This window comes from Pedobacter sp. ISL-64, assembly GCF_018613605.1.
Lineage (GTDB): Bacteria > Bacteroidota > Bacteroidia > Sphingobacteriales > Sphingobacteriaceae > Pedobacter.
This window is the reverse complement of the sequence record NZ_JAGGPU010000016.1, coordinates 115,344-173,014: the sequence shown is the minus strand read 5'-3', so window position 1 is coordinate 173,014 and position 57,671 is coordinate 115,344. Positions and strand designations below refer to the sequence as shown.

Genomic DNA, 57,671 nt, shown 5'->3' with positions numbered 1-57,671 from the left:
CGCCAACTGTAGATCCATCCTGCTTTTCGAAAGCTACCTTCACATTTGGTTTATAATGTTCGAATACATCTTTCACCGTTTTTAATCCCTCTACTTTTTCGGGTTTTATCGGATCGTTATCGGTAAGTTTCTGTACAAAAAGTGTTTTGTTGTGGGCAATTTCTGCGAAAGCTTCTGAGGTGTCAATTTTTCGCTCGTTACCACCAATTTCATAATTAAACATAGTATGTTGATTTAGGTTTACGATTATTTTTTTTCTAATAATATAATAGTTAACGTTTTAACTCAATTTTTGTTCCAATGTTACGGTTTCTGGCTGAATAATATTCCATTCGAGTTTATCTTCGGCTGCATGTTTGCTTACCACAACCTTCGATCCTTTTTTTAGTTCACCAGAAATGATGTATTTCGAGATTGGCCTGCGTAAAAGATTTCTGATAACCGCCGATAGCTGCCTTGCACCATATTTTGGTGTAAAACCATCTAAAGCGATCATTTTTTTGGCATCTTCTGCAATTTCAAAATCGATACCCATTTTATTGAGCGATTGTACCAAACTGCTTAACTGGATTTCGAAAATACGCACCACATTACTTTCGTTTATCGGCGCAAAAGGAACAATTTCGGAGATCCTGGCTAAAAATTCGGGGCGAAAATGCCCGGCCATTACCTCCATTAACTGATTTGAAGCAGGGATTACACCTTTTCCGATCTGTTCCGCAATCCATTCACTACCGATGTTCGAGGTAAAAAGAATCAGTGAATTGCTAAAATCGCCCTCTTTCCCTAAACGGTCGTGCATGTGGCCTTCGTCCAGGATCTGTAAAAAGGTATCGAAAACGGAAGGGTGCGCTTTTTCAATTTCATCAAAAAGCAGTACAGAATAAGGCTGTTGCCTGATTTTATTCACCAATAAACCACCTTCTTCGTAACCTACGTATCCTGGAGGCGCGCCATAAAGTAAGGCGGCACTGTGTTCTTCTTTAAATTCGGACATATCGAAGCGGATCATCGCTTTTTCATCGTTGAATAAAAATTCGGCGATTGATTTGGCCAGTTCGGTTTTACCGGTTCCGGTTGGCCCCAGTAAAAAGAAGGATCCTATTGGCTGTCCTTTTTTGTTCAATCCGCTGCGCGATTCGAGTATGGCATCTGAAACAGCTTTTAAAGCCTGATCCTGCCCTACCACACGCTTTTTAAGGTAAGCTTCCATATTGAGCAATTTTTCCTTTTCACCGGCCTGCAGTTTACCCATTGGGATACCTGTTTTGTAGGCCACTATAGAAGCAATATCTTGTTTGCTGATGCGATCGCTTTTTTCAGCGGCATATTTTTTTAATTCCTGTAGGCTTTTGGTAATATAACCCCGGTATTCATCGGCTGTTTCGAAAGCATCCGTCTGTGTTTCATCGGTTAAGCGGCCCAGCAAAACCGGACTTAATTTATTCTGAAGCAAAGAGAAAAGCCATTTATAATCGGCAAATTTCTCTGCTTCCGATTCTTCGGCATTGGCATTTAAAGCTTCCAGATCAGCTTCCAAACTTTCGATTACCTGATCAGAGGTATCGTTCATCATTTTCATGGCAGCCATTGTGCGGTCGAGCAGATCGAATGCAGAATCAGGGAGCCTCCTATCTTTCATGTAACGTTTGGCCAGGCGCACACATTCGCCCAAAGCATCGGGTTCGATGGTTAAGGTATGGTGTTCTTCGTATTTTACGGCCAGTTTCTGCAGCATTTTAATAGTGCTTTCTTCGTTTGGCTCATTTACCTGCAACACTTCAAAACGCCTGCTGAAAGCCTGCTCAGGCTCGATAATTTTGCGGTACTCATCAATGGTTGTGGCACCGATAACCGTAATTTCGCCACGAGCCAGTTCTGGTTTCAGCAAATTACCTATACCCGCACCCAACGGCCCCTTACTATCCAATAAAGTGTGGATTTCATCAATAAACAGCACAGCCTTTTCAAACTGCTTGATTTCTTTGATGATGTTTTTTAAACGGTCTTCTATTTCTCCCTTGTAAGAGGCTCCAGCAATTAACGAACCTAAATCGAGCTCAAAAAGCTGCACGGGTTTTAAACTCTCGGGTACATTCTGGTTTACGATATCAATGGCAAAACCATCAACCAAAGCGGTTTTACCTACGCCGGCATCACCGGTTAGGATTACATTTGGTTTGGTGCGGCGGCAAAGGATTTCCATCATCTGCCTGGTTTCTTTATCACGGCCGATAATAGGGTCGGTTTTACCATCGCGCACCATCTGTAATCTATCTATACAGTATTTATACAGGGCATTGCCTGTGCTTTTGCTTTCAGTACCAGCGCTTGTTTTATCCGGCGAAACCACCCTCGAAATTTCTTCATCTTTTACATACAGATCCAGGATTTCACGTTCTTTAATCGGGAACGATTTTAATTGATCGGGCTGAAAACCGATGCCCGGTTTCGCCAATGCGGTTAATACACATACCGGGGTAATTAAATCCAATCCCAGTTTAATGCGTACATTATCGGCCTCTTCAAAAATCACTGCAATCTCAGGCCCTCCACTCACATTATCCGTAAAACTCGCCGATTTTGCCTGTTCGTCAATCCGCACTTCAGCCCATTCGCTAATGTATTCTTCATCTTTACCAATAGAGGTAATGAACGAGCGCAGGCCAACATCTTTATGCATCAATCCTTTGAGCAGGTGAGCCGCAGTAAAAACCTCGTTTCTGTACTCTTTAGCTAAAGACTGTGCAATATGCAGGGCTGTTTTGACCGATTCGCTTAAATTTGTAACTGCCATATCCCTTAGTTGGTTGTAGGCAATACTGCCGGGTTAAAATTATTTTCGGTGATGTAGTAATATATTTTGCCGTTCGAAATAAACTGCTGCTCAATCTGAGTAGCCCTTTTAATCTGCTGAACCGATTGATTTAATAATTTAATGTAGCTTTCGAACTCTTCGAGTGGCATTTTAGAGCTGTTCTTTAAATCGCCTACCGTATATTTCTCTAAAAATTTGTTGTTTAAAGGCAAGCCGGTTACCAATTTAATGTAGTTAGCCAAGGTTAAACGCTTTATGTTGCCCGATGACTCTTTAATACCCAGCATCTGTTTTGGCATTTTCACATAATTTTTAACAAGTTTACTCCTGAAAGAAGACTGATCGGCCTGCAAATTCTGTCCCAACATCATCGAAAACACATCTACAATCTGCTTGTACTCCATGTTATTTAAAACGATGGCATATTGTAATGTTGAGGGGTTGTTTTTCACTGCATCAACCGACAGATTTGCAGTGCTATAATATTTAAACGCATTGTGCGGCATGCGGTCTGCAACTTCCGCGCCAACGGGTTCCGGCAATAAGCCTTCTACATCGGCAGTCAGGTTTTTACGCGATATGCCTGTTAAACGGAAAGCGCTATCCAACGAACTGATCTGGTTATAGATATCGGAGTTGGTTTCTTTTACGAAACGGCGTAAAGCAATCGTCATGCTCTGGTTAGAATTTACCGAACCTTTTGTCGGGAAAACTACCCCACCCTGGATTAAACTGTTTTTAGGGTAATCTAAATAGTAAGAGATAGAATCCTGTAAACTGGTATTATAAGGCTGGAAGCTTTTTAAACCCTCGCCTTTTACCATGGTGTTTTTTCTATATTCGGCAGCGCGGATAGCCGATTCGGAAACGAGTTTACGCGCCTGGATTACAAAATCGTTAAATGACTGATTGAAATCGCTATACACCTGTAAGGCTAAAATACGGGCATCTGCCTGTGCAACCTGCTCACTCAATTCGTTAATCAGGTAATTGTTGGTTCCGCCGGTATTTCCGGTACTGCCAACTAAAATAATTAAATTGGTTTCGTTCTTTTTTGCTTTAAACAAGCCCAATCCGGTTCTTATCGCCTGAAAAACAGGCTCTTCGCTTACTTCTCCATTACACCTAACAGTGTTTTTAGCCTGATTTGAAAGGAACGTCATCAACTGCCTGTAATCATTCTGGATCGGGCTTACAAAAATACCTTTTAAAGCGCAACCACTTTCACCACGGTACACTACACCACCAAAGTTCACTTTTGTTCCTTTACCAAAATCGCCCATAATATTTTCGAAAGAAGCGATGGTATTGGTCATTCCAGAAAAATATTTGGTCATTGGGCTACCACCGTCCACAACAAAAACAACATTTACCTTGGTTTTATTTTTACGGAGGTTCAGGTAGTCCTGATAAGAAAGCGCAGAACCGTTAATGGTTAATATTTTATTGTCTTTTTTATTGTAAACATCGGCAGCGATACCTACCGTGTTACCTCCTTCATCGCTTGAAACAACAGGCACACTACGCAGGATCAGGTTTTCCCTTGGCAATAAGGGATCTACAACGAAAGTTGTTCCTTTATTAATCCCGTTTTTGAGGGCTATAGAGGTAGAATCATCCCTGTCGTAATCTCCTGGTTTAACCGAGGTAACGTACAAACGATCGCCCCAGCTGTGTACAGCTTCGGCAGAAACCCAACCGTAAATACTTTTTAAAGCGGTATCTGCAACCAGCTGGTCATCAGAACCTATCAGGTATTTCTTACCATCTTCTGATTTTTTGTAGATATAGGCAATTTCGTGCAACCTTACTTTTGTACGTCGGTCTTTAAGTTCGGGTGTATTGTAAACCAAGATAGAATCAGTAGTATCGAAATAAAACTTTGGTTCGGTTAAGGCATTTTTCCCGTTTACGATACCGATGGCTTTTTCTGCATAACCTGTTTTTTGGTTAGAGAAAGCGCGTTGCCATAAAAGCAGTTTAGATTTTGCAATCCAACCATAACTGATGGCACTTTTTTTATCGTTTATTTTTCTGCCCCTGATCATTCCGGCCTTGTATTTAATCAGTTTCAGGTAGCCGTTTTCTTCTTTTGAAACATAGAAAGGTTCCATAAAGCTGATTTTTTTCATAATCAGGCTTCCACCTGGTGCAGTAGTGGTATAATTATCTTCACGGTCTGAAAAAACAATCCATGGCAAACTGCTGCTACTGGTATTGTCCATTACGTTTATACTTTCTGAAGGCCTTTCGTAAGATTTAGGCATGTATTTTACTCTTTTGCCAAAGGATGCCGGCGATTGTGCATAGGCAAACGATATTCCTATAAAAAGGAGGGTTAAGGCATAGTATTTTTTCATAATCTGTAGATGAGCTTTAAAATTAGGTGAGCGATTAATTTATCTTGTTTTGGCCGGAGCATCAGCAGTTGTTGCCGCAGGTTGGGCCGTTCCCGAATGTTGCTTAATGTTTACCAAGCTGGCACAGGTGGAATTTGGCTTGATGGTTAGCTGCGCTTCATCAACGGCTATTTCGCCCCCAAAGGTGAGTCCCATGCAGTACGAATAAATATCGGTCTGTTTTTTCTTACCGTTCATTTCTACATTTACCGTTACTTTTTCGTTACCGCACATGTATTTGTTAACGAGATAGTAATAGTTGGAATTAAAATCGGCACCATTGGCAATGGCCTGTAAACGGGCCCTGATATCATCAATGGTTTTACGTTCGCCATCACCAGGCGCAACAATATCTTCAACGATTTCGGCATTTGGATCAGTGATCAAAATGTTTAGGAAAGCAGGTTTACGGCTTTTATCCGAGCGCAGGCGTACCACATATTTCCCTGGGGCCCGGTAGGTGTATAAAGCAGTTTTTCCTTTAACATCTACGCGTCCAGTTTCGCCGAACGACCATTCGAAATCTTTTCCTTCCCCGTCTCCTTCGAGCCTGATTTCTTCATTAACCAAACCCGCGGTTGGGCCGCTAATGGTTAATACACTATCTACAACTGGTGTATGAACGGTATCGCGTACGGTAACCGGAAATTCCTGACGGAGTTCTCCATCAACAGTTAAGCGCACAATGTAAGTGTCGGGCTTTGTGTAGTGATAAGAACCGGTTTTTGTGGTGGCTTTTTCACCGTTTCCGAATTCCCATAACCATTTTGTAGCTTTTGGGGTATTATCGGTAAAAACCAGGCTTTCATTTAAATAAATTTCATCTTTTAAGATCCGCGCATCAATTGTCCTTTTTTCGAACAATGAACTTTTAAATAGGAAAATAAGACCTGTTAAGAGCAATACAGCTAATAGGATGTAGAGAATAACATAGCCCTGCGAATTTGAATTAACTTGCTTGGTGTTTGTGTCAGACATAGGTAGCGTTTTTTATAGGTTGTTTTTGAGGTATTTATCTAGCAGATATCGTTTGCTGCAATTGTCGCCTGTTGAGAATACAATCGTCCAATTGTCGTTTATGCAATTCGATATCCGTAATGTTTCTGTTCTGTTCCTGCCTATCGTAAAATAACCTGTCGTACAGCTGTGCCGTTTGAACAAATATTTTATAGCGCTGGTCTGATGCTTTACGGTCAAACGCGGCCCTGATAGAGCCTAATGAGTTCTGTATATCGTTTTTCAAGAAAACCGCCTGTACATTTGGGTTGTAGCGGGTTATCTGTTTATAAGTGGTATCAATAGTAGGCGAAGTTTCTTTTACCATACTTTCGAATGTTTCGTTCTCGCTGATTTTCACTTCAAGCTCTTCTTTGGAGATTTCGTAGCGCGATTTATCACTATAAAAAATACCAAAACTTAAAAGCCCTACGGTAAAAACAAACAGCGCTATAAAAAACAAGAATTGTTCGCGTCTTTCTTTTATACTTAATTTTATCATAATCGTTTAATTATCGGCCGAACCGTCCGTTTCTGATCTTCGTTGCCGTAGCCTGGTTTGCGCGGTGGCAATCGTTTATCTGTTCCTTATACCTTTGAATATCGCCCCTTGATTTAATAAGCGAATCTTGTAGATCGGCCATTGCACCAACATTGTTGTTTATTTTGGCGTAGAGATCAAAACTCGGACTGGTTTGCGTTTTTTTGGAAATAAGGTCTTTAATCCTGTTGTTAGCGCTTTGGATATCGCCCAAAAGGATACTCTGTTTGCTCATTTCGTTGGCATTGTAATCGCGGTATTGGGCAAGTTCTTTAAAACGGACAAGGATAAGGTCGAAATTGGTATTGATATCTTTTCTTAGATAAGATAGTTTTTCGGTTTCCTTTACCTTTTTATCGAGCAGGGTATACTCATAATCGGATGCGGCAAAAAAGAGATAAATACAGAGAATAGAGAAAAACGTTAGGAATACAAAGTTCAAAATAAACCTCGTATAAGCAGTCCTGATTTCGATGGCATTAATGGGTTTCATAGAGCATTAATAGTTTCACATAGCGTTGGTTATCATATTAATCTGACATCTCCCTCACATAAAATCATTCAAAATTTTCAAATTAACACTGTACTATAACAATTTTTAATATTTGTTGTTTGGTTATTAAAACGATATTATTTCTTTTACTTTTAACAAACTTTAAGCCAAACCGTGTATGTCTGGAAATTTTTACAACAAACCCTTCAGATTTAGGTCGGTTTTCTCAGGCATTGGCCTTCAGCCAACTGACCTCGGAAAATCGATTTCGAACCACCTAGAACTGATTATTTTTACCCGTTTTGGGGAGCATCGGTTCCATAACGATTTTGGATGTGAAATATGGGATCTCGACTTTGAGTTAATCGTGAGCGAGAGCATTTGGGAGGAAAAATTCCGCAAATCGTTGCTAAAATCCATCACCGACTGTGAATTTAGGATATATAATACCGAGGTAGAAGTACGTATTACTGAGGTAGAAAATGTATACCCACTACGTAAGATAACCGAGATTAAAAAAAAGGTAGATATTAGCGTTAGAGCACTAATAAAAACCACAGGAGAAAAATATTTTTTTAACACCGCTTTATTTCTTAGCCCATTATCAACTTAATCTAAAACGCCCCAAATATTCTACACATGAAACCAGTTTTTTATTCATCAAAAGATGAGATCCGGAACAGAATTTTAAAAAATGCTGAAGATTTCTGGAATATTAAAGACAGTAACGACTTCGATCCACTTGTTAGACTGATTATTGAGGCATTAAGCAATGAGCTTTTTAATGTATCCAATGATGTTAAAAATTTAGAGAACAGGATCTTTGATAAGATCAGCCGTATTTTAGCGCCCGATCATTTAACTTCATCGTTACCGGCCCATGCCATTATGCACGCCAGACCGATTGAACAACAAGACTACCTTTCGATCTATTCGCAGTTTGCATTTAAAAAGAATATCCCGCAGGAAAATGATAAGGCCAAGAAAACCGATATTTTTTTTAGCCCGCTGCATACCGTAAAATTAAATAATGCATCGATAAGATACATCGTTACCGGAAATACCCTTTTTAATGTAGAACAATTTGGCAAACAGCCTATACATAATAGCCTTTCGGGCACTTCTGTAGAGAAAAACACCATATACATAGGTTTTAACGGCATTAAAGACTGGATGGATTTTAATAAACTGAATTTATTTTTCGACTGGAAAAATTATTCGGTGCCCGAAAACACTTACGATCTGCTCTCGCTGGGGAAATGGTTCTACAAAAACAACGAGCTCGCCGCCTATACAGAACGTTTTATGGACGAGCCTTTAACGGGTAAGGTACAGGCTCCGTTTCAGCATAAACAATTGCTTAATCTGATTAAAGCAGACGTTTTACAGTTTTACAGCAACAGGTTTATTACCCTGGGCGATCTTAATGATTTTAATATCGACGAAAGCAGAGAACTCCCTCCTGAGTTTACCAACCTATTCCAACCGGCTGTTTTAAACCAGATCGATAATTCGGTAAAATGGCTTAAAGTAATTTTTCCCGCAGCTATAAACCAGGAAATGCTGAACGAGCTTCATATTTATATTAATGCGTTCCCGGTGGTAAATAAACGGTTAAGCCAGATCAAACACCGGCTCAAAACGATGAACAATATTATACCGATTAAAACGGAATCATTGGATCAGATGCTTGCGGTAGAAAACCTGAAGGATAATAAAGGGAAAAGTTACAATGAGATTCCTTACACCAATGAGAACGAAAAAGGAGACGGATCTTTCTCGATCCGGTACGGAGGCACGGAGCGCTTTGATACGAGAAATGCCAAAGAGCTGGTAGATTACCTTTTTGAGCTGCTACGCGATGAGAAAGCAGCTTTTACTGCTTACGGACCTGATTTTTTAAGTACCATACTTAAAAATCTGGAACAGAATATTGCGCTTATTGAACAAAAAAGCCGCTCGGCGCTTAAAGACATTAAAGAACTGCCCAGCTATATTGTATTGAAACCGATTGGCGATGCGGATATTTTATTCCTCGATATCTGGGTTACACAAGCAGAAGAGGCCAACCACATTAATGCCGGAAGCCGTTTAGTGGTATACGATAACAATAAGGTAAATGCAGAGAGTATCTTTTTATTGAGCCAAACGAAAGGCGGCCGGTCGAGATTGAATGCAACCAACAGGGTGCAGGCTTATAAATATGGTTTAACCACAGCCGACCGTATTATTACGAAGGCTGATGTGATCAATTTTTGCCGTTACGAACTGGGCAACAAATTAAAGGGCATTACCTTGGCCAAAGGCTTGATAATGGATAATAAACCAAATGCGGGTTTTATTAAAACCACTGATATTTTGATCGAACCTGCAGATCAGCTTAACCTTAGCGGGCAGAATTGGGAAGAACTGTTGAGTTTAACTTTGGCGAAATTAAACCTAAGGAGTACAATGAATGTGCATTATAGGATGTTGTTAAAGCCGGTGCTGTATAAAGCGGTTTAAGTTGAGGATATACCTCAAAGAAGTCGTCATCTCGACTGGAACGCAGTGGAATGGAGAGATCTATCTAGATAGATTTCTCGACTCCGTTGCACTCCGCTCGAAATGACGATCGCATTTATATAAAAAGGCCAGAAGATGATGTTATTTAAAGATATACCGTATACCCTAAATAAGCACTCTCACCATCCTCGCTCAATACCGTTTCCTGATAATCGGGTGAAGTAAGGAGTTCTACGTTAACCTCTGCATCTACAGGGATTAAATAGCTGATAGCCATATCCAAAATGGCCCTGTTTTTTTGTCCGGGAATAAACTTAACCAGTTCCTGTGGCGAAGTTGGACCGATATTAACATTATAAGCTTCGTGTTCGGGGGTAAAGCTATCACCAATGATGGTATCAATCCCCAATGCGCTTCCACCCAACTGCATCTGCATTTCTTCAGCAATTTTTACCGGTGCAATATTGGCTGTAGCATCCACAATGGTAAGTGGCAGGTTAAACAGTGCAGTAAGTACTTTTGATACAAAACCGATGTCATTTCTCTTTTGCTGGATTTCGGGCAGCAGGTGCATCCAGATGATGCTTTGTTCTTTGTTGAGCAAATTAAATTCATCCCATCCGAATTCAAAAATCTGACTTAAATCGGAATAGGTTGTTTTTTTATCGAGCATATTTTCATATAGCTCGGTCATGATCCTTACATAATTAATTTCCGTATCAAAGGGTGTAAAAAATAACCTGGCTTCCTTTTCTTCCTCTCTCCTATCCCTGATATCTTTAATCATAGATTCCTCGTCCATACCGGCACTACCGGTTGGCGGACGGTGGAAAAGCCCCTCAGGTAGCATATCATACAATCCTTCGCGGTTGGTACTGATGCGGATACGTTCGTGCCTTCTTTTTTCAGAATAATAAGCCGTGGTATCCTCAATATCTTTTGCAAAAGCGCGTTTATCGGGCCCTAATGGGATAATTTCAATCCTATCGGCATCAATTACCTTACGTTCAATCAGGTCGGCAGCGTGGGCAACGGCCTTGTAATCTGTAAATAGTTCGTTATTAATCAAAGTTTCCTTTTTCATTAAACTTTAAGGCTTCATTTTTGTTATAGGTTAAATTTTTATTACCGAAAAAATAACGATTATAATCAAATATTAAAGATACTATATTTGCAATACATCTCATCTATAAAAATTTAATGGACGTTCAATCATTTTTTATCCGCTTTCTCTTGTTCCCGCTGATCTTCATCGTATCAACAGCGGTGCTTTCCATCATCAACAAAAAGAACCAGTTTCTCAATAACAAAAGACTTATTGTAAGTGTTCTGCTCATCGGCATTATTTTAGCCCTTCCGGGATTTTTAGGGTTCCTAAACTTTAATTTTATGCCCTGGGGCTACATTATCTGCTGTATTTTTTATCTCTTGATGGGCACGATTTTCGTTTATCTGTTAACTAAATACTACCCTAAAGATGTACTGGAGCGCAAGGTTTTTATCTTTTTCGCTACTTTAATTTCGGCCATTTTAGCTGTTTATTTATATCAGCTTGCCTTTAACTGGTTAAGCTCGGTAAATTTTGGGTGGTTTGGTGCAGGCAGTATCACCTGCTTTTTTGTTCCACTTATTTTTTGGTGGGCTTATGTTTCACTACTTGGTATCCCTTCAGAAATCTACAAGATCTGGAAATACCCTGATACTCCATTGGACATCAACATGGACCACGTAGATTTTAACCGTTTATTGGTACTGGAGCTGGAGCTTTACAAAAAAAGCAGCGATCCCGAACCTTTAAAGGTAAAGGTAAAAGCTGTAGAGAACATGAACTTCGGTATCTGGTTCCACAAGTTTATTGATGATTACAATTTAAAATTTGCCAAAAGCCCTGTGGAATTCAGGGGCGACGATATGGAAAATTATAAATGGATTTTCTTTATCAAAACTTCTTTTTTTAAACGCAATATTTTCATCGATCCTGATCTCGACATTATCGAAAATGGCATTACCGAAAAAATGACGATTTACGCTAAACGGGTATCTGAAAACGTAAACAAACCCAACGAAGTTGGAGAAAGTGCTATCTTTATCTAATCTATAATTAAAAACATCTACCATGATAAAGCCGCTAAAATATAAATCCATTAACTGGATTAATGGCATGAAGCTTTCCAGTGATCATTTTACATTAAGTGATCTTTATTTGCAGGACTTTGTACGCGATGCCGCCTCTCTACATCTAAATAATAGTAATTACGGATTTTTACCACCTTTTGCGGGTTATAAAAGTTCGCACGATATCGAAATTATCGAAAAAGCAACCAATCATATCGAGGTAAGGGTGAGATATTGTAATGCCATTACGCCCGAAGGCTGCCACATTGATATTGTACAATCGGATAATATGGATACCCTGGTACACAACCATTATTTTGGCCAGTCGGAACCGAGAAACTATGTGATTTTATTAGTGGTAAGTCCGTTTAACCGTGTACCAACAGGCACACCAAATCCTGAAGAAAACCCGATCCGTTACCCTGAACTTGCCAAAAGTTATGCTATTGCGGTTTTACCAGAGAGTGAGGTGGGTTCACAAACAGCAGATAGCTATTTCTTAACCATCGGGCAGGTTTACTACGAAAATGGCAGGTTATCAATAAACAGCAGTTATATACCGCCCAGCTCAACCATAACAAGTCATCCAGCCCTGATTAGATATTATGAATCTTTTAGTGTTTTACTAAATGATTTACAGCTGGCGGCTTTTAAAATTATCGACAAAACAGGAGGAAGAGACAACATTACGCCGCTAGGCAGGAATATCCGTTTAATATCAGAGAAAATTGTAGATTACATTGCAGGTTTATTTTACGAATATAGAAACATTGCGCACCGCGAATCGCCTGCAGTTTTAGTAGGTTATTTCTCCAGTTTGGCGCACATTTTTTTTACAGCAATTAAACTGATTGATCCCCGCGAAAGAGAAGAACTGTTAAAGTATTTTTACGAGTGGAAAGATGTAACCCCAGGAAACTTTGAAGAGCTTTTAGCCAAAACCATCGAACTGGTTTACGATCATAAACAAATTAACAATAGTATGCTAATGGCCAACGAATTTATGAGTGTATTGGTAGCACTTTGGAATAAGTTGAGTGGATTAGAATACATTGGCCAGCACAAAGAAAATATTGTGGTTGCCGAACAGCAAGTTGTACAGCAGGTACAGGCCAGAAAAACCTGGACATTGCTGGATTAAAATTATTTCTCGGAGTAAATTAATAATGAAGCAGTACCCATAACCGGGTACTGCTTTTTTTATCTTGATTTTATACAATAAATTATCTCTCAGGGTGACATCTTTTTACGATTTATCCCTTAACTTAATGACATCAGGCGTAGTAATTCCTAAAAATGTTAATATTGTTGGCGGTACACTATACAAATAAGGTACGTCCGTCGTAATAGATTGTTTATATTTAAATATTAGGAATCAGGGCAATCCAACTTCCGCTTTCGGAATAACTTTTAATCGAAAGCAATCTGCTGCGGGCCTGAAATTTTATTGATGTGACAAGCGCACTTACCTCCACTTACTTTAATCACAACAGATTTAGTTTGCTTGGTTTCTACAGAGGTACCAGTAATTTTCAGATCATCTCCCTGTTCTGACAGACCAAGTTTATTATTATCATCAACGATAATAAATACGCCTTTTATGGTATTTGTATAAATACTCGAATTAGCCGTTAGCCGCTCTCCTGTTCTTTGGTTGATTACATTGAAATCTTTTACTTCAGCGCCAGCGCCTTTATTATCTATAAATTTTAACACTACCGAGGCAAATTCTTCAGTGCAGATTTTGTCCCCACAATCAGAAGTGGTTTTATTTTTTTTACAGGTTAACAGGGCAATACCCAACAATAATACAAGCGCTATTTTTTTCATCGTCTATTTGGTTTTTAATAAAAACGACAAAGCGCATTAAAACGCTACAAAAGCATTGGCTTTGAAAGTTATGATAGTCAAAAAAACAAAAAGCCTAAACTTTTCAAGTTAAGGCGTCTGTGTGGAATGGACGAGGATACAACAGAATTATTTATTTGATTTTTATTACCACTTTTCCTTTGGCACGACCACTTTCTACATAAGCTATTGCTTCATTGACCGATTGGAACGGAAAAATTTTGTCTATCACAGGCTTAATAGCCCCGGCATTTATAAGCGTCGTAATTTCATTCAACTGAGATCCGCTAGCCCTCATAAACAGAAAGGAAAAATCCACATTCAGCCTTTTTGCTTTCTTCCTTACTTTCGAGCTTAACAGGCGTATAATCAATTTCACGAACCAGGAGGCACCGATTTGTTTTGCAAAATCCGGATCGGGAGGACCAGAAATCGAGATGAGCTTTCCACCTGGTTTTAATACCTGTAGCGACTTTTCAAGCGTCAATCCGTCCTGGCTATTTAAAACCAGATCATAATCATTCAGAACTTTCTCAAAGTCATCCTTTCTATAGTCTATAACAACATCTGCACCGAGACTTTTTACCAACTCGATGTTGGCCGTACTTGTAGTTGTAGCCACCGTAGCTCCCAGATATTTAGCCAACTGAATGGCAAATGTGCCCACACCGCCTGAGCCAGCCTGAATGAAAACCAGCGCTCCTTTTTGCAGCTACCCTTTTTCAATGAGTGCCTGCCAGGCAGTGAGGCCCACGAGTGGGATGGATGCCGCTTCTTCCATGGTCAGTTCTGCAGGCTTTATTGCCAAATCAGCCTCATTAACGGCAATGAATTCTGCAAAAGTTCCGATACGATGATCTGCGGGCCGAGCATAAACATGGTCTCCAACCTGAAACTTTTGCACCTGCGCACCAACCTTAGTTATTATACCGGCCAGGTCATGGCCCAGAATAAATGGTGTTTTATAAGGCAAAAAAAGTTTGAACTCCCCTTTCCTTATTTTGGAATCGAGAAGGTTTATGCCGGCAGCGTATACTTCATCAGCTTTCAATACTGGAATGGGTACGTTTTCATCTTACCACCTTCCTTGCTTTTATATTTGTCTATAATGAACGCTTTCATTTTTTTTATTTTATATGTTTGATGAGAATCGTTTCTAAGATTTTAATGGCCCGTAACCTTTCTTGGGATTAACCAAACCAAAAGCAATTCCTGGAAAAAGCCGGTTGACGATATACAATGCTTTTGTATCCCCTACACGGATGGTAAACTGATCCTTCTTGAGACCTGCGATAAGCGCTTTTACCAGACCTTCTGTGGTCATTTTTTTGCTGTTCCTATCAGCCGTCATTTCTGTGGCCACAACAGGAGGCAAAAGTTCAAAAACCTTTACGCTGCTGTTCAAAATCTGAAGGTGTTTTCTAAGTGATTTAGTGTAAAACTGCAGTGCTACTTTAGAGGCTGAATAAGTTGCTTCCAGCAATGATGGAACATAACTAAGTAATGAGGTCGTGTTGATGATTGCGCCTTCTTTCCTTGATTTCAGCATGTCTATGAAAAGATTGTTAAGCCGGATAACCCCAAGGTAATTGACGTTTATTTCGTAGGCAGCATCTTTAAAATGCCTTTCGTTTGCCGATCCGAGATTGATTGGATCGGTTAAAACACCTGCATTGTTGTATAATATATCAATACCGCCCAGTTGCTGTACCTGGTTAAAAAGCTTTTGTGCATCATCGGCTTCTGAGACATCACTTTTAATGGCTATAATTGCCGGATATAGTTTCTTGGCATCATCTAATTTCCCTTGGTTTCTGCCAGTAATGATTACGCTGGCACCTTTAGCCAAAAATTGTTTTGCTGCTTCCAGCCCGATACCTGATGCCCCACCGGTGATCAGTACCGTTTTTCCTTTTATTTGCATGGTTTTTTTATATTTAGACTTTTTAGTATATTTTATTGCAATTTGGCTCTTTATTTAAGATGTATTTATGTCTTTTTTAGCTAAGTTTTAAAAAAAGACTTTTCAGTATATTTTTAATAAAAAAAATTAGATCTCGTAACTTTCTAATTCCGCTTTCAGGTTTTTGAGCAAACTCGCCATCGGTTTTGCCGTGTTCATAGACCTGCACATAATCACTGCACCTTCAACAGCAGCTACAGCTTTAAATGCATATACAGCAGGGTCAAGTTCGTCAGAAAACTCTCCATCCTTAATGCCCTGTTTTAAAATACCAACAAATATTTCCTGCCCACGCCTTATTACACCGGCTATTTTCTCTTTAATTGCCGGAAAATGGTCATCAGATTCGACCGCAACATTAAATATTGGGCATCCGCCTTTTAAGTAGGTGTTCAAAGGATCCTTGTAAAAATCGAGAAAGGCAAACACTTTAGCCTTTGCTGTTTTACCCTTACCGATAGTTGATAACATTTTTTCACCGCTGGTTTTCAGCATAAAATCAACAACTTGCAAGGCAAGGTCGTCCTTACCTTCAAAATGACCATAAAGGCATCCTTTAGTCAATTTTGTAGCAGCAAGCACATCGTCTATATTAGCGCCTGATATTCCTTTCTGATTAAAGATAGGGGCTGCTGTTTCCAGAATGAATTGCTTTGTTCTTTCGGCTTTAGTAAGCATATTAATGAATTTTACACCACGAAAATATACTAAAAAGTTTAATTAAAAATACTTTTTAGTATATTTTATTCTTTATGGTATCGAAATGACAATCACCGCGATCTAAACAAAAAGACAAATATTCCGTAGCGCCTGATTTATGATTTACGGATGCGGGTTATTAACTTATGCCGGAAACTGTTCCATCGTTTTAAAAAGTGGCTCTTCTCTTTGTTGCCCATCTTCAATTGCCCAGTTTGCCATGGCGTATAACACAGGTCGCAAAGCCTGTCCCGCATCCGTCAGGCTATAGGTAACGTGCGGCGGTATCACAGGTAATGCTACCCTCGAAATCAGTCCGTCTGCTTCCAGCTGCCTCAAATGTTGTGCAAGCATCTTTTCTGTAATATGAGGCATTGCTTTTTTTAACGCTCCGTACCGTTTTGATCCAGACATTAAGTGGAAGATAATAATCGGTTTCCAGTAGCTGCCAATTTTTTCCATCACGTAGGTAACCGGGCACAATTTAAAGACCGTTTGCTTATTTAATTGTATGGTGGATGTTTCTTTAACTTCATTCATTTTACACTTACTTTTAGGTGCGTACTTGCACAAATGTTAGTTCAAATATACCTTTGATTCAATTAAAATATCACAAAATGAAAAAAATTCTTGTATTTGGTGGTTCTGGCGGAACTGGAAAACACTTTATTGAACAGGCACTAAACGCCGGATATGCTATAACGGCTATTGTCAGAAATCCCCATGCTTTTACAATAATGCATCAAAATCTAAAGGTTATTAAAGGAGATGTTTTAACTCCACATACCTATGAAAAAGAGTTTGATGGGCACGAAGCCGTGGTCTTCTGTCTGGGTATCCCTAAAATCCAGCAAACGACTTTGTATTCGTCTGGCATCCGAAATATTGTAAACATTATGGAGAAATCTTGCCCGAAGCGCCTATTCTGCATTTCGTCAGGCGCATTAGACATCCCGCCTAAGAGCTCGTTCATCATGACTTTTCTATTGAAGCATGTATTGCAAAAGCTCTATAAGCCTATATATGCTGATATGCGTATAATGGAAGGAATAATAAAGACGTCCAGCTTGGACTGGACAATCGTTCGGGCGCCAAAACTAACGGATGGCAGGGCAACAGGAAAGTATAAAAATATAACTGGCTTGCCACTAGGTGGCATTCCGAAAATCTCGCGTGCTGATTTGGCCGCTTTTATGTTTACGCACCTCGTAGACAGCGGGACTTTTAAAACTACAATTGACGTGGCCTATTAAATGATCAGAAAATGAAAGAATACATTTTAATTAATCGTGTTCCTGCGAATTACTTCTCTGTAATCTGACAGAAAAAAATGCCAGTAGAGTGTTCCAATTCCAGACCGTGTGAACATTTGTATAACAAATTTGCTGATTATTAGCCATATCCCAGATCTAAATACGGTTATTTTGCTTCCCTAACCAATATATATATATATATCTTATATGAAAAAACAAAATTCACTGACAGGTGTAACCAGGAAGGTTACTCTTGTTATGGCTGCAACCTTGGTATTTGCAAGCGCTGCATGTTTAACAGGCTGTAAAAAAGACGAAAAGATCGCACCTGGGGAAGTTACCGCTCCACCCCCTCCTACCAAAGCTGTCGCCACGGTAGAATCCTACCAATCGGGTACACATAACGGCTTCTTTTGGTCGCTTTGGAAGAGTGACGGCGCAACTGGCACAGTCAATTACGCCAATGGTACCGGGGGGAATTACAGCGTAAACTGGAACGGCTTTAACGGTAATTTCACTTGTGGCAAAGGGTATTCAGTAGGGTCAACAACCTATAAAATAGGCTATAATCTGGGTGCTTATTCAAACTCTGGAGGTGGCACTTTTGGCTGGTATGGATGGAGCAGAAGCCCTTATTATGAGTATTACGTGAATGAAACCTGGGGTGCGGTTTCACCTCATAGCGGTACTTACCTGGGAACATTTGAAACCGATGGTGCAGGTTATAACGTATGGACCCGATGGATGACAGGTAAAAATATCGACGGTGGTGACGGCTTCAGGCAGATTTATAGCTCCAGGGTTACAAAAACTTCTACCGGACAAAATCACGTCATTACTTTTGCCAACCACTACAACAAATGGCAAAGTTATGGATATACGCTTGGTCAGCTAAATATTCCTGCAATTATGGTTGCGGAAACATGGGGTTCTAATACGAATGGCAATATTAACTGTACCATCTGGGCACAGTAAACATTTGTTTAAACCGATCACAACCACATACTGCCGGGCAATAAGCCGGGCAGTATGTACTGCAGGTACTTTCTGATCAATACCTGGATTAAAAATGCTTTTAATATTATTTAACATTAGTTATCATGAGATCCATACTTTATTTCCTTGCTTTTTTCATTTTTATCCTTCCCGCCTGCCATTCGCCAAATCCTAAAAATATAGATGGAAATAAAAAATCACTGATCGGAAAATGGCATCGGTTTTCCAGAGCGAATGGATATAGCGAATTTGATATTGATTCGCTATATGTAGTTTTCTATAATCAGAAAGTTGGCCGGTTTAAGCTTCCTTATAAAATAGAAAATGATTCTTTAAAATACCTTACCAAAGATTATGTAGCTAAGATTACAGACTACGGAGACTCACTTCTTTTGGAAGGCAACGATAGTACTCAAGCAGTGTTGCACAGGTTTAAAGAACCACATGTTCCTTTTGCAACAATTCCTGAACAAAAAGATTCTGTATCATTTGCATTATACATCGCTGATTTCGATAAAAGATTAATCAGCGAGTTTGAAAAAGCCGGAATAAAGATTTCTGATGGTATGGAAAAACGTGAGGGACCTGCATACGAAGAACTGTTAAAAAAAAAATCAGCAAATAGGTAAACGTAAAGTAAATGCTCCTGTAAGCTAGTATTACATGGAGCATTTATATTCAGTTGAGTAGCCGTTTTCTCCTTAGCAAGCCAGGCCAAGTGCCACTATCAGCCCTATGTACATCATGTCCAAACGCGACTTTCTGCTTTCATCAATGTGCTGCGCCTTTGCTGCCAATTACACTGCCTACTTTGTCCGAGAATGCGCCATTTGCGCCTTTTGAATACCTTGCCATAATTTTTGTTTTTTATTGAAAAAATGTTTGTTCAAAAAAGGATTGCTGTTTATACCGGTATGTTTAAATCCATGCTCAAACCTAGCAGCTTAGCAGCACTGGTGCCTCATTTTGAGCTTAAATGAGCCAAATTGAGCTAATTAAGGCCGTTATTGAGCTAAAATGGACCGTCACGGTTCTGAGGCGGCGGTACAAAGGCCCGGGCGCTTGTGGCGGCCTGCTTAAGGGCAGCATAACCGTAAGCGGTGGCGCCATTCTGCGAAAGCAAGCGCTGGCTTTACCTTTTAGGTAGAGAAAAGGTAACGCCGGGGTAACCCTGGGGTAACCTTGGGGTTAACCTGGTAGCAACAAAGGGTAAAGAACCGGTAAAGCAGGGGTAATTAAAATACGGCCCTTTTGCTGGCTTTTTAGTAGGCAGCCAGTAAATTTTCAGGTAAAAACGATCGCCACCAGGAAGTTTTATAGGCTTTAATATGCCATCTTTTACCTTACTTTTGTAGGTGCTTTCGCTAATGTTCGGGCAATCTTTAACCTGTTGCTGGGTAAGCTGCATATTAGGGTTGCCAAAGAGATCGATAAAGTAAAGGCTAGTTGTTCTTTGTTCAGTATAAGGTAAATGTTGTACATTACCTGTACAAGTGCTTCAGGGTTATTCATGCAGCGTTAAGTATGCGCTCAATTTTTCATTTCAAACATGCTAACTTCAGAATATTGATCGTTTCTTCTTATGGGTTCATTCTTTTAAACATTCCCTGTATTTCAACGGGTGTTGCTTTTGATAACATTTCGCTATATCCAAAGGTCAATTCATTCTTGTCTTCTTTTAGTTGTTGAAATATTGCGTTAATAAAATCACCAACAGAAGGGTGCTCGCTGTGCAAGCCTTTGCCACCCAGATCAGTGTTAAGGGCTGGTGGGATCAATTCGATGATCTCTATATTTTTTGATTTTAATAAATGCCTCAATGAAATGGTAAACGAGTGGAAAAAAGCTTTTGTAGCACAATAAACGGGCACTTTTGTAAGGGGCGCAAATGCCAGGCCGGAGGTTACATTTATAACAGTTTCCAATGATTTGAGTCCGGTAAAGAGTGAAGTTAAATGCAAAGGCGCTAAAACATTTATTTGAATCTCATTTTTTGCTTTATCATAAAAGTGCTCATCTGAAATATCCATCCAGTTTTGAATGCCTGCATTGTTTACCAATACGTTCAAATCACTGTGGTGTTCAGCAATCCATTGATAAAGTTCCGTACGTTCAGATTCCTCTGATAAGTCGCAAACCTTTGTTATTACAGCCGGGAATTTGTTAGACACCTCTTGCAGCACTTCTTTCCTTCTGCCACAAATAATAACCTGGTTTTTTTCCTGAATAAATCTTTCAGTTAATCCCAAACCGATGCCAGTGGCTCCGCCGGTAATTAAAATTTTATTGTTTGAAAGTTTCATTGTTTTTTATTTAATATTCAATGTTTAAAAAATTTTTATCTTTCTTCAAGTCTATACCCTTTAACTTGTTCCATACACAAGCAGACTATAATCCCAACAATTTTTCTGCATTCTGATAACCGATTTTTTCTTTGGCTTCTTGTGAAATAGCCGCCGTTTCAAGGAATTGCCTGATGTGTTTATCGTATAGGCGAAGTTCTTTATACTTTTGCATCAAATCATTATACATATTCCTGTTTCTCTTACCAATTTTTCTGTTCATTAGCGCTTCTACAGGGATTATTGAAATACTTAAGCTATTTTCACTTTAAAATAACTGAAGTCATGGGAAATCCCCTTAGAATTAAAAGTGTGGCTCAGATCAATAACGAGCGTGGGCAGAAGACCCTGCATCCTTTGGTCAGTGTTCTTGATCAGTCGCTATCGAAGCCCGTAAAAGAGGCACGTTACATTTCTGATGTGTACATGATCTTTTTAAAAGACGAGAAGTGCGGGGAGATGAAATATGGCCGCAATCACTATGATTACGAAGAGGGAACACTTCTTTTTATTGCACCCGGGCAGGTATTTGGTTTTGAGGAAAGCGAAAACATGATACAGCCGACAGGCTGGGGATTATTCTTTCATCCCGATCTGATCCGTGGCACCCATCTCGGCAAATGCATTAACGAATACAGCTTTTTCTCTTACGATGTTAATGAAGCACTTCATGTATCCGATGCAGAAAGAGAAATAGTGCTGGAGTGTTTTAATAAGATCCGGTATGAATTAGCTCATCCTATTGATAAGCACAGCAGGACGTTGATCGTTAGCAACATCGAAATGTTTCTGAATTATTCTGTTCGGTTTTACGACCGGCAGTTTCTCACCAGAGAACATATCCATAAGGATGTATTGACTGGATTTGAGGGATTACTGAATGAGTACTTCCAGTCGGAAAAGCTGCAAACGCTGGGATTGCCTTCCGTTTCGTATTGTGCAGCGCAACTCAACCTGTCTCCAAAATATTTCGGAGACCTGGTAAAAAAAGAAACAGGAAAATCAGCGCTAGAGTATATACACCTCAAACTGATTGATGCCGCGAAAGAACAGATCCTTGATATTAGCAAATCGATAAGTGAGGTTGCTTATAGGCTTGGCTTTAAATATCCCTCACATTTTACCCGTTTCTTTAAACAACAGGTAGGGCATTCGCCGAATGAATACCGGAATTCAATGAATTGATTGTAGCCGGGAAATAATTTCTTGCCGGCTGCAACTTATAATAAATGTATCACATTGATAACATCTACTCATTTATATTAGCGTTAATGCTTTCATAAACCAGATCATTTGTCATCCCTGACATACCTATTTTAGTTTACTAAAAACCTCCAGCATCGTTTCATTATCTAGGCTGTTCATATCTATCAGTTTTAACGTTTTTACCATTTTCAGGGTCGTTGTTTTGTAGTGTTGAAAGTGCGGTGTTTGCAAATGAGACTGATAGGCTGCTTTACTGGCATATATTTCTATGATCCTAACCTCAGTAGGGTTTTTCTGTTGAAACATAGGAAAAATGGCGATCACACCAGGCTCGATTTTTATAGAAGCCGCGGCCTCCTGTTGCAAAATGGATTTATAATCTTCGAGGTATTCGGGTAAAATTTCGATTTCAGAAATACGCACCATCATATCCTTTTCAATTACCGGAACCAATGGTTTTCCGATTATTTTTCTGATGGTATTTCCCTGTGTTTTATTCACGTTTGTTTCAACCAGTGTTGCTAATTGCTCCAATTGATTCTCAGTTATGCCTGTATTCTTTCCCATGTTGATATGAGCCTGCAGCTGACCTTCGACACCAGGCATCGAGGCAAGAGCCGCAATTGTTACCATTTCTCTTTGCTGATAACTCAGCACGTTACTGACAAAAATGTCGGCAAATAAATGTTCCTTTAAAAAAGCATCAATACGCGGTGCAAATTCCCCGAAGCCTGGGGCAGGTTTTGATTGTGGGGCCTTGGTCAGTTCTTCCAACACTTTTCTACCCTGTTCATATTTATTTTTAGGATTATTTTCTACAACAATTGTTTTCCCTACTTTATCATTGATTCCTTTTTCTGCTCTCTCCTTTGCAACAGTTATAAAAACGTTAATGGCATTAAGGCTTCTTGGAAAGCCACAATACGCATAAAGCTGAACGAGCGCTTCTTTGATTTCGTTAATAGCAAGCCCGGAATCTAACCCTTTATTCAATTCCACTTTTAATAGTTCCACGTTTCCCGTTGCTGTAAGTGCCGAAATCTTTATCAAGCTTTGCTGTTGTGCAGACAAATCCGTATTAGCTGTTTTGTTTGGTTGTGCATTCATTTTGATCATACTTATTGTGAGCACAAAAAATAGTATCTCCTTTAAAAATTTGCTTTTGCCCATCATTTTGATTGCTTAATTTTTGTTGGCTGCGTTGAACTCTTCATCAGTTACAGGGTTTAACCAAACTGCATTAGTTTCGCCTTCATAATTGGTAATGGCAATGTGTACCATTTTTTTTTCGGCGGTAGCTCCATGCCAGTGTTCTACATTTTCTGGTATGTTGATTACATCACCTTTTTTGATGACTTGAGCTGTTTTCCCTTCTTGCTGGTAAAGGCCCTCGCCTTCGGTTATAATCAGTACCTGCCCTTTAGGGTGCGTATGCCAGTTGGTTCTTGCCCCTGGTTCAAAAGTTACGCTACCCAACACAAAATTGTTGTTCTTGTCTTTTGCCAGAAGTGTCTGCAGATAAGCATCTCCCGTAAAATATCCATTGGTTAATTTTTCTCCTTTAGGGAAAAGAGCCGTGGTGTTTTCTATTATCATTTTTTCTTGATTTTTATTGCTATTGCAGGCCGTTATAGAGAATGAAATTCCCATTATAAAAGCTAATAACATTATCCTGAAAATTGTTTTCATTACAATGAGTTTGTCTTATTGTACCAATTCACGGTTATTTTTAGTTTCAGATTGCATTTCTCACTAACAGTACACAAAGTTCGTTACTAAAGCTTGCAATGCACTTATACAGAATACTGTTTTATTTACCAGTTTTACGGTTTTTGAGCTGAATAGACATGGCTGTGGCCCTGTTTACTTGATTTACGTAGTAATTATTCACCTAATTATTTTGGTTACCTCATTAAAAGAAGAAACGGATATTATAGCATAGGAATAAAATGACTACTCCACAACTTTTGGTATTGATCCTAATATTGGGACTGAAAAAATGAATGCTTTGGAGTTTCCAGAAAACGAAAAAGCCTGTAAACATTTAATTTACAGGCTTTTAGTTAAATTTAAAACTATTTTCGCGGCTGAACGGGGGCACAATCGAACCCCTAACTCAACTTTTATTGTTCATCAACGACCAAAATTCATCCAAAATAACTGATAATGAATCAGTTGAAAAAGCAAAGAAAATAGGCTTTGAAAAAGGATTACAAAAATATCTGGTAAAAAAGAAAAAAGGTGTGGGCCAAAAATGTAATTTTCGGTTTGAAAAAATGGTGGGCGGGAGCTGATCGAACACCTAAGATTTACTTATCGAATTGTAACATAGACGCAAAAATTTTTCAGCGGAATTAACTTGCAGCGATTCTCACATAAGAAGCGGGCGATTCGTTGAGTAGTTTTGAAGATCAATTACTACCTCAATAAGACAACACACCGTGAACTAATAAGTAAAAATATTTGAACTTAAAAGAACAGATTCATTTATAAAAGAGTTATAGATTTGTTTTATAATTGATTTGCAAGTATTAAAAGGTTCACTGCATTATCCTTATTTGTAACTTCCGGATCTTGAAGTCCTATGATCAAACATCAATTAAAAAAGCAATCCAAGAAGAGGTAGATTAAAAAATAAGTAAATGAAAAAAATGATTAAAGTTCCAACTTCATTGATTGGTTGTGATGCGCCGCAAAATGCATTGATGTTGGATGGCTGTTCAGTTATAGAGCAGTGTATACACAGCACGGAAGTTAAAGGAACAATGTACCTCGAACAACATTTACTGCTCATTGTGCTGGAGGGTTCAGTCATTTTAACTTATGGGAAACAGGAATATAAAGTTGGTAAGAACGATATGATTTTACTGAAGAAAGCAACTGCCGTAAAATATCATAAATTCGGGAATACTGAAAATGATAATATCTATGACAGTTTAATGTTCAGCATCAAAGATGATCTCCTGAAATCTTTTTTGTCAACTTCAGAAATTAAGGTACGTAAACCTGAAGGAGAGATAAAAACAGGTGTTTATCCAATGAACGAATGTCTGGTTGCATTTGCTCAATCGTTAAAGCCCTATTTTTTTGATCATTCTGTGGTGCATCCGGGACAGCTCCGTCTGAAAATTATGGAATTACTATATGATGTTGCGGAATGTAACCGAAATATGTTTTTACAGATCCTCCAGCTACATGAACCAGTACGCACAGATATACGTAACGTGGTGGAACAGCATTATGCTTCACCAGTCTCGGTCTCAGAATTGGCTTATCTTTCTGGTAGAAGTCTGTCTAGTTTTAAGAGGGATTTTCAAAATATATACAACGAAACACCCGCAACGTGGGTAAGAGAAAAGAGACTGGAAAAGGCGAAAGAAATGCTGGAAACATCGGTGATGTCTATTTCAGATATTTGTTACTCATTAGGGTTTGAAAATGTGTCCCATTTTTCAAGAATATTCAAAGAATTTCACGGACAGGCGCCAAGTGTCTTTCGCCATTAGATCATCAAAATATAAACTTATGAAAATATTAGTGATCGGAGCGAATGGTAGAGTTGGCTCACTTTTAGTAAATAAATTGGCTGCTCGACATCAGGTTATTGCTGGCTCACGGAATCCTGAACCAATAAATAATTCGGATAACATTGAGCATTTGTATATCGATTTATTAAGCGATGTGGATACTATTGCAAAAAGTATGAACGGAGTTGATGCCGTTTATTTTGTTTCCGGTTCACGAGGAAAAAATCTATTACAAGTAGACTTGCATGGAGCGATAAAAACGATGCAAGCTGCAGAAAAGGCGAGAATTAAGCGCTATATATTGCTTAGCTCTGTTTTCGCATTGCAACCAGCATTGGAAAGAATCTTTCCTAAGCAATTTAACAGACTATAATATTGCTAAACACTATGCTGACCTTTACCTTACTACCCAGACTAACCTGGATTATACCATTTTGCAGCCTGGCGCACTTAAAGAAGAACCGGGAACTGGAAAAATAGAGACAAATGTTACCAGTCCTGGATCTAACGCTATAGCCAATGTTGTAGACACACTTGTGGCGATATTGGCAAATAACTCAACAATTGGCAAGGTAATTCTGATGCATGACGGCGGTACTCCGATTAGTGAAGCCATAACTCCAAGGGGGTAATATATATCCAAACATTTTTAATGCTTAACCTGAATAGTACACCATCATGGTATGAAATAAGCATAAACAATCTCTCCATTGAATGTTATCTAAAACTGATAATCAGTCAATAAATCTTCCTATCCTTTTACATACTAAAAAAGGACTAATTAGTCAAAATATTTGAGCTAATTAGAAAAAACACCCAATTTTCATCATTGTACCTTTGTTATAGAAAAAGAGCTTAATAGTTCTGCTAATAATCAGTATGTTATGCTCATTTAGAAAACATTAATAAAACAAAACGATTTATGAAAAAGAATCATGAACCCAAAGGTCCTGTACAGGGCTTAGCAGAATTGAATATTGATGGATCACAAAAAAGCAGCAGAAAAATAGCGAGAAAACTGTTTTCCCCAATACCAACTGTACTGATATTCTCTGCGCTAACAATTGGAAGCTTATTAATTTCGTGTCAAAATAGTAATAATCAAAATAATAAAAAAGAAGTTATGCAAAACAATCAAGAACAAAAGGATGGAATCCTTAAAGCAATAGATTTATATGTTGAAGCGGGAAAAAAAGGAGACGGAAATATCGCGAAAGCAGCATTCGCCTCAACTGCAACAATGTCATGGTCAGAAAGTGGAGAATTGAAAAGTGTTCCTATTCAGGTACTGTTTGATGGATTTTCTGCAGCAGAGCCAATGGAAGCGAGTTATAAACTGATTACTTTGGATGTTGAAGGAGATGCTGCAATAGTGAGAATCGAATCACAATTTGGACCTAACAAATATGCCGACATGTTTACATTGGTAAAAGACGGTAGCGATTGGAAAATCATTAGTAAAATTTATCAGGTAATAAAATAGAAATCATGTCAGCAAATCAAAACATCAACACGGTTCAAGATTATGAAGATGTCTTGGCAGCAATGGAAGGATATGTCCAGGGACTGAAAACAGGAAATGTAGAAGATCTGAAAAAAACATTTCATCAGGATGCCATTATGTATGGTCATTTAGGCGATGACCTATCACAAGGCAGTATAGATAATCTTTACACCTACGTTGAGAAATTTGGCGCAGCACCAAACATCAAAACCAATCTGACGGTTTTACACAAAACACCTACTACAGCAATTGTTCGCGTTGAAATGGAACACGATGCTGCGGATGAAGATTTCACCGATTACCATTCATTGATCAAAATCAAAGGAGAATGGAAAGTTGTTGCAAAACTATTTCACCTGTACACTAAATAATCAAAAGTTCTTACGTTGAAGTTCTTACTGGGAGCAATATTTTGCTTCCAGCGGAGCTCTGCGCTTTAAAAAAAATAAAAATGTCAAAATTATTCAGTCCATTAACTGTCAAATCAGTCACATTTAGAAACAGAATCATTACTTCTCCAATGTGTATGTACATGGCTGAGGATGGATCTGCAATTGATTGGCACCTCGTTCATTATGGTTCCAGAGCAATGGGAGGAGCAGGTACAGTGATGCTGGAAGCAACCTCAGTTCGTGCAGATGGACGTATTGGCCTCGGAGATCTGGGGATCTGGAAAGACGAACACATCGAAATGCTAACTAAGATTACATCTTTTATCAAAAGCGCCGGAAGTGTTCCTGCTATTCAATTGGCTCACGCAGGTAGAAAAGGAAGTACCTGGGCCTCAGGCCGTGAAAGTCACCCTTTGATGCCCAATGAAGAAAATGGATGGGAAGTGATCGCGCCATCTGCAATTGCATTTTCACCAGAAATGCAAATACCCCGCGAGATGACCTTACAAGATATTGAAGATATTCAACAAGCGTTTGTAGATGCTGCAGTTAGAGCTTTAAAGGCTGGGTTTAAACTGATTGAAATCCACAGTGCACACGGTTATCTGATCAATGAATTTTTATCTCCTATCCCAAATAAAAGAACCGATCACTACGGGGGAAGTATAGAAAACAGAGCAAGGTTCTTATTTGAAATTATTGACAGAGTAAAAGCAGTATGGCCTTCGGAACTTCCAATTGCTGTACGTATTTCGGCAACAGACTGGATTGAAGAAGGATGGAACATTGAGGACTCATTGTGGTTGAGCAGAAAATTATCTGAGAAGGGAATTGACATTGTTGACGTTTCTTCAGGTGGTACGGTTCCAGATGCAAAAATTACAGTCGGTTCAGGCTATCAATTGCCATTTGCAAGCACAATCAAACGCGAAATTAAAGATCAAATATTGGTTGGAACAGTAGGTATGATTACCAATGCACACCAGGCCGAAACGATCTTGACCAATAGAGATGCCGACCTTATTTTTATAGGCCGTGAACTTTTGAGAAACCCTTATTTCCCTTTAGAGGCAGCAAAACAGCTTCGTTCGGAAATCCCTGTACCCAAACCTTATGAACTCGCATTTTAATATTAAGAGACAAATTTTATGAGTATTTATTTAACTGTTGTTGTAAAAGCAAAGCCTGAGCATCAGCAAGAAATCAGGAACCTTTTATATAGTCTTCCGGAATTATCCAGGAAAGAAGATGCCTGCATTGAATATGATGTTCACCAGAGCATTGATGATGAAAACATCTTTATTCTAAATGAAAAATGGCAAAGTCTGGATGGGTTAAGTCATCATAATGAACAAACTTACTCAAAAGAGTTTTTTGCAGCTTTCGACAAATTACAAGGGCAACCAATCATTTATCGATCCAAATGATTCTGAGCAGCGTTTTTATTGTTTATAAAATTTAGAAATATGAAAAAATTAAATGAATCTGTAACGATTATTACCGGAGCATCTTCCGGAATTGGTGCAGCAACAGCATTAAGACTGGCTAAGGAAGGAAGCAGAGTTATTTTGGTATCCAGAGCTGATGATAAAATAGAAAAAGTTAAACAACAGGTTGAGGATGAAGGTGGAAAAGCAGAGCTTTTTGTTGCAGACGTTACAGACATTGAGCAAATGAAAGCTATGGTGGAGTTTGCTATCGAGAAATATGGAAGGATAGATAACCTGGTAAACAATGCCGGCCTGATGCTTTTTTCACAATGGAAAGATGTTGCGGTGGATGAATGGAATGCGATGATCGATACAAATATCAAAGGGTATTTAAATGCCATTGCAGCAGTACTTCCTAAATTACTGGAGCAAAAATCAGGTCATATTCTCAATATGGGATCTGTGGCAGGAATCAACATTGATGTGGGTGCCGGAATTTATCACGGAACCAAATTTTTTGTGCGGGCAATAACTGAAAGTTTGAGAAAAGAAGTCTCTGTTCATAAAGGCATCAAGATAAGCCTGATCAGCCCAGGAGTCATCAACACGGGATGGGCAGATAAAGTTACCAACAAAGAAGGAGCAGAAATTGCAGTTCAATTAAATAAACAAGCTATCGAATCAGATGATATTGCCAACGCAGTGCTGTTTGCATTTAGCCAGCCGGATAATGTTAACGTGAATGACATAGTGATCAGTCCAACTACACAAGACTGGTAGTAATTAAAAACAGAATAATTTTTACGTAATGAATAAATACAATAATCTATTTGTTCCCTTATTATTGGGGAACGGTATTACTTTGAAAAACAGAATTGTAATGTCGCCCATGACCACCTGGGCATCTAATGACGACTTTACTATATCTGATGAAGAAGTCGAATATTATCGCAAAAGAGTAAATGGTGTAGGATTGGTAATCACTGGATGTACACATGTTACAGCAAATGGCATAGGTTTTACTCACGAATTTGCAGGGTATGACGATACATTTCTTCCAAGTTTGAAGAAGTTGGCGAATGCCGCCAAAAGTGGTGGAGCACCGGCAATTTTACAGATGTTTCACGCAGGTAACAAAGCTATTCCTTGCCTTATTCCAAATGGCGAAGTGGTAAGTGCAAGTGCAGTTCCAAGCGGACCAATAGTGCTTTTTGAAAAAGAAAATCTTCCCAAAGAATTAAGTGCAAATGAAATTCTGGAAATCATCAAAGCATTTGGTGATACCACCAGAAGAGCAATTGAAGCCGGTTTTGATGGCGTTGAAATTCATGGCGCACATGGGTTTTTGCTTCAGAATTTTATATCTCCATTTTTCAATATAAGAAACGACCAGTGGGGAGGTTCTCTTGAAAATCGTTTGCGACTGAGCCTGGAAATTTTAAAAGAAGTTAAAAATATTGTTTCAAAATATGCCGATCGTCCTTTTGTGATAGGTTACAGAATTTCACCTGAAGAAATGCCTCGGCAGAGCTACGGACTTCCAGAAACATTCATGCTAATGGATAAGTTGATTGAGGAAAAAATAGATTATTTGCATTTCTCTTTATTGGATGCTGTCAATCAAAAACCGATTGATTCAGAATTTTCAGATGAGCCAATATCAGTTGTACTTAACAATTATGTTAATAACAGGGTTCCTGTTCTTGTTGCCGGAGGTGTTACAACACCTGCAATGGCTGATCAGGTTGTAGGTTATGGTGTATCGATGGTGGCAATTGGCAGAACTTTGATCGTTAATCCGAATTGGGTAGAGTTAGTTGAAAATGGAGAAGAAGAAAAAATAACTTCAATTCTTAAACTTGATACAGTGGAAGACAAAGAGGACAAGTTAGCCAAAAAGAAAGTTGCTTAGGTTGCAGTAAAAAAGCTTAGGTTAACGATATTAATTTAATCACCAATGAAAATAGCATATATAACTTATAACGGAGCGCTTAAATATTCATCAGCAAATGGCTTTAATGAAAATGAAGATTTGCTGCCATTTTTGGAAAACAAAGGCTTGGATATATCCTCAGAGATATGGGACGATCCCCTTGTTGATTGGGAGAAATACGATGTGGCCCTATTGAAAACTCCCTGGGACTATCATCAGAAATTCGAACAGTTTAAGCTTTGGCTTGAAAAGATTGAATCTTTAAATATCAAGCTGCTGAATGACTATCAGACTGTCAGGTGGAATATGGACAAGCATTACCTAGTAGAGATTGCAGCATCTGGTTTTGATATCATACCATCCATATTTCTTGAGCAGGGCTGGAATGAGGCGCTGATACCATTATTTGAAAAATTGGGGTCTGATAAAATAATCATAAAACCTTGTGTAAGTGGTGGTTCAAGAAATACAATTGTTCTGGATAAGAACTCGGACATTGAAGATAAAGATCGTGTTTTAGCGCTTGTGTCAGAAGGTGATTTTATCGTTCAGCCACTAATGCCACAAATCCAGGAGGGTGAATGGTCTTTTATCTTTTTCGATGGCAAGTATAGTCACACCATAATAAAGAAGCCAAAAACCGGCGACTTTAGGGTGCAACAAATCTTTGGTGGAACAATAGAAATTGCATCACCAGACCAACAATATATTGACAATGCTGCTTTGTATGTTTCGAAGTTTGCAAAGGATGCCCTCTACACACGGGTTGATGGTTTAATGGTTGATGGTAACTTTATGTTAATGGAGATTGAACTGGTAGAGCCATTCCTGTATCTTTCTTATCATCCAGATGCCCCAGAGCGTTATTTCCATGCCCTTCTTAAACATTTAGCCAAATTCCAATAAAGCGGAACCATTATAAAGACACAATTAACGGATCAAGCAAAAAAGTTGTGGATGAGGTATTTGTGGATTGGGAATAGGAAAACAGCGCTAGTAGTGCTTGGCTACTGTAGTCCCGCCTTCCACTTTACTCCGCTGCGCTTCGTGCTCGTTTCAGTCAGGTTTAAATAACAAAGACAGTGGTTTTTGGCTGGATTTCCGCCTGAAAATTGGTTCAAGGTTTAGTTCATTTTCTTCTTAACATCCTGACTCCGGATTTTCGGTCTTTCGGACTTCTTCTGTACAACCCCAGATCAATAGCCCCTACAGCAGCGAAATCCTTTTGGCTTGCGGTTCATGAGCAGTATAGATCGAGTTTCCAAAAGATTGGAGTGTATGGAGGGAATGCCATTGTTCGTAGCAAGCCATTGCGCTCCAAATTAATATTAGCTCCCAAATTTACGCTTGATCCACAACTTTTGGTATTGATCCATACAAATCCTTTTTCTTGCGAAAAAATGAATAATTTGGAGTTTCCAGAAAACGAAAAAGCCTGTAAACATTTAATTTACAGGCTTTTAGTTAAATTTAAAACTATTTTCGCGGAATGGACGGGACTCGAACCCGCGACCTCCTGCGTGACAGGCAGGCATTCTAACCAGCTGAACTACCACTCCTTTTGTCCGCTTTAAAGTTCGAACCTCTTCCCCTTTCGGGAATGCAAATATAGATACTATATTCTGTTTATTACTATTTCAGGCAACATTTTTAGCTATAATTACGTAACCACCTGACCCTCATTCTAAATAATTTAATTTGAAAAGGTTATTAAACAAAAAAGCCTCAACTTTTTTCAAGTTAAGGCTTTTATTGCGGAATGGACGGGACTCGAACCCGCGACCTCCTGCGTGACAGGCAGGCATTCTAACCAGCTGAACTACCACTCCTTTTGTTCTTCTTTAAAGTTCGAACCTCTTGTCTCTTTCGAGTTTGCAAATATAGAGACTATATCTTAATTCGCAAACTTTTTTTTAAAAAATATATAACTCCCTATCCTACAGCACCTTCCTGCATCTTTTCTGCATTTTCAGCAAACTGAAGGGCACTAATAATCTCCTGAATATCGCCATCCATGATCGATGGAAGGTTATACATCGTTAATCCGATACGGTGTTCGGTAACCCGTCCCTGTGGATAATTATATGTTCTGATCTTTGCCGAACGATCTCCTGTGGATACCATTGTTTTACGTTTAGCGGCAATATCACCATTCTTTTTCTGTAATTCGATATCGTAAAGCTTGCTACGCAACATCTCCATCGCAATAACACGGTTACCCAATTGCGATCGCTCTTGCTGGCATACCACCACCAAACCCGATGGCTTGTGCGTTAACTGCACCTTGGTTTCCACTTTATTTACGTTCTGTCCACCGGCACCGCCTGAACGCGAAGTTTGCAGTTCGATATCTGCTGGGTTAATGTACAGATCAATTTCTTCAGCTTCTGGCAAAACAGCTACAGATGCCGCCGAAGTATGTACACGCCCTTGAGTTTCGGTATCAGGTACACGTTGCACACGGTGCACGCCACTTTCGTATTTTAACTGACCATACACATCATCGCCACTCACTTTTAAGATCACCTCTTTATAACCACCGGCTGTACCTTCAGTTACATCAACAGTTTCTACTTTCCATCCCTTAGTTTCGAAATAACGGGTATACATGCGGTATAAATCGCCAGCAAATAAAGCCGCTTCATCGCCACCAGTACCACCACGAATCTCGAATACCGCGTTCTTAGCATCTTCAGGGTCTTTAGGAATCAACATCAAACGGATATTGCTTTCCATTTCTTCCTGCTGCTTTAAAAGCATATCCAGTTCTTCTTTTGCCATCTCACGCATTTCAGCATCTTTCTCAGTAGCTAAAATTTCTTTGTTGGCATCAATATTACTCATTACATTTTTGTAGATTTTATATTCGTCTACAATCTTGCCCAAGTCTTTATATTCTTTATTTAAAGCCGCAAAACGTTTCATATCCTGAATTACATCCGGATTGCTCAACGATTCTTCCACATCTTCCCAACGCAGCTTTATAGCTTCTAATTTATCTAACATATTTATTCTTGTTGAAATTTCCTGACGGTCGGTATAGGCCCAAAAATTCAGGAAATGCAAAAATAAGGAAAAAAGCTGAATTAGTTTGTTTAGGATTAGCGGTTAATTGGCCAGGCGCTTGAGTATAAATTGAAATGTTTATAGTTTAATTAGAAAATGAAAGGTTCGTGCCAGTGGCCGTCAGTAGCCCCGCTATCACTTCAAGTCCTCGCTGCGCTGTGGGCTTTTCATTTTATCGGGTTTAGAAACAGAGGGGGTGCTGCTAGGCGAAACGCAACCTTTAATAGCAGCAGGAACCTACGTAACTAAACGGGATTGAAGAGGCAGCTCCCGATTTTCTTTTAAAATCGGGACTATAACGAAAAGCTCGGCTAACATTAAACTGATCCACAGACATTGCTTTCCAAAAAAGAAAGCTCTTCATCTACGCTGCAGGTATGAAAAGGAATTTACAGTATTATCGAATGGTTTTTGGAAATGAACAGTTCTGTGCATATGGCAGCCGGTAGCCCCGCTATCAATCAAGTCCTCGCTGCGCTGTGGGCTTTTCGTTTTATCGGGTTTATGAATCGAGGGCGGTGTAGCTAGGCGAAACCCAACCTTCAATAGCAGCACGAACCCGCCTACCTAAACGGGATTGAAGTGGCAGCTCCCGATTTTCCTTTAAAATCGGGACTACAACGAAAAGCCCGGCTAACATTAAACTCAGCTATAGACATTGCTTTCCGAAAAAAATGAACTTAAAAATTAAGCATCTGGGTTATAATACTCCAATTTTAAATCCACACCATCAAAAACCCCATAAGAATTATAGTTGAGCCATTCGCCAATATTAACATACCGGCTCCCATTACCCAAATCGATATCGAGCGGTAGGTGCCTATGTCCGAAAATAAAATAATCGAAATGCTCCTTATGCAATTGCTCTTTGGCATAAATGGCCAGCCATTCTTTATCCTCACCTAAAAAAACTTCTTTTTCAGTTTGTGCAGCCCTACTACCCTGGCTCCATCCATTGGCAATACCAATACCTAGATTCGGATGCAAACGGGCAAACAACCATTGGCAAACCTTGCTTCTAAAAATCTTTCTCAAGAATTTATATTTGTTATCCCCTGGCCCTAAACCATCGCCATGGTGCAGGTAAAATTTCTTACCGCTACGCTCCATGACCATTTCATCGCTGATGATTTTCATGCCAATTTCCTGCGTAAAATAATCGCGCACCCACATGTCATGGTTACCTTTAAAAAAATAGATTTTTATCCCGGTATCGGCCATGGCGGCCAACTTACCCTGTAAACGTATAAATCCCTTCGGAATTACTTTAGCATACTCGAACCAGAAATCGAAAATATCGCCCATTAAAAACAGTTCGCTGCAATTCGGCTCAATAAAACTCAGCCAACTTACAACACGCGCTTCACGGGCACGGCTTTCGGCATAATTTGGCGTGCCTAAATGAAAATCGGAAGCGAAATAAATATTCTTAACCATGTACAAATTCAAAGGTAAGGCAAAAAGCTGAAAGACTATAATCTGTGCAATCTCAAAATCTGCGTAATCATCCCTTAAGGAAAAAGCTTAAAGACTAAAGCAGAAAGACCAAACATAAAGACGAAAGCTTAAAGACCAGAGGCTAAAGCAAGAAAACTAAAATCGCCTTAACAAATCGGTGTGATCCCTAAATCTGTGTTTCCGTGGCAAAAAAACTTAATACCCTTAATTTCTCAATGATGAGATCCCCGAAAACAAAAAGCTTAAAGACTAAAGCAGAAACACCAAAGACTAACATAACGAGCCAAACTCCGTGTAAATCTGTGTTTCCGTTGCAAAAAACTTAATGTCCTTAATTTCTCAATGATGAGAACCCCGAAAGCAAAAAGCTTAAAGACTAAAGCAAGAACACTAAAACTAAAATCGCCATAACAAATCGGTGTAATCTCTAAACCTGTGCAATCAACCCAAAGAAAAAAAAGACATATATTAGTAAACAAATCTTATTAAAGATGAAAAAACAAATTGTATTGAGCTTATTTGCATTAAGTCTTTTCGCCTGCAACCAAGGCAAAAAACCTGCAGAAAAAATAACATTGATGAAATACCCTGAAACAAAAAAAGACAGCACAAAAGATAATTATTTCGGAACAACCATTGCAGATCCTTACAGATGGCTAGAGAATGATACCTCAGCTGAAACAAAAGCCTGGGTTGTAGCCGAAAATAAGGTTACTCAAAACTATCTCGAGCAGATCCCCTACCGTACTGACATTAAAAAGCGCTTAACAGCATTATGGAACTACCCTAAAGAAAGTGAGCCATTTAAGGTTGGCGAATATTATTTCTTCGCCAAAAATGACGGGCTTCAAAACCAAAGCATCTGGTTTATTAAAAAAGGGTTAGATGGCAAGGAAGAAGTTTTTCTCGATCCAAATAAACTTACAAAAGACGGAACGGCAGCCATTTCGATTTTGGGCTTCTCTCACGACAAAAAATACCTGGCCTATTCGATTGCGCAAGCAGGATCAGACTGGAGCAATATTTATGTAATGGAAATAGCCAGCAAAACCAAATTAGCTGATGAACTAAAATGGACGAAGTTCTCTGGCGCAGCATGGAAAGGCGATGGTTTTTATTACAGTAAATTTGATGAACCTATTAAAGGAACTGATCTTTCTGCCGCCAATAAACACCAAAAAGTATATTTCCACAAATTGGGAGAGGAACAGAAAAATGATCAATTAATTTTTGAAGATAAAACCAATCCAAATCTATATTTCGGCGCCAATGTTACCGAAGACGAACGCTTTCTGGTGGTTTACGCCAGCGCTGGCACTTCGGGCAATGCATTATACTATCAAGATCTGAAAGCACCAAACAGTAAAATTGCCTTATTGGTTAAGGGTTTTGAAAACAACCACAGCGTTATTGATAATATTGGCGATAAGCTATTGGTAAATACCGATCTGGGCGCTGAAAACAAACAGGTGGTTTTGGTCGATCCAAAAAATGCAGGTCCTAAAAATTGGCAGAAAATCATCCCCGAATCTAAACTGGCACTAGAAGGTATTGGAACTGGAGGAGGATTTCTATGGGCATCCTATCTAAAAGATGCAAGCACCAATATTATACAGTTTGATTTAAGCGGAAAGAAAATTGGCGACGTAAAACTGCCAGCTATTGGAACAGTTGGAAGCTTTGGCGGCTACAAAGAAGATAAAGAATTCTTTTACACCTTTTCTAATTTCACTACTCCCGGTACTATTTACCGTTACGACATCAACAAGAGCGAATCTATATTATATAAAAAATCTGGACTCCAATTTAATACCGATAACTACGAAACCAAACAGGTGTTTTATCCATCGAAAGATGGCACCAAGGTACCTATGTTTATCGTATCAAAGAAAGGGATCAAGCTCGACGGTAACAATCCTGTTTATTTGTATGCCTATGGTGGTTTTCAGGTTAGTTTAACACCTGGATTCAGTCTATCTCGGATGCTATTTTTAGAACGTGGCGGCATTTACGTACAGCCTAGTTTACGTGGCGGAAGCGAGTATGGCGAAACCTGGCACAAAGCCGGTATGCTATCAAAAAAACAGAACGTTTTCGACGATTTTATTGCCGCAGCCGAATATCTGGTTAAAGAGAAATACACCAATCCATCTAAAATTGCCATATCTGGTGGCTCAAACGGCGGACTGTTGGTAGGTGCCTGTATGACCCAAAGACCCGATCTATTTAAAGTGGCGCTACCAGCTGTTGGCGTTTTAGACATGCTTCGCTACCATAAATTTACTGTGGGCTGGGGCTGGGCAGTTGAATACGGAAGTAGCGACAAAAAGGAAGATTTCGATTACCTGATTAAATATTCGCCGCTCCATAACCTAAAAAGCGGTGTTAATTATCCGGCAACATTAATAACAACAGCAGATCACGATGACCGCGTAGTACCTGCACATTCATTTAAATTTGCAGCAACCCTACAGGATAAATATAAAGGCGAAAACCCGGTTTTAATTAGGATCGAAACCAAAGCAGGCCATGGCGCAGGCAAGCCTACAACGAAAGTGATTGAAGAAGCGGCTGATGTATGGAGCTTTGTGTTTCAGAATTTAGGGATGAGTTGGTAGCGCATTTTTTGTCATTCTGGGCTCCATAGATGGTCGTCATCTCGACTGGAGCGTAGTCCCGAACTTTCGGGAGAGAGATCTATAATCGATTTCCCGACCTACGTTGCACTCCGCTCGAAATGACGATATCTTGCAGTAATCATCACGAAAAATTATGCTCCTAATATAACACCATCCCATTTCCCACTAAACCTATAGACCAATTATAATTTGCTTTAAACTGCTAAAAACCCTTAACTTTTGTTTTTACCCAACGCAAAGCATATAAAATACTGAATACAACAGGATTACAAAATTATCTAGAATATTTCTAAATAACAGGATTGATAATACTTTATTTTGTAACTTTGCGTCAAATTTTTTTTAATGATCACTACTGATATAGCCGTAATAGGCGCTGGTCCGGTTGGCTTATTCGCCATTTTTGAAGCCGGTTTATTAAAAATGCGTTGCCATTTAATTGACTACCTGCCTCAGGTTGGTGGTCAGCTGTCTGAAATTTACCCTAAAAAACCGATATACGATATCCCAGGTTATCCTTCTGTGTTGGCCCAGGAACTTATCGATAACTTAATGGAGCAGGCAAAACCTTTCCATCCAACGTTTACTTTAGGCGAGCGTATTGAAGGTTTAGAAAAGCGTAGCGAAGCTGATTTCGTTTTAACGACCAATATGGGTACTGTTATCGAAGCCAAAGTTGTGGTAATTGCAGGTGGTTTAGGTTGCTTTGAGCCTCGTAAACCTGCTGTAGAAAATTTAGAGAACTTTGAGAATGGTAAAGGTGTAAACTATATGATCCTTGACCCAGAGAAGTACCGTGATCAGAAAATGGTGATTGCCGGTGGTGGCGACTCTGCTTTAGACTGGACCATTTACCTAGCAGAAGTTTGTTCTGAATTAACTTTGGTGCACAGAAGTGAGAGTTTCCGTGGTGCTCCAGATTCGGTTGCTAAAGTAATGGCATTGGCAGAAAGCGGTAAAATCAATTTGATTTTAAATAGCAATCTTCAGGCGGTACAGGGAACCGACAAATTAGAACAAGTTGAAATTGTGCAGAACCGTACCATGGAAAAAACGGTGGTAGAAGCCGATCACTTAATTCCTTTGTTTGGTTTGAGCCCTAAATTAGGTCCGATTGAAGATTGGAACTTAAATATCAACAAAAGTGCAATCGAGGTTAACGTTGATGATTATTCGACAAACATCCCTGGAATTTATGCCATTGGTGACATCAACACTTACACCAATAAACTAAAATTGATTCTTTGTGGTTTCCACGAGGCTGCATTAATGAGCCACAGTGCTTATTCTTACATGAACCCAGGGGTGAAATATACCATGAAATATACAACTGTAAACGGAGTTTCAGAATTTTAAGCTTTCTACTATATTTGTGAATCAATATAAGTAAGCTAAAAAATGGAAAACAATATTAATATATACATGCAAGAGCCGGATGGCTCGGTTACTGAACACGTTGCACCAACAGACATGGGTTTAAGCCTGATGGAGTTTCTAAAAGCATCAGAGTACGATATCCTAGCTACTTGTGGCGGAATGGCCTTATGTGCTACCTGCTGCGTTGATGTGTTAGAAGGCGAAGAAAAACTTAACGAAATGACAGACGATGAGTATGCCATGTTGGATACTTTGCCCGATCTGTTACCAAATTCGCGTTTAGCCTGCCAACTGCAGTTAAACAACAATATGGATGGATTAAAAGTGAAATTACACGGCGTAAGTTAAGTTGTAAAACATATTAAAGAGAAAGGCGATTCCTAAAGTGTCGCCTTTTTTACTTTATAGGTATAGCTCAGAGTACGAATTGTAAATGGCTAATATAAAATTATAAATTAATCTGGGCGTTACCCAATCCCGTGAAATACGGGAAAGGGTCGGGCTTTTCAGGGCTGCGCTTCGCTCCGGTACCGATGAAGAATCGGTACTGAACCCTTACAATCCCTAACGCGGATCCATCGCGATCTCGGAATTTCGTTCAGCGCCCGCTGTTGCTAAACCTGATAAAGCGTAAAGCCCGGAGCGAGGCACGAGTGAGGACTTGAAGCGATAGCAGGACTACGATCCGCCACGACGACAGAACCCATCATTTCCAAAAAAATTAATTCAGCTAGGTTTTCAACCCAGTGCATTAAGATTGCTTCGTACCTCGCAATGACGACTCTTCGCTACTGAATATTTACCTTCTGCTTCTCTATATTCCAGCCATACACCTCTACTGCCAGGTTATTTTGTTTCCCTGTATATTCTACAATTATCGTTTTGCTTTCGCCAGGTAAAATACTCACGTAGTTATCATCATAAAAAGCAGGGAGTACACGTTCGCCAGTATTGCCATTTATTAAAGCAACACGGTTAAAAAACGCTACCGGATTGCCATTTGCATTGGTTAAAGTAACTGCTACCTTGCCGTTTTTCTGATCAACTGCTGCAACTTTTATTGGTGTTTGTTTGATGCTTTTTAAGCCCGAATATTCACCATCCTTACCTGGAAGCCAATAAATATTCTCGCTTAAAATATTTTGCTTTTGATCTAAAATCCTTAAAGAAACAAATACACCTTCTTTTTTATCCAGCTTGGTTAAGAACTCGTTCATAGGAAAAAGTCTTCTCACCGAAGATGGACCAACCGAATTGAAGGCCTGAGAGTAGAAATAATCTTTTCCGTCCATATCATAAGCTTTCGCCTGTACCATCAGGTTGTTTTTAGTGCTAAAGCTATTGTTTACAATGGTAACCATGCTATCCAAAGGGTTCATCATCACATGCAAAGGTTCACTTCCTTTCCTTAAGCCATATAAACAGGCATTAGGATCAAGGTAATAATCATACATCTGTCCACGCATGGCTGTCCAGGGGTTTTGGGTTTTCCAGATGATAGAACCGGTATACCAGTCCCACATTTTGTTCGAGAAACCTTCCATTAATGCTCTGTATTGATCGTAGTTGGCCAATTGTGCTTTCATTGCAAAATCTTCTGCGCTTTTTGGCCTACCGTATGGATTAAGGTATTGCTCGTAAGAGATATATTTATGATAATCCCATACCGAATCGGGCTTGGCTTTGTATTGCGGCGCAATCAGGTTTTCTTTTGGGATAAAGCGGAGCAGGGAAACGTAGTCGCCTACCCCTACCGATCCTACTTCCGAATTGTAAGGAAATGTTCTGGTACCCCAGAAAGTTTTAATATCCTGTATGCCGTATGGACCATCACCGTTCCCTCCAATGGAATTGAACGACATTTCATCGCTATTAGAGAAATCAAAAAGTTTTCTTGTGCCATCCAGGCGTGGCAGGATATCATTTTTTAAGGGTTCTAAAATATCTTCTGGCGGTGTAATTTCGTTTCCTCCACACCAAAAAGCCAGCGAAGCATGGTTCCTGATCATTTTGATCTGATCTTCAATGGCTGTTAAGGTTAAATTATGATCATCCGGATAATTTCTGCGCGTCCATTGATCTTCTTTTTTCATTGGATCTACCCATCGGCCGTTGCAATCGCCACTAAACCAAAAATCCTGAAAAACCAACAAACCATATTTATCACAGGCGTTGTAAAACTCAGGTCTTTCTAAAATTGCTCCTCCCCAAATCCTGATCAGGTTGAGGTTCATATCTTTATGGTAACGCACTTCAGCATCGTAGCGGGCATCGCTAAAACGGAGCATCGCATCAGAAATAATCCAGTTACCACCCTTAATAAAAATCTTTTGCCCGTTTACAAAAGCGCCCATACTCTTGGTGTGCTCGTTCCAGATATTATCTATTTGGCGAACCCCCACTTTAAGCTGTTCTTGATCCAAAACCTGATTGGCTGCTATAAATTCTATCTTCACATCATACAGGTTCTGCGGCCCGTATCCGCTTGGCCACCATAACTTAGGGTTGTCGAGCTGTAAATCAGGAAGTTTAACCGTAGTGGTTTTATTGGCTGCGATAGTCGCAGGCTGTTTAATCAGCTTCCCAGCAATTTGATATTGCAAAGTACCCGAAATAGTCTGACCTGTAGGGTTTTCTACTTCAACTGAAACTTTAACGGTAGCCGGATTTTGTTTTCCTTCTGGTACGCGCTTGCCTGGGACCAAGGTAATTACCTGTGGATTCAGGATATTGATGCTTTTTGTTTTCTCGATGGTCACTTTATCCCAAATACCCGTATTACGATCACGCGTAGGCTGAATCCAATCCCAGCCGGCGGTGTATTGTGTGGTTAAACCTTTGGCAATAGTGCCATCACCACCCTGGCCACCGTTCGGGTTACCCGGAAAATCCGGAGGATAAACAATTACGGCCAGCCTGTTTTTCCCGTTTGAAGATAAAAGTTTAGTGATGTTATACTGTGCCCTTAGGTGCATACCCACCTGGGTTTTTGGATTAACTTTTTTTCCGTTTAAATAAATTTCGGCTTTGTAATTTATTCCCCTAAACTGCAGCCAAACTTGTTCGTTACCCGCCGCGCGCTCCTCAAAATCTTTTACAAACCAATAGGTGTAATAATCGTTACCGGTTTTATACACATCAGGAATTTTCTCATTGTTCATTCCATAAAATGGATCGGGTACTTTTTTGTTGTTCAGCAAAGTAGTTAATACTGTTCCTGGTACAGTTGCAGGCATCCAACTGTTAATCGAAAAGCCTGTTTTCGAAATTTCTGAACCAGTAGATTTAGCATCTTTGATATTGGTACATACCCAACCCGAATTTAGTTCATAGCGCTGTTGTGCATTTACGGTCAAAACCGAACAGAGTAAGAGAAGTAGGAATATTTTCTTCATTATTATTAAATTATTGAGTGATTGATTTATTGAATGAGAGAATGTTTTATTTACTGAATGAGAATTTTCACTATTGGTATAGTAAGCATTCAATCATTTTCAATTTAATCATTACTTAGTTGAAACTGGTCTGTCTTCTTGTTTTACCCCCCAGGTTGCTGATGGTTTATTGCCCATATAAATTTGCATATTTCCGCCAGTTATCATGGTTTTATGCAGGATATATGATTTAGTATAAGCTTTGCCATTCAGCACAATTTTCTGAATGTACTTATTCTCCGCACTATTACCCACAACCTTTATATTGAATTTCTTATTCCCAGGCAGCGAAATTATCGCATCATTAACTAATGGCGTTCCGAAAACGTAAGCCCCGTTTGCCGGATTTACAGGATAGAAACCCATTGCCGAGAAAACATACCAGGCACTCATTTGACCTACATCTTCGTTACCACACAAACCATCCGGTTTTGAAGAATAAAAATCTTTGTCGATTTTACGGATCAGATCGGCAGTTTTCCATGGCTGGCCTGCGTAAGTATATAAATAAGGAATGTGGTGATTGGGTTCATTTCCCTGCGCATAATTACCGATCAATCCGCTAATATCCGGCGAACCGTTGGTTCCCAAATCTAAGGGTAAGGTAAATAGCGAGTCGAGTTTGTTGATAAAAGCTTTATCCCCTCCAAAAAGATCAATCAATCCTTCTACATCTTGCGGTACTAACCAGGTATATTGCCACGCATTCCCTTCTACATAGTCATCTTCACGGTGTTTGGATGAAAAAGGATCAAACGGGCTTCTCCGGTTTCCGTTTGCAAGTTTACCACGCATAAACTGAACGCTCGGATCGAAATATAAACTATACAGTTTCGATCTTTTGCTAAAGTAAGTGTAATCTGCTGTTTTATTCAATGCCTTAGCCATTTGTGCAATGCAATAATCATCAATAGCATACTCCAAAGCCTTACCCACTGATTCGTTTATTTTATCGGCAGGAATGTATTTAAGCTCCTGAATGTATTCGATGCCATCTGTTTTCTGCATGGCCGATTGTTTTATCGCTTTGTATGCCAGATTTACGTCGAAGCCACGGTATCCTTTTAAATAGGCATCAACAATAACCGGAACGGCATGGTAGCCCACCATAGTATTGGTTTCGCTTCCCATTAAATGCCAAACGGGTAGTTTACCCTGTTGTTTATAGATGGCCAACATGGTATTTACCACATCGCCTACCTTATCCTGGTGCAGGATGGTGTACAATGGATTAGCCGCACGGTAAGTATCCCACAATGAAAAGGTGGTGAGGTTATTGAAATTTGCCTTTTTGTATACCTTTTTATCTGTACCGAGGTAATCTTTGTTTACATCGTTAAAAAGTGACGGGGCCACCATGGTATGGTACAAAGCAGTATAAAATACCTTTTTGGTCGTATTTGAAGCCTCAATTTTCACCTTGGCCAGTTCTTTCTCCCATTTCGCATCACTGTTTTTAACTGTGGTGGTAAAATCCCAGCCTGGCAACTCTGTTTTTAGGTTTAAAATGGCATTTTCAATGCTTACCGGAGATAAAGCAACTTTAATCTGTAGTTTATCATGATTAATGGCATTGAAGTTTACCGCTGCTTTTAGTTTTTTGCCAGATAATTCTGTACCACTTTTAACGGCTGTGCTATCATATAACGCAATACTTTTAATCGGTTGTGAAAGTTTAATTACAAAATACAAACGCTGATCGTTGGCCCAACCTTTCGAATTACGATGCCCTACAATAGTGGTAGCATCAAGCTGTTTAAATGATGCAGATACAGGTGCGTCCCAGCCTATACCTTCTATCAAATCAATAATGATATGTGGGTTTTCGGCACCTTTTTTAAAAGTATATTGGTGAAAACCTACTCTTTCAGTTGCTGTTAGTTCGGCTTTAATCTGGTATTTATCAAGCAATACACTGTAATAACCAGCTTTGGCTATTTCATTTTGATGCGAAAATTTAGACAGGTAGCCGTTCTGATCTTCGGCTGTTTTACCTTTCTCGAGCAATAATTTACCAGTTGCAGGCATGATCGAAATATCGCCCAGATCGCCGATTCCGGTACCACTTAAATGCGTATGTGCAAAACCGGTAATGGTATTACTAACATAATTATACCCACTGCACCAATCCCAGCCTTCAAAAATGTTGTTCGGCCCCAGCTGAACTGCACCAAAAGGAACATTTGCACCTACAAAAACGTGACCGTGTTTTGCCGATCCGATTAATGGATCTACATACCGGGTAAGTTTGGTGTTCTGCTGCGCAGCTGCATTAAGGGAGAATAGAGAGGCTGTTAGAAATAGAATAGACGAGGTTTTCTTGAACTGCATGTGTGCTTATAATTTCTTACATTAGAATATAAAGCCTAAAAGTAAAACGTTTTACGTTTATTTTCTCATAAAGGGGAAAGAATTGTGCTAAAATTAAGAAAAAGATAGAAATACACCATTTTCAGGTATACAACGGGCTGCATTGCGTATTTCAAGGCCACCACCTCCTGCTGAAATCGTTTTACAAGTAGAAAAAGTATTTTCATTTGTCTTGTAGCTACTTCGTGGTCAGCATCTTTATGCCTGGAAAGATCCTGAAATAAATTACCAATGACAGATTGTAAAAATCAGTCGTCATTTCGACTGAAACGCAGTGAAATGGAGAAATCTGTTTCGATAGATTTCTCGACTGCGTTGCTCTCCGCTCGAAATGACGACCATTCGTGCAAGCCCCGTTACCCAATCTCCAAAACAATTACCTGATCGGGTTCTGCACTATTTAAAGTTGTAGTAATGGTTAATTTTGATTTTTTAAAGGTATAGTTTACCGCGCTTTTGTCTTTTAACAAATATGCTTTTTTAATTTTCTTTAGCGGAACGTTTTCTAAGTTAAGCGTTGCCGTTTTTCCGTCAACAAGGTGGATATAAACTTTGTTGTCGCTTTGCGTAATGCTTCCCCAGGCCTGCGGTTTTATAAATCCTGCTTTAGTACCGTAAATACTTTCACCGTAAATTTTAAGCCAATCGCCCAAACCTGCCAAACGATTTTGAAACTCGGGCTGGATTTTACCACTCGGCATCGGGCCGATGTTCAGTAAAAGATTAGACCCTAAACTTGCAGCTTTAACCAACATATGTACCAGTTCTTTATTCGATTTGTAATAGGTATCGCTCAAATTATATCCCCACGAATTTGAAATGGTTTCGCAGGTTTCGAGCGGTAGTTTATCTGATGCCTTTTGAAAACTTAAGCCTGATTTATTTTCACCAGGAAGATCGCGTTCGAACATTTGAAAATCTTCTCCGGCAAAGGGTGTAAGGTGGTGATTGTTACCAATCATGCACTGTGGCTGAAGTTTGTGGATTAAACCATAAATTTCATTGTATTTCCAATCAATCCGTGATGTCCTGTCTTTCGATCCTTCTGGTTCAGTCTGATCCCAATGCCCGTCAAACCAGATCCCGCCTATTTCACCATAATTGGTCAACAACTCTGTTAATTGGTTTTTCATGAACTGCAAATAGCTTGCATAATTACCTTTGCCCGTTCTACCTGAGTTCTGTCCGGTACGGCCAGTTTCGTGTGGATAATCTTCTCTTCGCCAATCTAACAGCGAATAATACAGGTATAGTTTTATGCCTTGCTTATGGCACTCATCGGCCATCATTTTTACGATATCTTTTTTGTAGGGCGTATTCATGATATTGAAATCAGAATATTTGGTATCCCACATGCTAAAACCATCATGGTGCCTGGTAATCAGCGTAATGTATTTCATTCCGGCATTCTTCGCCATGCTCACCCATTGTTCGGCATTAAACTCAACAGGGTTAAAAAAATCTTTAAGGTTTGTATAATTATGAACATTCAACTTTCGTTCGTTCATTACCCATTCGCCGCTCCCTGGTACACTAAAAGGACCCCAGTGGATAAATAAGCCAAAACGGGCATCGTTAAACCATGCCCGCTGTTTTAGATTAGAGGCTGTAGGTGTATAATCCTGTGCTTTTAACTGTAAGGCAATTAATAGCACAAGGCATATTAGGGTTAATTTCTTCATAAGGATAGTGGTATCGTTTGGTTAGGTTTTAGTCTATTGATGCGGTGGCTTTGGTTGGTTTTCCAATCACCTTATAATTTCCATCGCCTTTTAAAATGGCCAGGATCTGCGATTGGTTGGTAAAAAGATTTTTTGCTGCAGCCAATTCTTTATCGTACTGGAAGCTCTGCTCAATTCTTCCTTTTTCGTAAAAATATCGGCTTACGATCTGTGTTTCTAAAACTCTTTTTATTTCTGCTTTATGGCTAACCAAATCAGTTTTTTTAGAAGAGGTAAGTTTATATTTAAGATTCTCCAGATCGGTTTTTACCTCAGCAGATTTATTTTCCTTTTCGGCTTCTAAACGTAAATCGGAAAGCAACCTTTCGGTACGGCTTAGGTAGGTTAAGTCTTTATCGGCCAAACTGCCAGAAAATGCAGCATAGTCCGCATCAGATAACTGGAAAGTTTTGGCTGAGGCCAAACTTGGCTTTTCTTTCCTGTATTGATTTGCGTAGTTAAAGAAAAGGTTTTTGTTAAGCATTGAAATGGTAATCGGGCTGAGCTTTATGGCATCTACCACAATATCGGGATAAACACCATTACCACTGTACACGTTTCTTCCTGCTTTGGTTTGGTACATTGCCATGGTCGAATCGGCAAAACGTTCTGCAATACCATCGGCATTTTTATGTGCATAATCTAATTTTTGGATGCACCTGCCTGATGGTGTATAATATTTTGCCACAGTTACTTTAACCAAGCTGTTATAGGGCAGGTTAAAGGTTTGCTGAACCAAGCCTTTGCCGTAACTACGTTGGCCAATTACAATGGCACGATCTAAATCCTGTAAAGAACCCGCAACAATCTCTGAGGCAGAGGCCGAATTACCATTTACAAGCACTACTAACGGAACTGAAGTAGAAACTGGGGTTAAAAGTGTTTTATAGGCAATGGTTTTCTCTACATTTTTGCCTTTTTGGGTTACAATAAGCTGATCTTTATTCACAAAGAGGTTCACAATTTTAACCGCTTCCTGCAAAATACCCCCGCCGTTGTTTCTCAAATCTAAAACCACACCTTTTGGGTTTTCTTTTTGAATAGCCAACAGCGCATCTTTAACTTCTTGTCCAGAATTTTCAAGAAATTTATCAAGTTTGATGTAACCGATGCCATCGCCAACCATCCCTGAGTAAGAAACGTTAGGCTGTTTTATTTCATCACGGACAAGTTTTTTAGTGATTTCTTTTCCATCTCTGATCACCAACAAATCAACAGCTGTGCCTTTAGGGCCGCGCAATAATTGGCTAACTTCTGAGCGGTCTTTTCCTTTTATGGCAATCCCGTTGATGCTCAGCACCTGATCGCCGGCTTTAATATCACTTTTATTTGCAGGATAACCTTCGCTTACTTCATTGATAAACAGTTTACCATCAATAAAAACAGTACCTGCCCCAATACCACCATATTGAGTGCTCACATATTTTAGCTTGTAATCTTCAATCTCCGATTCTGGGACATATTCGGTATAGGGATCTAAACTATCCAACATGGCATCAATCCCCGTTTTCATCAATTGGGGGGCATTGGTGTCATCAACATAATTGATATTGATTTCTTTATAAAGCGAAGCAAAAATATCCAGATTTTTAGATACCAGGAATAAATCTTCTTTAAATGAAAAAGACAAAACAGCCACGCCAAAGCCAGCTGCTAAAAGACCATATTTTAGTTTCTTCATTCCCTTATATATTTTAATTCCGAAGGGCAAGTTAAATGAAATACCGCTCTTTTTGGAAGATTATTATTGATTAAGTACAAACGTAAATGTACAAAAACCGATAAATATTAAAAACAGCTTATTTGGGCTAAGCGTAAATTAAGCGTTACGCGAAAAAGAAGAGGATGAAAACAAGGAAAAATTTACTAAAGTCTGTTACCCTTGGTATCGGCAAGTGCTTTTTGAATGGTAAATTCGATGTACGTGCGGTCGCGTTTTACCAAACGCATTAAATCTTCAATCAGTTGATCTTCTTTGCCTGGCGTAAATTCTAAAGGCTCGTTCGCCAGATCGCGATATTTCCTTAAGAACTTGGTTTTTACTTTAAATGCAGTTTCTGAAGTAAGTTGAAAATTAGCCATGGCATATTTTATTTGATGCAAAAGTAAAAAATATTTGCTCAGGTTAATACCTTTTTATGTGATGTGACAAAAAAAGTGGAGATTCGCGGATTCTTTTTGCACGATAATTGTGTTAAAAGCACGTTATAAAACCTAATCGGTATAAAAACCGCTTAATACAAATTTTTAAAAATGAAATCATGGCAGGTATCATCGATCGTTTATGGTTTTATAACCTTTAAAAAACAAATTAAACAACATGAAAAAAATCATCTTCTCTATTGTTTTCCTAACCTTGGGTTGGGCAACATCAAAGGCACAAACGTTTAACCTCGGAGTTAAAGCAGGCGTAAACTTAGCAAAGTTAAATGCAGATTTTGCAAGTGAAGAAAACCGTTTAGGTTATCAGATTGGTGCCTGGGCACGGATTGGTGGCGCTAGTTTTTATGTGCAACCAGAGGCTTACATTGGCAGCAAAGGCAATAAATTTATCAGCATTACGCAAGATAATGGCAACGAAGTTGCAGCTGAAGGGAAAGTAAAATTTACTACTTTAGATGTTCCTGTTTTATTGGGAACAAAATTTGGTGCTAAAAATTTAAACTTCCGCTTAATGGCTGGTCCGGTTATTTCATTTATTCTGGATGAAAATTCGTCGTTTAGTTCTGCTTATCAACAAGCAACCGATTTCGACAACTACAAAAACCAGGCACTGGGCCTACAGGCTGGTGCTGGTGTAGATGTGGGCAACATTTCGGTTGATTTACGCTACGAAGCCGGTTTATCCAACATCAGTAAAAGTGAAAAATACAGCCAAAAACCGAACTTGTTTCAATTGAGTTTAGGATTTAAAATTTTGTAATTTTTTTCAACAGAACGATTAAGAGGCGACCAATGGTCGCCTTTTTTGTTTAATCCTTGTTTAGCAATTGAAAAAGCTACTTCTTAACCTGTTACAGCACATTTATTAATATGTAAAATTGGCATTACAGCCCTGTTTAAGCCCTAAAAAATGCCGATTTTTATGGTAAAACAATTAAACGAAAAACAAAATGAAACATCCCATTCTTTTACTGTTTGCTATTATTATATCGCTCTCTGTAAAAGCCCAAAATTTTAAATATGCTTTTGTAACTGATACCCATGTTGGGTCATCAACAGGCGAAGAAGATCTTAACCGAACTGTTGCTGATTTAAATATGCTGAATGACATCGATTTTGTGATCATTACTGGCGATATCACCGAAATGGGTACCAATAATGAGCTTAAACTGGCTAAAGATATCCTATCAAAATTAAATAAACCATACCACATTATCCCTGGAAACCACGATACCGGATGGTCAGAATCAGGTGGTGTAAATTTTATCAAAGCGTTTGGCGGCGATAAATTTATTTTCGATCATAATGGCTACCGTTTTATAGCATGTGCATCTGGCCCTTACGTAAGGATGAGCGATGGGCACATTCCAAGGGATGCTACTGTTTGGATGGATAGTGTGCTTAAAGCAACACCTAAAAATATGCCCATTATTTTTGCCAATCATTACCCATTGGATAACAGTTTGGATAATTGGTACGAAGCAACAGATAAGTTAAAGAAATATAATATCCAGTATGCCATTTGCGGCCATGGGCACAATAATCATCCTTATAATTTTGAAGGTATTGAAGCCACAATGGGCCGCTCCAACCTAAGGGCAAAGGATAGTATTGGTGGGTACAACATTGTAACGATGACCAAGGATATTGCATTTTTCCAGGTTAAAAAACCAACCCAGGATATTCTTCCGGCATGGCGAAAAATTGCACTAAAAACTTTTCAGGCTGATTCAAAAAAATATAATCGTCCTGATTTTGCCATCAACAATAAATATGCGGGCACGAAGGAAGTTTGGACTTACCACTCCAACGCAAACGTAGTGAATACACCAACCTACACATCTAACAATGTTATTTTTGGCAATAGCTTAGGTTTGGTTGAAGCCTTAAACAAAAATACCGGAAAAAAAGTATGGACATTTAAAACCAAAGGGGCGATCTACTCATCACCAGCTGCTGTTAACAATATGGTTATCTTCGGTTCAGGGGATGGCACTATTTACGCATTAAGTGCAAAAACAGGAAAAGAAATCTGGCGCAAAGAAACAACTAACTCGGCATTAGGTTCGCCGGTAGTTCGCGGGCAACGGGTATATATAGGTGGCAGCGATAATACCTTTAGGGCATTGGACGTTAAAACAGGGAATGAAATATGGGCATTTAAAGAAGTAGAAGGTACAATTGTGGGCAAACCACTTATTTATCAGGGCAAAATTATTTTTGGATCCTGGGGCAGGCATCTATACGCACTTGATATTAACAGCGGGAACTTGTTGTGGAAATGGAACAATGGCCAGGGTAACCGGATGTTTTCGCCAGCTATGGTAACGCCTGTAGCTTATAACGGCATCGTTTACATTGCAGCCCCCGACCGCTATTTAACAGCTATTGATGCTAACAATGGCAGCACGCTTTGGCGAAACAAAGAAGCTACGGTTCGGGAATCGATCGGACAATCGGCAGACAGTACCATCATTTATGGCAAAACCATGCAGGACGAAATCGTAGCTTATAAAGCGCAGGCTCAAGATCCGGGTGTACTTTGGCGATATAATGTAGGCTTTGGATATGAACATGTACCATCCATGTTGATTGAAAAGGACGGAAAGGTGTTTTTTGGAACAAAGAATGGTGTTATTTATGCTATCGATCCTAAACAACAAAGCACGGTTTGGGCACACAAAATAGATAATTCGATGATCAATACCGTAAATGTGATTAATGGAAAAAATCTTGTTGTAAGCACTATGGATGGAAAAGTAGTTTGGTTAAACACTAATAAGTAGGCATAAACAATTCATATAAAAATCATTTATAAATTGCAACCTTGTATTTTGAGAATTCATAAGCCTTTCGTACATAGAATAAACCGTACTTACCAACTGGATATATAAACCTTTTATTTAGCTTAGAAAATTAATCATAACCAAAAAATACAGGCATCTTTATAAATAGCTATTAACCTGAGTTCGATAATTAAATGTCAATTTTAGCTGCTTAAACTAGGTTTTTGGTTAGAACGTTCGTCACCCTGAATTTATTTCAGGGTCTTTATTACTAAAAAGATGCTGAAACAAGTTCAGCAGGACGATGAACCTAAACATACTGCCAATAAAGGATGATTTTTATAAAATAATTATCGAACTCAGGTTATTAACAAAACACGGATTTAATTTTCATTAAATCCGTGTTTTGTTAATTATTGCCAACCAGGATTTTGTTTTAAGTCTATTCCCTGATCTTTATACAGTTTAATCTGATCAAGTGGCAGCGGGCTTAAATATACTTTGTCATTATCAAATGTCCTTTGCGTTTCTGGTTTAGGGGCAGGTATTATATACCCTTCGGTTGTTCCATCAATGGTTACAGTTGCTTTGGGGTAATCTGCTTTTTTAATCCAGGCTCCTCTGTTAATACTAGTATTTAATTTAGTATCAATGTAAGCGTATTTCCTCCACCTTTTCAAGTCATCATTTCTAAAACCTTCCATCATTAACTCGATCCTTCTTTCTCTACGAATTTCCCAAATTAATGAAGATACTGTGAGATCTCTCTGTGGATCATTGTAAACCACACCATTAATGGCTGGTTGCCCACCTATGACCTGAAGATTAGGCATTGAAATTCCACCTCTTTTTCTTAATTTATTAATGGAGTTATCCAAATCGGCTTGAGTTAATGTTCCCAGTTCAGCAGAAGCTTCTGCAAAGTTCATCATAACTTCTCCTAAACGAATAATAGGCGCATCAGTAGTGTTGGTACTAGATAGTGCTTCAGCTGTGCCCCATAAAGTTTGATCCTCCATTAAGAATTTCAAAACAGAATAACCACTTGTTGAATAATTAGAAGCTATGCCTGGTAAACGCAGGTCAGATACAAATGTTTCTTTCATTCTAGGATCACGGTTTGCCATTACATTAGCTATAGACTTATCTCCCTGATAAAGTGGTGATACTGAAGCTGGAAGGCCATCTGTACACAAATATGCATCAATAGCATTTTTAGACGGGCCAGTTTGAGGCTCTCTGTTTACATAACTTACTAATGAATGCGTACTTTGGGCAGTACCATACTGTCTGTATAGAATAATTTCAGGATTTCCTTTAAGGTCAAGAGAGCTAAATAAGGTTCTATATTTAGCTCCTAATGAATACCCGCCTTTCGTCATCACTTCGTTAGCTGCCCATTTAGCTGCTTCTAAATACTCGGTTGCTTTAGCAGGGTTAATATTCGAATATTTTAGCAAGGTACCATGATAAAGAAATACACGGGACATAAATGCCAACACAACGGATTTGTTAACAATTTGTCCGTTTGGCCCAACAAGAGCGTCAGTCGCCCTGACGTTTTCAGCAGCGTATTTAAAATCTGCAAGCATGTTATCTAAAACAACAATCTGTGGATCTCTGGGTTTATATAAGTCTATTGAAGTTTCTTCCAAAGGTTTGTCATAGTAAGGAAAATCTCCAAAAGCTTTAACCAAGTCGTTATATTCCAAAGCACGGAAAAAACGACCTACACCAACCCAGTTCTTTTTAATATCATCAGATAAGTAAGTTGAATTACTTACTCTATCTATAAATATATTGGCTTTTCTGACAAAAGTAAAACTCCATCCTCCGCCAGATGTAGGAACATTTTTGGTAAATGCAGTAGGAGTTGTTGGTGCAAAATCATCATTTAATGTTTCTCCGGAAAAATATTTCCCAAATGTAAATCCGGATCCGTAACCTGTAAAATAACCTGTGTAAAATCCCCAGGCAAAGGTGCTCACCTCTTTCTCTGTTCTCCAATAAGTATCATCAGAAAAAGAATCTAGTGGCTCCCTTTCCAAAAAATCTTTTTTACAACCGTTCCCTAATATCAAAATAAGGAAGGCTATTATAATATATATCTTTTTCATCGTTTTAATAGTTATAAGGTTACTTGAACACCAAATGATAATGTCTTTCTATAAGGATAAACTCTTCCAAATGATGCCGCATCAGTTTGATCTGCTGTATAGTCAACTTCTGGATCTATTGGAATTCCTACATTAGAAATCGAAAATAAATTTTCTCCACTTAAGTAAAATCTTAGCTTATCAATTTTCACTTTGCTTGTTAAACGTTTTGGAAAGGTATAACCCACAGTAATGTTTTTGGCTCTCAAGTAGGCCATATTTAATAAATATTTCGTTTGAGTTAAAAAATTTAATGAGTTATTAGATTGGGCCTGATTTGTTGGTCTTGGATAGAAAGCATCGGGATTAGAAGGCGTCCAATAATCCATTTGATGCTCAAAAGAAGCCTCAGCAGGATTCCAACCTGGAACAAAGATTGGACCCGAAGCCCAAAAGTCTCTTTTTCCTACCCCCTGAAAAAATGCATCAATATCAACACCTTTCCAGGAAGTACCTAAACGGAATCCATATTGGTAGCGTGGCGTAGAATTTCCAATTACTTTTAAATCGCCGTGATCATCAACGGTATTAGCGCCATTATTAATTACGCCATTACCATCAAGGTCTTTATATTTAACATCACCTGGGCCATAAAAGAATGAGGCGGTTTCATATCTGCTTTGCGAAGGAATGCCAGGTTTTAAAATCCATTTATTATTTGCATCCTTTCCTGAAAAATCATCTGAAGTAAAATAACGGTCGGTTTCATACCCCCATATTTCCCCAAGAGTTTTACCTTCATAATTACCTGTTACAGATAATGTTGTGTTGGCAAATTTGGTAATTTTATCCTGAAAATCAGATAAGGTACCCGTTAAATTGATCATCAAGCCATTTCCAAAAGTATGATTATAATCAATTGCTAATTCCCATCCATTAGTTGTCATCTCTCCATAATTTCTTCGGGGAGACGTTGCCCCAAAAGATGAAGGAAGTGTTACTCCGGCACTTAACATATCGGTAGTTTTTCTTTTATACCAATCAAAACTTACTCCTAAGTTATTTTTAAAGAAACGGGCATCCAAACCTAAATCAAATGTAGTGACCGTTTCCCAAGTAAGGGATCTGGATACTGCAAGTGGAGTACTTATAGTCACCTGGTTTGAACTGCCAATCCACCAGCCAGAATTTGATGTATCCATTAATGGGATAAAAGGATAAAAATTATTTCCAGTTACCACATCCTGATTACCCACTGATCCATAGGATCCGCGTATTTTTAAAAATGACAGTACATTTTCTATTGGCTTTAAAAATGATTCTTCTGATAAAATCCACCCGGCAGACATTGAAGGGAAGAAGCCCCATAAGTCATTTTTAGGGAAACGTGATGAACCGTCATATCGACCATTTAATTCAAGGAGGTATTTGTTTTTATACACATAATTGATACGCCCAAATAATCCTTTTGAAGAGTAATGCCTATTGTATCCATCAACAAACTGATCACCAATGGCTCCTGGAATTGCGCCTACACCAGGATCTAATAATGTATTTCTTTTCGAGTACTGATAATTTTTTTGATAATAATCTATATCTCCACCTAAAATAACCTTGAATGAATGGTCACTAATATCTTTGGTGTACGTACCGTAAAGTTTACCAGCATTTACATCAGTCCATGCTGAACCAAAAGCTGCATAATCATAAGCAACCGACTGATAATTTTTATTTACCGGCGGTAAATCGCCACCTGCCCAAAAATCAATGCCCCTGGTTCCACCTCCAATAATTTTCGAATGAGTATTGGTTGATGAATAGGTATAGTCTGCATCAATCGTTAATCCTTTTAAAGGTTTAAAAGTCGCTCCTGCCTGAATCCTGGCTAGGCCTGTTTTTTCTCTATTCATATTGGCCTGTTGAACTTCTGTAACTGCGCTTCTGAAAGGTTCACCCTGATAGGTACCATAGGGATAAAATTTCGGCCAGCGATAAAGATAGTACCAAGGACCAATTGTTGCAGTACTAAAGATAAATGGTGTTGTTGTTAGCGTATTTGTGTAGAAAATCTTTCCTCTAACATCAAGATAGTCCTTTACTGCAGTGTTAACACTCACAGACATGTTATAACGGTCGAATTCATCGGGGTTAACTTTCAAAACACCATTCTGGTTCAAATAGCCCAAACCAATATTATAGCTGGTTTTCTCACTTCCCCCACTTACACTTAAATTATGATTTTGTTGCGGAGTCCATTTTTTCATGTATTTATCTGCAGCATCCCATGAGCGATAAAAAAATAATTTACCATCACGGAGTTCAAAATCCCTTCCTCTAACCATTTCATCACCTAAGTCCTGTCCTCCATATAAACTATCCCATTCTTTCATTTTGCCAATAGCAATTTCATCAATGTACATTCCTACAATACCTGGTTGAGTGGTATTAGGATTTGTACGTTGTAGAGCTGACAATGCAAAGGTTGCCCCATCGGCAGCATTAGCTATTTTCTGCAAGGTTGTTGGCGTAGACCAGGAGAAATTATTTGTATATGAAATTTTACTTGGCGTGTTTTTCTTTCCCGATTTTGAAGTAATTAAAACGACTCCCCACGCCGCCCTGGTACCATAGATTGATGTAGATGCTGCATCTTTTAAAACCGAGATACTCTCGATATCGTCTGGATTAACCAATTGCAAACTTTCAATCTCAACATTATCAAGTAAGATAAGTGGTTGTGATCCTCCTCCGTTTAAAGACCCCCTTAATCCTCGAAGTGTAATTTTAGGATTTTTCCCTAATTCACCACTAGGCGTGGTAATACTAAGGCCAGGAACAACACCCTGCAAACCTCTGGCAACATCAGTAATTGGTCGACTCTGCAGTACCTTCGTATCTACAGTACTTACTGCACCTGTTAGGTTTGCTTTCTTTTGTGTACCATAGCCTACCACCACAACCTCATCCAAACCCTTTGAATCGGATTTAAGAACGACGTTTACGATAGTATTGCCATCAACAGGTTTTTCGAGAGTGGCATACCCAATAAAAGTATATACCAATACATCTGTTTTTAATGCCTTGATGATGTAAACTCCATCTCCATTAGTCTGGGTAATGGTGTTGCTTCCCTTTACTCTGATGGAAACGCCGGGTATAGGGCCATCTTCTGATGTAACCTTACCCGTAATGGTAGTTTGTTGTGCAATGGCATGGGCCAGCAACACAAACGTACCAAGAAAAATTAATAGTAGTTTTTTTTTCATAAACGTAAGTTTAGAATTGTTTTGTAGTTTAGTCTTAATACCGCATAAAACAGCAATATTTAAGTAAATATCACTAATTATTTGATTAAAAAAAACAAATTTGGTTTTGCAACATCTATATTACCGCACAAACACGCAAAAAAGCGCATTATCTGATTATTAAGCAGTTATTGCATTATCTCTATTCTCTTCTGTGCTCCTAAAAAATCTGGGAAATAAAAAAGCCAACCACTATGGGTTGGCTTTTATATCTGTAATTATAATCTATCTGATTAAAAAGAACGATACGTAAGGTCTACGTGGTGCCGTTGCGATGCCACTATAACCACTAGCAA

Annotated in this window: 51 protein-coding genes and 2 tRNA genes (2 of these 53 cut by a window edge); 23 read left to right on the top strand and 30 right to left on the bottom strand. The window is 39.0% G+C overall.

Going from position 1 to position 57,671, the window contains the following annotated elements; genetic code table 11:
• The 6 genes in view from J7E57_RS19285 to tssO are tightly spaced (at most 57 nt apart) and all read right to left on the bottom strand, a layout consistent with a single transcriptional unit that may run on beyond the window.
• Nucleotides 1-223, bottom strand: partial view of a hypothetical protein gene (locus tag J7E57_RS19285; protein WP_057933296.1) — the 5' end (the start) only. Its footprint begins 224 nt before the window's first position; 223 of the gene's 447 nt are visible here — the first part of the coding sequence; its start codon is at nt 221-223; the stop codon falls past the left edge of the window.
• A 57-nt stretch (nt 224-280) separates the two neighbouring features.
• Nucleotides 281-2,797, bottom strand: a complete 2,517-nt coding sequence (locus J7E57_RS19280) for an ATP-dependent Clp protease ATP-binding subunit (protein ID WP_215124635.1) — start codon at nt 2,795-2,797, stop codon at nt 281-283.
• Between the two features lie 5 nt (nt 2,798-2,802).
• A complete protein-coding gene (gene tssR / locus J7E57_RS19275; RefSeq protein ID WP_215124636.1) occupies nt 2,803-5,178 on the bottom strand; it encodes a type VI secretion system protein TssR domain-containing protein in 2,376 nt (791 codons plus the stop codon).
• 39 nt (nt 5,179-5,217) lie between these two features.
• Nucleotides 5,218-6,195 carry a PKD domain-containing protein gene (locus J7E57_RS19270; RefSeq protein ID WP_215124637.1) on the bottom strand — a complete coding sequence of 326 codons (978 nt, stop codon included), beginning with the start codon at nt 6,193-6,195 and terminating at the stop codon, nt 5,218-5,220.
• 34 nt (nt 6,196-6,229) lie between these two features.
• Nucleotides 6,230-6,715, bottom strand: a complete 486-nt coding sequence (locus J7E57_RS19265; protein WP_215124638.1) for a type VI secretion system transmembrane protein TssO — start codon at nt 6,713-6,715, stop codon at nt 6,230-6,232.
• Nucleotides 6,716-6,725: 10 nt separating this feature from the next.
• Nucleotides 6,726-7,247 carry a type VI secretion system TssO gene (gene tssO / locus J7E57_RS19260; RefSeq protein WP_215124639.1) on the bottom strand — a complete coding sequence of 174 codons (522 nt, stop codon included), beginning with the start codon at nt 7,245-7,247 and terminating at the stop codon, nt 6,726-6,728.
• A gap of 178 nt (nt 7,248-7,425) precedes the next feature.
• Between tssO and J7E57_RS19255 the strand changes: the two genes are divergently transcribed.
• Together J7E57_RS19255 and J7E57_RS19250 are read left to right on the top strand one after the other, a co-directional pair.
• Nucleotides 7,426-7,860 carry a GPW/gp25 family protein gene (locus J7E57_RS19255; protein ID WP_215124640.1) on the top strand — a complete coding sequence of 145 codons (435 nt, stop codon included), beginning with the start codon at nt 7,426-7,428 and terminating at the stop codon, nt 7,858-7,860.
• A 26-nt stretch (nt 7,861-7,886) separates the two neighbouring features.
• Nucleotides 7,887-9,752, top strand: a complete 1,866-nt coding sequence (locus J7E57_RS19250; protein ID WP_215124641.1) for a type VI secretion system baseplate subunit TssF — start codon at nt 7,887-7,889, stop codon at nt 9,750-9,752.
• A 145-nt stretch (nt 9,753-9,897) separates the two neighbouring features.
• On the opposite strand, the gene J7E57_RS19245 is transcribed toward J7E57_RS19250, so the two are convergent.
• On the bottom strand, nt 9,898-10,836 hold the full coding sequence (locus J7E57_RS19245) for a type VI secretion system baseplate subunit TssG (RefSeq protein WP_215124642.1): 939 nt from the start codon (nt 10,834-10,836) through the stop codon (nt 9,898-9,900).
• A 116-nt stretch (nt 10,837-10,952) separates the two neighbouring features.
• Between J7E57_RS19245 and J7E57_RS19240 the strand changes: the two genes are divergently transcribed.
• On the top strand, nt 10,953-11,846 hold the full coding sequence (locus tag J7E57_RS19240; protein WP_215124643.1) for a TssN family type VI secretion system protein: 894 nt from the start codon (nt 10,953-10,955) through the stop codon (nt 11,844-11,846).
• 22 nt (nt 11,847-11,868) lie between these two features.
• Nucleotides 11,869-13,008: a hypothetical protein gene (locus J7E57_RS19235; protein ID WP_215124644.1), complete on the top strand. Its 1,140-nt coding sequence runs from the start codon at nt 11,869-11,871 to the stop codon at nt 13,006-13,008.
• Between the two features lie 269 nt (nt 13,009-13,277).
• On the opposite strand, the gene J7E57_RS19230 is transcribed toward J7E57_RS19235, so the two are convergent.
• The 6 genes from J7E57_RS19230 to J7E57_RS19205 form a co-directional block, all read right to left on the bottom strand.
• The gene (locus J7E57_RS19230) at nt 13,278-13,697 is read right to left on the bottom strand and encodes a hypothetical protein (RefSeq protein WP_215124645.1); all 420 of its coding nucleotides are present in this window, start codon (nt 13,695-13,697) and stop codon (nt 13,278-13,280) included.
• A 151-nt stretch (nt 13,698-13,848) separates the two neighbouring features.
• Complete coding sequence (locus J7E57_RS19225) at nt 13,849-14,337, bottom strand: zinc-binding dehydrogenase (RefSeq protein ID WP_215166230.1); 489 nt, start codon at nt 14,335-14,337, stop codon at nt 13,849-13,851.
• Nucleotides 14,338-14,427: 90 nt separating this feature from the next.
• A complete protein-coding gene (locus tag J7E57_RS19220; protein ID WP_215124647.1) occupies nt 14,428-14,766 on the bottom strand; it encodes an alcohol dehydrogenase catalytic domain-containing protein in 339 nt (112 codons plus the stop codon).
• A gap of 105 nt (nt 14,767-14,871) precedes the next feature.
• Nucleotides 14,872-15,639, bottom strand: a complete 768-nt coding sequence (locus J7E57_RS19215) for an SDR family oxidoreductase (protein WP_215124648.1) — start codon at nt 15,637-15,639, stop codon at nt 14,872-14,874.
• A gap of 126 nt (nt 15,640-15,765) precedes the next feature.
• A complete protein-coding gene (locus J7E57_RS19210) occupies nt 15,766-16,356 on the bottom strand; it encodes a TetR/AcrR family transcriptional regulator (RefSeq protein ID WP_215124649.1) in 591 nt (196 codons plus the stop codon).
• Nucleotides 16,357-16,521: 165 nt separating this feature from the next.
• A complete protein-coding gene (locus J7E57_RS19205) occupies nt 16,522-16,917 on the bottom strand; it encodes a winged helix-turn-helix transcriptional regulator (RefSeq protein ID WP_215124650.1) in 396 nt (131 codons plus the stop codon).
• Between the two features lie 77 nt (nt 16,918-16,994).
• Here J7E57_RS19205 and J7E57_RS19200 point away from each other — a divergent pair, with 77 nt between their 5' ends.
• The 3 genes from J7E57_RS19200 (at nt 16,995) to J7E57_RS19190 (ending at nt 19,255) form a co-directional block, all read left to right on the top strand.
• Nucleotides 16,995-17,630 (top strand): NAD(P)-dependent oxidoreductase, encoded by a 636-nt coding sequence (locus J7E57_RS19200; RefSeq protein WP_215124651.1) that lies wholly within the window; start codon nt 16,995-16,997, stop codon nt 17,628-17,630.
• Nucleotides 17,631-17,837: 207 nt separating this feature from the next.
• Nucleotides 17,838-18,605, top strand: coding sequence for a glycoside hydrolase family 11 protein (locus tag J7E57_RS19195; protein ID WP_215124652.1), 768 nt, complete (start codon nt 17,838-17,840; stop codon nt 18,603-18,605).
• A gap of 125 nt (nt 18,606-18,730) precedes the next feature.
• Nucleotides 18,731-19,255 (top strand): hypothetical protein, encoded by a 525-nt coding sequence (locus J7E57_RS19190; protein WP_215124653.1) that lies wholly within the window; start codon nt 18,731-18,733, stop codon nt 19,253-19,255.
• Nucleotides 19,256-19,758: 503 nt separating this feature from the next.
• On the opposite strand, the gene J7E57_RS19185 is transcribed toward J7E57_RS19190, so the two are convergent.
• From J7E57_RS19185 to J7E57_RS19175, 3 genes are all read right to left on the bottom strand, one after another.
• Nucleotides 19,759-20,034: a hypothetical protein gene (locus tag J7E57_RS19185; RefSeq protein WP_215124654.1), complete on the bottom strand. Its 276-nt coding sequence runs from the start codon at nt 20,032-20,034 to the stop codon at nt 19,759-19,761.
• A 172-nt stretch (nt 20,035-20,206) separates the two neighbouring features.
• Complete coding sequence (locus tag J7E57_RS19180) at nt 20,207-20,929, bottom strand: SDR family oxidoreductase (protein ID WP_215124655.1); 723 nt, start codon at nt 20,927-20,929, stop codon at nt 20,207-20,209.
• Between the two features lie 85 nt (nt 20,930-21,014).
• Nucleotides 21,015-21,191 (bottom strand): hypothetical protein, encoded by a 177-nt coding sequence (locus J7E57_RS19175; protein WP_215124656.1) that lies wholly within the window; start codon nt 21,189-21,191, stop codon nt 21,015-21,017.
• A 62-nt stretch (nt 21,192-21,253) separates the two neighbouring features.
• On the opposite strand from J7E57_RS19175, the gene J7E57_RS19170 reads away from it, so the two are divergent.
• A complete protein-coding gene (locus tag J7E57_RS19170) occupies nt 21,254-22,153 on the top strand; it encodes a helix-turn-helix domain-containing protein (protein ID WP_215124657.1) in 900 nt (299 codons plus the stop codon).
• Between the two features lie 126 nt (nt 22,154-22,279).
• On the opposite strand, the gene J7E57_RS19165 is transcribed toward J7E57_RS19170, so the two are convergent.
• Together J7E57_RS19165 and J7E57_RS19160 are read right to left on the bottom strand one after the other, a co-directional pair.
• Nucleotides 22,280-23,281, bottom strand: coding sequence for a carboxymuconolactone decarboxylase family protein (locus J7E57_RS19165; RefSeq protein ID WP_215124658.1), 1,002 nt, complete (start codon nt 23,279-23,281; stop codon nt 22,280-22,282).
• Nucleotides 23,282-23,356: 75 nt separating this feature from the next.
• Nucleotides 23,357-23,770, bottom strand: a complete 414-nt coding sequence (locus tag J7E57_RS19160; protein WP_215124659.1) for a cupin domain-containing protein — start codon at nt 23,768-23,770, stop codon at nt 23,357-23,359.
• A gap of 1,046 nt (nt 23,771-24,816) precedes the next feature.
• On the opposite strand from J7E57_RS19160, the gene J7E57_RS19155 reads away from it, so the two are divergent.
• The 10 genes from J7E57_RS19155 (at nt 24,817) to J7E57_RS19110 (ending at nt 31,866) form a co-directional block, all read left to right on the top strand.
• Nucleotides 24,817-25,680 (top strand): AraC family transcriptional regulator, encoded by an 864-nt coding sequence (locus J7E57_RS19155; RefSeq protein WP_215124660.1) that lies wholly within the window; start codon nt 24,817-24,819, stop codon nt 25,678-25,680.
• Nucleotides 25,681-25,699: 19 nt separating this feature from the next.
• Entirely contained in the window at nt 25,700-26,074 is a 375-nt protein-coding gene (locus tag J7E57_RS19150; RefSeq protein WP_215124661.1) for an NAD(P)H-binding protein, read from the top strand.
• Complete coding sequence (locus tag J7E57_RS27490; RefSeq protein ID WP_215124761.1) at nt 25,971-26,333, top strand: NAD(P)H-binding protein; 363 nt, start codon at nt 25,971-25,973, stop codon at nt 26,331-26,333. Before J7E57_RS19150 ends, J7E57_RS27490 begins: the two co-directional genes overlap by 104 nt.
• A gap of 290 nt (nt 26,334-26,623) precedes the next feature.
• Nucleotides 26,624-27,184, top strand: a complete 561-nt coding sequence (locus J7E57_RS19140; RefSeq protein ID WP_215124662.1) for a nuclear transport factor 2 family protein — start codon at nt 26,624-26,626, stop codon at nt 27,182-27,184.
• 5 nt (nt 27,185-27,189) lie between these two features.
• Entirely contained in the window at nt 27,190-27,576 is a 387-nt protein-coding gene (locus tag J7E57_RS19135) for a nuclear transport factor 2 family protein (protein ID WP_215124663.1), read from the top strand.
• 80 nt (nt 27,577-27,656) lie between these two features.
• Nucleotides 27,657-28,727 carry an NADH:flavin oxidoreductase/NADH oxidase gene (locus J7E57_RS19130; protein ID WP_215124664.1) on the top strand — a complete coding sequence of 357 codons (1,071 nt, stop codon included), beginning with the start codon at nt 27,657-27,659 and terminating at the stop codon, nt 28,725-28,727.
• A gap of 18 nt (nt 28,728-28,745) precedes the next feature.
• Nucleotides 28,746-29,024: a putative quinol monooxygenase gene (locus J7E57_RS19125; RefSeq protein ID WP_215124665.1), complete on the top strand. Its 279-nt coding sequence runs from the start codon at nt 28,746-28,748 to the stop codon at nt 29,022-29,024.
• A gap of 39 nt (nt 29,025-29,063) precedes the next feature.
• Nucleotides 29,064-29,807, top strand: a complete 744-nt coding sequence (locus J7E57_RS19120; protein ID WP_215124666.1) for an SDR family oxidoreductase — start codon at nt 29,064-29,066, stop codon at nt 29,805-29,807.
• A 28-nt stretch (nt 29,808-29,835) separates the two neighbouring features.
• A complete protein-coding gene (locus J7E57_RS19115) occupies nt 29,836-30,939 on the top strand; it encodes an NADH-dependent flavin oxidoreductase (RefSeq protein ID WP_215124667.1) in 1,104 nt (367 codons plus the stop codon).
• Nucleotides 30,940-30,984: 45 nt separating this feature from the next.
• Nucleotides 30,985-31,866 (top strand): RimK family alpha-L-glutamate ligase, encoded by an 882-nt coding sequence (locus J7E57_RS19110; protein WP_215124668.1) that lies wholly within the window; start codon nt 30,985-30,987, stop codon nt 31,864-31,866.
• 579 nt (nt 31,867-32,445) lie between these two features.
• On the opposite strand, the gene J7E57_RS19105 is transcribed toward J7E57_RS19110, so the two are convergent.
• The 4 genes from J7E57_RS19105 to J7E57_RS19090 all read right to left on the bottom strand — a co-directional run bounded on the left by J7E57_RS19105 (nt 32,446) and on the right by J7E57_RS19090 (nt 35,463).
• Nucleotides 32,446-32,519, bottom strand: a tRNA-Asp gene (locus tag J7E57_RS19105).
• A gap of 196 nt (nt 32,520-32,715) precedes the next feature.
• Nucleotides 32,716-32,789: transfer RNA gene (locus tag J7E57_RS19100), tRNA-Asp, on the bottom strand.
• Nucleotides 32,790-32,892: 103 nt separating this feature from the next.
• Nucleotides 32,893-33,966, bottom strand: coding sequence for a peptide chain release factor 1 (prfA, locus tag J7E57_RS19095; RefSeq protein ID WP_215124669.1), 1,074 nt, complete (start codon nt 33,964-33,966; stop codon nt 32,893-32,895).
• Nucleotides 33,967-34,713: 747 nt separating this feature from the next.
• A complete protein-coding gene (locus J7E57_RS19090) occupies nt 34,714-35,463 on the bottom strand; it encodes a UDP-2,3-diacylglucosamine diphosphatase (RefSeq protein ID WP_215124670.1) in 750 nt (249 codons plus the stop codon).
• Between the two features lie 512 nt (nt 35,464-35,975).
• On the opposite strand from J7E57_RS19090, the gene J7E57_RS19085 reads away from it, so the two are divergent.
• The 3 genes from J7E57_RS19085 to J7E57_RS19075 all read left to right on the top strand — a co-directional run bounded on the left by J7E57_RS19085 (nt 35,976) and on the right by J7E57_RS19075 (nt 39,848).
• Nucleotides 35,976-38,102 (top strand): prolyl oligopeptidase family serine peptidase, encoded by a 2,127-nt coding sequence (locus tag J7E57_RS19085; RefSeq protein ID WP_215124671.1) that lies wholly within the window; start codon nt 35,976-35,978, stop codon nt 38,100-38,102.
• Between the two features lie 366 nt (nt 38,103-38,468).
• Complete coding sequence (locus J7E57_RS19080) at nt 38,469-39,479, top strand: NAD(P)/FAD-dependent oxidoreductase (RefSeq protein WP_215124672.1); 1,011 nt, start codon at nt 38,469-38,471, stop codon at nt 39,477-39,479.
• Between the two features lie 42 nt (nt 39,480-39,521).
• Entirely contained in the window at nt 39,522-39,848 is a 327-nt protein-coding gene (locus J7E57_RS19075; RefSeq protein WP_025141835.1) for a 2Fe-2S iron-sulfur cluster-binding protein, read from the top strand.
• 440 nt (nt 39,849-40,288) lie between these two features.
• On the opposite strand, the gene J7E57_RS19070 is transcribed toward J7E57_RS19075, so the two are convergent.
• The 5 genes from J7E57_RS19070 to J7E57_RS19050 form a co-directional block, all read right to left on the bottom strand.
• Nucleotides 40,289-42,895 carry a glycoside hydrolase family 2 protein gene (locus J7E57_RS19070; protein ID WP_215124673.1) on the bottom strand — a complete coding sequence of 869 codons (2,607 nt, stop codon included), beginning with the start codon at nt 42,893-42,895 and terminating at the stop codon, nt 40,289-40,291.
• Nucleotides 42,896-43,006: 111 nt separating this feature from the next.
• Nucleotides 43,007-45,265 (bottom strand): GH92 family glycosyl hydrolase, encoded by a 2,259-nt coding sequence (locus J7E57_RS19065; protein ID WP_215124674.1) that lies wholly within the window; start codon nt 45,263-45,265, stop codon nt 43,007-43,009.
• A 395-nt stretch (nt 45,266-45,660) separates the two neighbouring features.
• Nucleotides 45,661-46,986, bottom strand: coding sequence for an alpha-L-fucosidase (locus tag J7E57_RS19060; RefSeq protein ID WP_215124675.1), 1,326 nt, complete (start codon nt 46,984-46,986; stop codon nt 45,661-45,663).
• A gap of 28 nt (nt 46,987-47,014) precedes the next feature.
• Nucleotides 47,015-48,706: a S41 family peptidase gene (locus J7E57_RS19055; RefSeq protein WP_215124676.1), complete on the bottom strand. Its 1,692-nt coding sequence runs from the start codon at nt 48,704-48,706 to the stop codon at nt 47,015-47,017.
• Between the two features lie 185 nt (nt 48,707-48,891).
• On the bottom strand, nt 48,892-49,107 hold the full coding sequence (locus J7E57_RS19050) for a hypothetical protein (RefSeq protein WP_025141830.1): 216 nt from the start codon (nt 49,105-49,107) through the stop codon (nt 48,892-48,894).
• A 238-nt stretch (nt 49,108-49,345) separates the two neighbouring features.
• Between J7E57_RS19050 and J7E57_RS19045 the strand changes: the two genes are divergently transcribed.
• Nucleotides 49,346-49,948, top strand: coding sequence for a porin family protein (locus J7E57_RS19045; RefSeq protein WP_029280581.1), 603 nt, complete (start codon nt 49,346-49,348; stop codon nt 49,946-49,948).
• Between the two features lie 190 nt (nt 49,949-50,138).
• The gene (locus tag J7E57_RS19040) at nt 50,139-51,974 is read left to right on the top strand and encodes a PQQ-binding-like beta-propeller repeat protein (protein WP_215124677.1); all 1,836 of its coding nucleotides are present in this window, start codon (nt 50,139-50,141) and stop codon (nt 51,972-51,974) included.
• Between the two features lie 413 nt (nt 51,975-52,387).
• Here the strand turns inward: J7E57_RS19040 and J7E57_RS19035 are convergent, their stop codons facing one another.
• The 3 genes from J7E57_RS19035 to J7E57_RS19025 all read right to left on the bottom strand — a co-directional run.
• On the bottom strand, nt 52,388-54,091 hold the full coding sequence (locus tag J7E57_RS19035) for a RagB/SusD family nutrient uptake outer membrane protein (protein WP_215124678.1): 1,704 nt from the start codon (nt 54,089-54,091) through the stop codon (nt 52,388-52,390).
• An 11-nt stretch (nt 54,092-54,102) separates the two neighbouring features.
• A complete protein-coding gene (locus J7E57_RS19030; RefSeq protein WP_215124679.1) occupies nt 54,103-57,336 on the bottom strand; it encodes a SusC/RagA family TonB-linked outer membrane protein in 3,234 nt (1,077 codons plus the stop codon).
• Nucleotides 57,337-57,600: 264 nt separating this feature from the next.
• Nucleotides 57,601-57,671, bottom strand: partial view of a DUF4397 domain-containing protein gene (locus tag J7E57_RS19025; RefSeq protein ID WP_215124680.1) — the 3' portion only. It continues 727 nt past the right edge of the window; the window shows 71 of its 798 coding nt (coding positions 728-798); its start codon lies beyond the right edge, outside the window — the gene reads right to left on this strand; it ends in the stop codon at nt 57,601-57,603.

Coding starts and splice junctions, on each gene's coding strand:
- J7E57_RS19030 (WP_215124679.1), bottom strand. CDS start 57,336: ATGAAAAAAAAACTACTATTAATTTTTCTTGGTACGTTTGTGTTGCTG.
- prfA (WP_215124669.1), bottom strand. CDS start 33,966: ATGTTAGATAAATTAGAAGCTATAAAGCTGCGTTGGGAAGATGTGGAA.
- J7E57_RS19125 (WP_215124665.1), top strand. CDS start 28,746: ATGAGTATTTATTTAACTGTTGTTGTAAAAGCAAAGCCTGAGCATCAG.
- J7E57_RS19230 (WP_215124645.1), bottom strand. CDS start 13,697: ATGAAAAAAATAGCGCTTGTATTATTGTTGGGTATTGCCCTGTTAACC.
- J7E57_RS19215 (WP_215124648.1), bottom strand. CDS start 15,639: ATGCAAATAAAAGGAAAAACGGTACTGATCACCGGTGGGGCATCAGGT.
- J7E57_RS19140 (WP_215124662.1), top strand. CDS start 26,624: ATGAAAAAGAATCATGAACCCAAAGGTCCTGTACAGGGCTTAGCAGAA.
- J7E57_RS19245 (WP_215124642.1), bottom strand. CDS start 10,836: ATGAAAAAGGAAACTTTGATTAATAACGAACTATTTACAGATTACAAG.
- J7E57_RS19180 (WP_215124655.1), bottom strand. CDS start 20,929: ATGAAACTTTCAAACAATAAAATTTTAATTACCGGCGGAGCCACTGGC.
- J7E57_RS19045 (WP_029280581.1), top strand. CDS start 49,346: ATGAAAAAAATCATCTTCTCTATTGTTTTCCTAACCTTGGGTTGGGCA.
- J7E57_RS19265 (WP_215124638.1), bottom strand. CDS start 6,715: ATGATAAAATTAAGTATAAAAGAAAGACGCGAACAATTCTTGTTTTTT.
- J7E57_RS19210 (WP_215124649.1), bottom strand. CDS start 16,356: ATGCTTACTAAAGCCGAAAGAACAAAGCAATTCATTCTGGAAACAGCA.
- J7E57_RS19250 (WP_215124641.1), top strand. CDS start 7,887: ATGAAACCAGTTTTTTATTCATCAAAAGATGAGATCCGGAACAGAATT.
- J7E57_RS19120 (WP_215124666.1), top strand. CDS start 29,064: ATGAAAAAATTAAATGAATCTGTAACGATTATTACCGGAGCATCTTCC.
- J7E57_RS19205 (WP_215124650.1), bottom strand. CDS start 16,917: ATGAATGAAGTTAAAGAAACATCCACCATACAATTAAATAAGCAAACG.
- J7E57_RS19175 (WP_215124656.1), bottom strand. CDS start 21,191: ATGAACAGAAAAATTGGTAAGAGAAACAGGAATATGTATAATGATTTG.
- J7E57_RS19060 (WP_215124675.1), bottom strand. CDS start 46,986: ATGAAGAAATTAACCCTAATATGCCTTGTGCTATTAATTGCCTTACAG.
- J7E57_RS19130 (WP_215124664.1), top strand. CDS start 27,657: ATGTCAAAATTATTCAGTCCATTAACTGTCAAATCAGTCACATTTAGA.
- J7E57_RS19040 (WP_215124677.1), top strand. CDS start 50,139: ATGAAACATCCCATTCTTTTACTGTTTGCTATTATTATATCGCTCTCT.
- J7E57_RS19115 (WP_215124667.1), top strand. CDS start 29,836: ATGAATAAATACAATAATCTATTTGTTCCCTTATTATTGGGGAACGGT.
- J7E57_RS19090 (WP_215124670.1), bottom strand. CDS start 35,463: ATGGTTAAGAATATTTATTTCGCTTCCGATTTTCATTTAGGCACGCCA.
- J7E57_RS19240 (WP_215124643.1), top strand. CDS start 10,953: ATGGACGTTCAATCATTTTTTATCCGCTTTCTCTTGTTCCCGCTGATC.
- J7E57_RS19080 (WP_215124672.1), top strand. CDS start 38,469: ATGATCACTACTGATATAGCCGTAATAGGCGCTGGTCCGGTTGGCTTA.
- J7E57_RS19050 (WP_025141830.1), bottom strand. CDS start 49,107: ATGGCTAATTTTCAACTTACTTCAGAAACTGCATTTAAAGTAAAAACC.
- J7E57_RS19255 (WP_215124640.1), top strand. CDS start 7,426: ATGTCTGGAAATTTTTACAACAAACCCTTCAGATTTAGGTCGGTTTTC.
- J7E57_RS19235 (WP_215124644.1), top strand. CDS start 11,869: ATGATAAAGCCGCTAAAATATAAATCCATTAACTGGATTAATGGCATG.
- J7E57_RS19110 (WP_215124668.1), top strand. CDS start 30,985: ATGAAAATAGCATATATAACTTATAACGGAGCGCTTAAATATTCATCA.
- tssR (WP_215124636.1), bottom strand. CDS start 5,178: ATGAAAAAATACTATGCCTTAACCCTCCTTTTTATAGGAATATCGTTT.
- J7E57_RS19280 (WP_215124635.1), bottom strand. CDS start 2,797: ATGGCAGTTACAAATTTAAGCGAATCGGTCAAAACAGCCCTGCATATT.
- J7E57_RS19190 (WP_215124653.1), top strand. CDS start 18,731: ATGAGATCCATACTTTATTTCCTTGCTTTTTTCATTTTTATCCTTCCC.
- J7E57_RS19270 (WP_215124637.1), bottom strand. CDS start 6,195: ATGTCTGACACAAACACCAAGCAAGTTAATTCAAATTCGCAGGGCTAT.
- J7E57_RS19155 (WP_215124660.1), top strand. CDS start 24,817: ATGAAAAAAATGATTAAAGTTCCAACTTCATTGATTGGTTGTGATGCG.
- J7E57_RS19070 (WP_215124673.1), bottom strand. CDS start 42,895: ATGAAGAAAATATTCCTACTTCTCTTACTCTGTTCGGTTTTGACCGTA.
- J7E57_RS19160 (WP_215124659.1), bottom strand. CDS start 23,770: ATGATAATAGAAAACACCACGGCTCTTTTCCCTAAAGGAGAAAAATTA.
- J7E57_RS19055 (WP_215124676.1), bottom strand. CDS start 48,706: ATGAAGAAACTAAAATATGGTCTTTTAGCAGCTGGCTTTGGCGTGGCT.
- J7E57_RS19150 (WP_215124661.1), top strand. CDS start 25,700: ATGAAAATATTAGTGATCGGAGCGAATGGTAGAGTTGGCTCACTTTTA.
- J7E57_RS19075 (WP_025141835.1), top strand. CDS start 39,522: ATGGAAAACAATATTAATATATACATGCAAGAGCCGGATGGCTCGGTT.
- J7E57_RS19195 (WP_215124652.1), top strand. CDS start 17,838: ATGAAAAAACAAAATTCACTGACAGGTGTAACCAGGAAGGTTACTCTT.
- J7E57_RS19135 (WP_215124663.1), top strand. CDS start 27,190: ATGTCAGCAAATCAAAACATCAACACGGTTCAAGATTATGAAGATGTC.
- J7E57_RS19085 (WP_215124671.1), top strand. CDS start 35,976: ATGAAAAAACAAATTGTATTGAGCTTATTTGCATTAAGTCTTTTCGCC.
- J7E57_RS19200 (WP_215124651.1), top strand. CDS start 16,995: ATGAAAAAAATTCTTGTATTTGGTGGTTCTGGCGGAACTGGAAAACAC.
- J7E57_RS19170 (WP_215124657.1), top strand. CDS start 21,254: ATGGGAAATCCCCTTAGAATTAAAAGTGTGGCTCAGATCAATAACGAG.
- J7E57_RS19065 (WP_215124674.1), bottom strand. CDS start 45,265: ATGCAGTTCAAGAAAACCTCGTCTATTCTATTTCTAACAGCCTCTCTA.
- J7E57_RS19035 (WP_215124678.1), bottom strand. CDS start 54,091: ATGAAAAAGATATATATTATAATAGCCTTCCTTATTTTGATATTAGGG.
- tssO (WP_215124639.1), bottom strand. CDS start 7,247: ATGAAACCCATTAATGCCATCGAAATCAGGACTGCTTATACGAGGTTT.
- J7E57_RS19185 (WP_215124654.1), bottom strand. CDS start 20,034: ATGCAGCTTACCCAGCAACAGGTTAAAGATTGCCCGAACATTAGCGAA.
- J7E57_RS19165 (WP_215124658.1), bottom strand. CDS start 23,281: ATGAATGCACAACCAAACAAAACAGCTAATACGGATTTGTCTGCACAA.